The 53,065-nt window shown below is 51.7% G+C and carries 72 protein-coding genes; 41 read left to right on the plus strand and 31 right to left on the minus strand.

The features are described 5' to 3' along the window. Positions 1 to 95: 95 nt before the first annotated feature. From ACAM29_RS20405 to ACAM29_RS20475, 15 genes are all read left to right on the plus strand, one after another. Complete coding sequence (locus ACAM29_RS20405) at positions 96 to 809, plus strand: hypothetical protein (protein WP_369625418.1); 714 nt, start codon at positions 96 to 98, stop codon at positions 807 to 809. A gap of 21 nt (positions 810 to 830) precedes the next feature. After that, positions 831 to 1,169 carry a hypothetical protein gene (locus ACAM29_RS20410; protein WP_369625419.1) on the plus strand — a complete coding sequence of 113 codons (339 nt, stop codon included), beginning with the start codon at positions 831 to 833 and terminating at the stop codon, positions 1,167 to 1,169. Between the two features lie 13 nt (positions 1,170 to 1,182). After that, the gene (locus tag ACAM29_RS20415; protein ID WP_369625420.1) at positions 1,183 to 1,416 is read left to right on the plus strand and encodes a hypothetical protein; all 234 of its coding nucleotides are present in this window, start codon (positions 1,183 to 1,185) and stop codon (positions 1,414 to 1,416) included. Between the two features lie 30 nt (positions 1,417 to 1,446). Then, entirely contained in the window at positions 1,447 to 1,755 is a 309-nt protein-coding gene (locus ACAM29_RS20420; RefSeq protein WP_369625421.1) for a hypothetical protein, read from the plus strand. Positions 1,756 to 1,848: 93 nt separating this feature from the next. Further along, positions 1,849 to 2,127 carry a hypothetical protein gene (locus ACAM29_RS20425; protein ID WP_369625422.1) on the plus strand — a complete coding sequence of 93 codons (279 nt, stop codon included), beginning with the start codon at positions 1,849 to 1,851 and terminating at the stop codon, positions 2,125 to 2,127. Between the two features lie 339 nt (positions 2,128 to 2,466). Then, on the plus strand, positions 2,467 to 2,850 hold the full coding sequence (locus tag ACAM29_RS20430; protein ID WP_369625423.1) for a hypothetical protein: 384 nt from the start codon (positions 2,467 to 2,469) through the stop codon (positions 2,848 to 2,850). A 325-nt stretch (positions 2,851 to 3,175) separates the two neighbouring features. Continuing rightward, positions 3,176 to 3,889 carry a hypothetical protein gene (locus ACAM29_RS20435; RefSeq protein ID WP_369625424.1) on the plus strand — a complete coding sequence of 238 codons (714 nt, stop codon included), beginning with the start codon at positions 3,176 to 3,178 and terminating at the stop codon, positions 3,887 to 3,889. A 496-nt stretch (positions 3,890 to 4,385) separates the two neighbouring features. Continuing rightward, positions 4,386 to 4,643 carry a hypothetical protein gene (locus tag ACAM29_RS20440; protein ID WP_369625425.1) on the plus strand — a complete coding sequence of 86 codons (258 nt, stop codon included), beginning with the start codon at positions 4,386 to 4,388 and terminating at the stop codon, positions 4,641 to 4,643. 255 nt (positions 4,644 to 4,898) lie between these two features. Beyond that, a complete protein-coding gene (locus ACAM29_RS20445; RefSeq protein WP_369625426.1) occupies positions 4,899 to 5,303 on the plus strand; it encodes a hypothetical protein in 405 nt (134 codons plus the stop codon). A 24-nt stretch (positions 5,304 to 5,327) separates the two neighbouring features. Continuing rightward, positions 5,328 to 5,546: a hypothetical protein gene (locus tag ACAM29_RS20450; RefSeq protein ID WP_369625427.1), complete on the plus strand. Its 219-nt coding sequence runs from the start codon at positions 5,328 to 5,330 to the stop codon at positions 5,544 to 5,546. A gap of 21 nt (positions 5,547 to 5,567) precedes the next feature. Further along, the gene (locus tag ACAM29_RS20455; RefSeq protein WP_369625428.1) at positions 5,568 to 5,831 is read left to right on the plus strand and encodes a hypothetical protein; all 264 of its coding nucleotides are present in this window, start codon (positions 5,568 to 5,570) and stop codon (positions 5,829 to 5,831) included. A gap of 536 nt (positions 5,832 to 6,367) precedes the next feature. Continuing rightward, the gene (locus ACAM29_RS20460) at positions 6,368 to 6,754 is read left to right on the plus strand and encodes a hypothetical protein (RefSeq protein ID WP_369625429.1); all 387 of its coding nucleotides are present in this window, start codon (positions 6,368 to 6,370) and stop codon (positions 6,752 to 6,754) included. Positions 6,755 to 6,893: 139 nt separating this feature from the next. Continuing rightward, on the plus strand, positions 6,894 to 7,415 hold the full coding sequence (locus ACAM29_RS20465; RefSeq protein WP_369625430.1) for a hypothetical protein: 522 nt from the start codon (positions 6,894 to 6,896) through the stop codon (positions 7,413 to 7,415). A 105-nt stretch (positions 7,416 to 7,520) separates the two neighbouring features. Continuing rightward, on the plus strand, positions 7,521 to 8,177 hold the full coding sequence (locus tag ACAM29_RS20470; protein ID WP_369625431.1) for a hypothetical protein: 657 nt from the start codon (positions 7,521 to 7,523) through the stop codon (positions 8,175 to 8,177). A gap of 46 nt (positions 8,178 to 8,223) precedes the next feature. After that, complete coding sequence (locus ACAM29_RS20475; protein ID WP_369625432.1) at positions 8,224 to 9,369, plus strand: hypothetical protein; 1,146 nt, start codon at positions 8,224 to 8,226, stop codon at positions 9,367 to 9,369. Between the two features lie 50 nt (positions 9,370 to 9,419). Here the strand turns inward: ACAM29_RS20475 and ACAM29_RS20480 are convergent, their stop codons facing one another. Continuing rightward, entirely contained in the window at positions 9,420 to 11,285 is a 1,866-nt protein-coding gene (locus ACAM29_RS20480; RefSeq protein WP_369625433.1) for a diguanylate cyclase, read from the minus strand. A gap of 165 nt (positions 11,286 to 11,450) precedes the next feature. Between ACAM29_RS20480 and ACAM29_RS20485 the strand changes: the two genes are divergently transcribed. From ACAM29_RS20485 to ACAM29_RS20500, 4 genes are read left to right on the plus strand one after another with little or no spacing between them, the layout of a single operon-like run. After that, positions 11,451 to 12,224 (plus strand): hypothetical protein, encoded by a 774-nt coding sequence (locus ACAM29_RS20485; RefSeq protein WP_369625434.1) that lies wholly within the window; start codon positions 11,451 to 11,453, stop codon positions 12,222 to 12,224. A gap of 17 nt (positions 12,225 to 12,241) precedes the next feature. Beyond that, entirely contained in the window at positions 12,242 to 13,117 is an 876-nt protein-coding gene (locus ACAM29_RS20490) for a hypothetical protein (protein WP_369625435.1), read from the plus strand. A gap of 11 nt (positions 13,118 to 13,128) precedes the next feature. Beyond that, the gene (locus ACAM29_RS20495; RefSeq protein ID WP_369625436.1) at positions 13,129 to 13,896 is read left to right on the plus strand and encodes a hypothetical protein; all 768 of its coding nucleotides are present in this window, start codon (positions 13,129 to 13,131) and stop codon (positions 13,894 to 13,896) included. 11 nt (positions 13,897 to 13,907) lie between these two features. After that, complete coding sequence (locus ACAM29_RS20500) at positions 13,908 to 14,867, plus strand: hypothetical protein (RefSeq protein ID WP_369625437.1); 960 nt, start codon at positions 13,908 to 13,910, stop codon at positions 14,865 to 14,867. 8 nt (positions 14,868 to 14,875) lie between these two features. Here the strand turns inward: ACAM29_RS20500 and ACAM29_RS20505 are convergent, their stop codons facing one another. Together ACAM29_RS20505 and ACAM29_RS20510 are read right to left on the minus strand one after the other, a co-directional pair. Beyond that, positions 14,876 to 16,255 (minus strand): replication initiation protein, encoded by a 1,380-nt coding sequence (locus tag ACAM29_RS20505; RefSeq protein ID WP_369625438.1) that lies wholly within the window; start codon positions 16,253 to 16,255, stop codon positions 14,876 to 14,878. Positions 16,256 to 17,285: 1,030 nt separating this feature from the next. After that, positions 17,286 to 17,807 carry a hypothetical protein gene (locus ACAM29_RS20510; RefSeq protein ID WP_369625439.1) on the minus strand — a complete coding sequence of 174 codons (522 nt, stop codon included), beginning with the start codon at positions 17,805 to 17,807 and terminating at the stop codon, positions 17,286 to 17,288. A 176-nt stretch (positions 17,808 to 17,983) separates the two neighbouring features. Here ACAM29_RS20510 and ACAM29_RS20515 point away from each other — a divergent pair, with 176 nt between their 5' ends. The 7 genes from ACAM29_RS20515 (at position 17,984) to ACAM29_RS20545 (ending at position 24,736) form a co-directional block, all read left to right on the plus strand. Continuing rightward, positions 17,984 to 18,649 (plus strand): hypothetical protein, encoded by a 666-nt coding sequence (locus ACAM29_RS20515; RefSeq protein WP_369625440.1) that lies wholly within the window; start codon positions 17,984 to 17,986, stop codon positions 18,647 to 18,649. 15 nt (positions 18,650 to 18,664) lie between these two features. After that, positions 18,665 to 19,591 (plus strand): hypothetical protein, encoded by a 927-nt coding sequence (locus ACAM29_RS20520; protein WP_369625441.1) that lies wholly within the window; start codon positions 18,665 to 18,667, stop codon positions 19,589 to 19,591. A gap of 29 nt (positions 19,592 to 19,620) precedes the next feature. Then, on the plus strand, positions 19,621 to 20,616 hold the full coding sequence (locus ACAM29_RS20525) for a hypothetical protein (protein ID WP_369625442.1): 996 nt from the start codon (positions 19,621 to 19,623) through the stop codon (positions 20,614 to 20,616). A 15-nt stretch (positions 20,617 to 20,631) separates the two neighbouring features. Next, positions 20,632 to 21,258, plus strand: coding sequence for a hypothetical protein (locus tag ACAM29_RS20530; RefSeq protein WP_369625443.1), 627 nt, complete (start codon positions 20,632 to 20,634; stop codon positions 21,256 to 21,258). A 322-nt stretch (positions 21,259 to 21,580) separates the two neighbouring features. Then, positions 21,581 to 22,903 (plus strand): hypothetical protein, encoded by a 1,323-nt coding sequence (locus ACAM29_RS20535; protein WP_369625444.1) that lies wholly within the window; start codon positions 21,581 to 21,583, stop codon positions 22,901 to 22,903. A 112-nt stretch (positions 22,904 to 23,015) separates the two neighbouring features. Further along, complete coding sequence (locus tag ACAM29_RS20540) at positions 23,016 to 24,311, plus strand: hypothetical protein (RefSeq protein ID WP_369625445.1); 1,296 nt, start codon at positions 23,016 to 23,018, stop codon at positions 24,309 to 24,311. Positions 24,312 to 24,328: 17 nt separating this feature from the next. Beyond that, positions 24,329 to 24,736 carry a hypothetical protein gene (locus tag ACAM29_RS20545; protein ID WP_369625446.1) on the plus strand — a complete coding sequence of 136 codons (408 nt, stop codon included), beginning with the start codon at positions 24,329 to 24,331 and terminating at the stop codon, positions 24,734 to 24,736. A 74-nt stretch (positions 24,737 to 24,810) separates the two neighbouring features. On the opposite strand, the gene ACAM29_RS20550 is transcribed toward ACAM29_RS20545, so the two are convergent. The 3 genes from ACAM29_RS20550 to ACAM29_RS20560 all read right to left on the minus strand — a co-directional run bounded on the left by ACAM29_RS20550 (position 24,811) and on the right by ACAM29_RS20560 (position 27,309). Continuing rightward, positions 24,811 to 25,944, minus strand: coding sequence for an RNA-guided endonuclease InsQ/TnpB family protein (locus tag ACAM29_RS20550; RefSeq protein WP_369625447.1), 1,134 nt, complete (start codon positions 25,942 to 25,944; stop codon positions 24,811 to 24,813). 100 nt (positions 25,945 to 26,044) lie between these two features. Further along, on the minus strand, positions 26,045 to 26,770 hold the full coding sequence (locus ACAM29_RS20555) for a TraX family protein (RefSeq protein ID WP_369625448.1): 726 nt from the start codon (positions 26,768 to 26,770) through the stop codon (positions 26,045 to 26,047). Continuing rightward, the gene (locus ACAM29_RS20560) at positions 26,764 to 27,309 is read right to left on the minus strand and encodes a DUF2726 domain-containing protein (protein WP_369625449.1); all 546 of its coding nucleotides are present in this window, start codon (positions 27,307 to 27,309) and stop codon (positions 26,764 to 26,766) included. The genes ACAM29_RS20555 and ACAM29_RS20560 overlap by 7 nt, the downstream gene beginning before the upstream one ends. A 94-nt stretch (positions 27,310 to 27,403) precedes the next feature. Here ACAM29_RS20560 and ACAM29_RS20565 point away from each other — a divergent pair, with 94 nt between their 5' ends. From ACAM29_RS20565 to ACAM29_RS20575, 3 genes are all read left to right on the plus strand, one after another. Then, positions 27,404 to 28,261 (plus strand): DsbC family protein, encoded by an 858-nt coding sequence (locus tag ACAM29_RS20565; protein WP_369625450.1) that lies wholly within the window; start codon positions 27,404 to 27,406, stop codon positions 28,259 to 28,261. 184 nt (positions 28,262 to 28,445) lie between these two features. Next, on the plus strand, positions 28,446 to 28,751 hold the full coding sequence (locus tag ACAM29_RS20570) for a hypothetical protein (RefSeq protein ID WP_369625451.1): 306 nt from the start codon (positions 28,446 to 28,448) through the stop codon (positions 28,749 to 28,751). 62 nt (positions 28,752 to 28,813) lie between these two features. Further along, a complete protein-coding gene (locus ACAM29_RS20575; protein WP_369625452.1) occupies positions 28,814 to 29,488 on the plus strand; it encodes a hypothetical protein in 675 nt (224 codons plus the stop codon). A gap of 16 nt (positions 29,489 to 29,504) precedes the next feature. Here ACAM29_RS20575 and ACAM29_RS20580 read toward each other — a convergent pair whose 3' ends face one another. The 5 genes from ACAM29_RS20580 to ACAM29_RS20600 form a co-directional block, all read right to left on the minus strand. After that, positions 29,505 to 29,804 (minus strand): LexA family protein, encoded by a 300-nt coding sequence (locus ACAM29_RS20580; RefSeq protein WP_369625453.1) that lies wholly within the window; start codon positions 29,802 to 29,804, stop codon positions 29,505 to 29,507. A gap of 146 nt (positions 29,805 to 29,950) precedes the next feature. Further along, entirely contained in the window at positions 29,951 to 30,892 is a 942-nt protein-coding gene (locus ACAM29_RS20585; protein WP_369625454.1) for a DNA-processing protein DprA, read from the minus strand. Between the two features lie 43 nt (positions 30,893 to 30,935). After that, positions 30,936 to 31,130 carry a hypothetical protein gene (locus ACAM29_RS20590; RefSeq protein WP_369625455.1) on the minus strand — a complete coding sequence of 65 codons (195 nt, stop codon included), beginning with the start codon at positions 31,128 to 31,130 and terminating at the stop codon, positions 30,936 to 30,938. Then, on the minus strand, positions 31,131 to 31,397 hold the full coding sequence (locus ACAM29_RS20595; RefSeq protein ID WP_369625456.1) for a hypothetical protein: 267 nt from the start codon (positions 31,395 to 31,397) through the stop codon (positions 31,131 to 31,133). It lies immediately after the preceding gene. Between the two features lie 71 nt (positions 31,398 to 31,468). Further along, positions 31,469 to 31,972, minus strand: coding sequence for a DNA N-6-adenine-methyltransferase (locus tag ACAM29_RS20600; protein ID WP_369625457.1), 504 nt, complete (start codon positions 31,970 to 31,972; stop codon positions 31,469 to 31,471). A 256-nt stretch (positions 31,973 to 32,228) separates the two neighbouring features. Here ACAM29_RS20600 and ACAM29_RS20605 point away from each other — a divergent pair, with 256 nt between their 5' ends. Then, positions 32,229 to 32,828: a hypothetical protein gene (locus ACAM29_RS20605; protein WP_369625458.1), complete on the plus strand. Its 600-nt coding sequence runs from the start codon at positions 32,229 to 32,231 to the stop codon at positions 32,826 to 32,828. A 122-nt stretch (positions 32,829 to 32,950) separates the two neighbouring features. Next, complete coding sequence (locus tag ACAM29_RS20610) at positions 32,951 to 34,018, plus strand: RNA-guided endonuclease InsQ/TnpB family protein (protein WP_369625459.1); 1,068 nt, start codon at positions 32,951 to 32,953, stop codon at positions 34,016 to 34,018. 24 nt (positions 34,019 to 34,042) lie between these two features. On the opposite strand, the gene ACAM29_RS20615 is transcribed toward ACAM29_RS20610, so the two are convergent. The 20 genes from ACAM29_RS20615 to ACAM29_RS20710 form a co-directional block, all read right to left on the minus strand. Further along, positions 34,043 to 35,323 carry a tyrosine-type recombinase/integrase gene (locus ACAM29_RS20615; RefSeq protein ID WP_369625460.1) on the minus strand — a complete coding sequence of 427 codons (1,281 nt, stop codon included), beginning with the start codon at positions 35,321 to 35,323 and terminating at the stop codon, positions 34,043 to 34,045. 2 nt (positions 35,324 to 35,325) lie between these two features. Next, positions 35,326 to 36,153: a hypothetical protein gene (locus tag ACAM29_RS20620; protein WP_369625461.1), complete on the minus strand. Its 828-nt coding sequence runs from the start codon at positions 36,151 to 36,153 to the stop codon at positions 35,326 to 35,328. Positions 36,154 to 36,616: 463 nt separating this feature from the next. After that, on the minus strand, positions 36,617 to 37,099 hold the full coding sequence (locus ACAM29_RS20625) for a hypothetical protein (RefSeq protein ID WP_369625462.1): 483 nt from the start codon (positions 37,097 to 37,099) through the stop codon (positions 36,617 to 36,619). A 21-nt stretch (positions 37,100 to 37,120) separates the two neighbouring features. Next, entirely contained in the window at positions 37,121 to 37,345 is a 225-nt protein-coding gene (locus ACAM29_RS20630) for a hypothetical protein (protein WP_369625463.1), read from the minus strand. A 62-nt stretch (positions 37,346 to 37,407) separates the two neighbouring features. Continuing rightward, positions 37,408 to 37,671, minus strand: a complete 264-nt coding sequence (locus tag ACAM29_RS20635; RefSeq protein ID WP_369625464.1) for a hypothetical protein — start codon at positions 37,669 to 37,671, stop codon at positions 37,408 to 37,410. 277 nt (positions 37,672 to 37,948) lie between these two features. Further along, positions 37,949 to 38,098, minus strand: a complete 150-nt coding sequence (locus tag ACAM29_RS20640; RefSeq protein WP_369625372.1) for a hypothetical protein — start codon at positions 38,096 to 38,098, stop codon at positions 37,949 to 37,951. 18 nt (positions 38,099 to 38,116) lie between these two features. After that, positions 38,117 to 38,467 carry a hypothetical protein gene (locus ACAM29_RS20645; RefSeq protein ID WP_369625465.1) on the minus strand — a complete coding sequence of 117 codons (351 nt, stop codon included), beginning with the start codon at positions 38,465 to 38,467 and terminating at the stop codon, positions 38,117 to 38,119. Between the two features lie 21 nt (positions 38,468 to 38,488). Further along, positions 38,489 to 38,998 (minus strand): hypothetical protein, encoded by a 510-nt coding sequence (locus tag ACAM29_RS20650; protein ID WP_369625466.1) that lies wholly within the window; start codon positions 38,996 to 38,998, stop codon positions 38,489 to 38,491. 17 nt (positions 38,999 to 39,015) lie between these two features. After that, positions 39,016 to 39,402, minus strand: coding sequence for a type II toxin-antitoxin system VapC family toxin (locus ACAM29_RS20655; RefSeq protein WP_369625467.1), 387 nt, complete (start codon positions 39,400 to 39,402; stop codon positions 39,016 to 39,018). Next, positions 39,399 to 39,632, minus strand: a complete 234-nt coding sequence (locus ACAM29_RS20660) for a type II toxin-antitoxin system Phd/YefM family antitoxin (RefSeq protein WP_369625468.1) — start codon at positions 39,630 to 39,632, stop codon at positions 39,399 to 39,401. The genes ACAM29_RS20655 and ACAM29_RS20660 overlap by 4 nt, the downstream gene beginning before the upstream one ends. A gap of 447 nt (positions 39,633 to 40,079) precedes the next feature. Next, positions 40,080 to 40,394, minus strand: a complete 315-nt coding sequence (locus ACAM29_RS20665) for a hypothetical protein (RefSeq protein ID WP_369625469.1) — start codon at positions 40,392 to 40,394, stop codon at positions 40,080 to 40,082. Positions 40,395 to 40,608: 214 nt separating this feature from the next. Then, positions 40,609 to 40,992 carry a hypothetical protein gene (locus ACAM29_RS20670; RefSeq protein ID WP_369625470.1) on the minus strand — a complete coding sequence of 128 codons (384 nt, stop codon included), beginning with the start codon at positions 40,990 to 40,992 and terminating at the stop codon, positions 40,609 to 40,611. A gap of 30 nt (positions 40,993 to 41,022) precedes the next feature. Continuing rightward, positions 41,023 to 41,199, minus strand: coding sequence for a hypothetical protein (locus ACAM29_RS20675; protein WP_369625471.1), 177 nt, complete (start codon positions 41,197 to 41,199; stop codon positions 41,023 to 41,025). A 20-nt stretch (positions 41,200 to 41,219) separates the two neighbouring features. Further along, entirely contained in the window at positions 41,220 to 41,384 is a 165-nt protein-coding gene (locus ACAM29_RS20680) for a hypothetical protein (protein ID WP_369625472.1), read from the minus strand. Between the two features lie 341 nt (positions 41,385 to 41,725). Then, on the minus strand, positions 41,726 to 42,055 hold the full coding sequence (locus tag ACAM29_RS20685; RefSeq protein WP_369625473.1) for a hypothetical protein: 330 nt from the start codon (positions 42,053 to 42,055) through the stop codon (positions 41,726 to 41,728). 20 nt (positions 42,056 to 42,075) lie between these two features. Further along, positions 42,076 to 42,597 (minus strand): hypothetical protein, encoded by a 522-nt coding sequence (locus tag ACAM29_RS20690; RefSeq protein WP_369625474.1) that lies wholly within the window; start codon positions 42,595 to 42,597, stop codon positions 42,076 to 42,078. 4 nt (positions 42,598 to 42,601) lie between these two features. Next, the gene (locus ACAM29_RS20695) at positions 42,602 to 42,922 is read right to left on the minus strand and encodes a hypothetical protein (RefSeq protein WP_369625475.1); all 321 of its coding nucleotides are present in this window, start codon (positions 42,920 to 42,922) and stop codon (positions 42,602 to 42,604) included. Positions 42,923 to 42,943: 21 nt separating this feature from the next. After that, positions 42,944 to 43,171 carry a hypothetical protein gene (locus ACAM29_RS20700; RefSeq protein WP_369625476.1) on the minus strand — a complete coding sequence of 76 codons (228 nt, stop codon included), beginning with the start codon at positions 43,169 to 43,171 and terminating at the stop codon, positions 42,944 to 42,946. Positions 43,172 to 43,316: 145 nt separating this feature from the next. Beyond that, positions 43,317 to 43,619 (minus strand): hypothetical protein, encoded by a 303-nt coding sequence (locus ACAM29_RS20705; RefSeq protein ID WP_369625477.1) that lies wholly within the window; start codon positions 43,617 to 43,619, stop codon positions 43,317 to 43,319. A gap of 308 nt (positions 43,620 to 43,927) precedes the next feature. Continuing rightward, positions 43,928 to 44,584 carry a hypothetical protein gene (locus ACAM29_RS20710; RefSeq protein WP_369625478.1) on the minus strand — a complete coding sequence of 219 codons (657 nt, stop codon included), beginning with the start codon at positions 44,582 to 44,584 and terminating at the stop codon, positions 43,928 to 43,930. Positions 44,585 to 44,804: 220 nt separating this feature from the next. Between ACAM29_RS20710 and ACAM29_RS20715 the strand changes: the two genes are divergently transcribed. The 10 genes from ACAM29_RS20715 (at position 44,805) to ACAM29_RS20760 (ending at position 52,892) form a co-directional block, all read left to right on the plus strand. Then, positions 44,805 to 45,317 (plus strand): DUF5710 domain-containing protein, encoded by a 513-nt coding sequence (locus ACAM29_RS20715; RefSeq protein WP_369625479.1) that lies wholly within the window; start codon positions 44,805 to 44,807, stop codon positions 45,315 to 45,317. A gap of 13 nt (positions 45,318 to 45,330) precedes the next feature. Further along, a complete protein-coding gene (locus tag ACAM29_RS20720) occupies positions 45,331 to 46,341 on the plus strand; it encodes a hypothetical protein (RefSeq protein ID WP_369625480.1) in 1,011 nt (336 codons plus the stop codon). A 117-nt stretch (positions 46,342 to 46,458) separates the two neighbouring features. Further along, complete coding sequence (locus ACAM29_RS20725; RefSeq protein ID WP_369625481.1) at positions 46,459 to 46,611, plus strand: hypothetical protein; 153 nt, start codon at positions 46,459 to 46,461, stop codon at positions 46,609 to 46,611. A gap of 270 nt (positions 46,612 to 46,881) precedes the next feature. After that, complete coding sequence (locus tag ACAM29_RS20730; protein ID WP_369625482.1) at positions 46,882 to 47,352, plus strand: hypothetical protein; 471 nt, start codon at positions 46,882 to 46,884, stop codon at positions 47,350 to 47,352. Positions 47,353 to 47,614: 262 nt separating this feature from the next. Beyond that, positions 47,615 to 48,766, plus strand: a complete 1,152-nt coding sequence (locus tag ACAM29_RS20735; protein ID WP_369625483.1) for a hypothetical protein — start codon at positions 47,615 to 47,617, stop codon at positions 48,764 to 48,766. Between the two features lie 246 nt (positions 48,767 to 49,012). Further along, on the plus strand, positions 49,013 to 50,035 hold the full coding sequence (locus ACAM29_RS20740) for a hypothetical protein (protein WP_369625484.1): 1,023 nt from the start codon (positions 49,013 to 49,015) through the stop codon (positions 50,033 to 50,035). A 151-nt stretch (positions 50,036 to 50,186) separates the two neighbouring features. Beyond that, complete coding sequence (locus ACAM29_RS20745) at positions 50,187 to 50,513, plus strand: HigA family addiction module antitoxin (protein WP_369625485.1); 327 nt, start codon at positions 50,187 to 50,189, stop codon at positions 50,511 to 50,513. Further along, complete coding sequence (locus ACAM29_RS20750) at positions 50,510 to 50,752, plus strand: hypothetical protein (protein ID WP_369625486.1); 243 nt, start codon at positions 50,510 to 50,512, stop codon at positions 50,750 to 50,752. Before ACAM29_RS20745 ends, ACAM29_RS20750 begins: the two co-directional genes overlap by 4 nt. After that, positions 50,745 to 51,557: a Fic/DOC family protein gene (locus tag ACAM29_RS20755; RefSeq protein WP_369625487.1), complete on the plus strand. Its 813-nt coding sequence runs from the start codon at positions 50,745 to 50,747 to the stop codon at positions 51,555 to 51,557. Before ACAM29_RS20750 ends, ACAM29_RS20755 begins: the two co-directional genes overlap by 8 nt. A 468-nt stretch (positions 51,558 to 52,025) precedes the next feature. Then, on the plus strand, positions 52,026 to 52,892 hold the full coding sequence (locus ACAM29_RS20760; protein WP_369625488.1) for a hypothetical protein: 867 nt from the start codon (positions 52,026 to 52,028) through the stop codon (positions 52,890 to 52,892). Positions 52,893 to 53,065 lie beyond the last annotated feature (173 nt).

Raw genomic sequence — 53,065 nt, forward strand, 5'->3', positions numbered from 1 at the left:
AGCGTGTTAACTCAGGTGATCGAAACACTTGCTTAGCTTCCCATTGGGAACTAAACTGAAGCAATATAACAAGTCACGGGAAGGACTGAAAAATCATGGCTGAACAACTCGATATCACCCAAAAGCCGCTGTCTGCACTGGAACTGGTACAGAAGCGCGAAGCGCTGAAGGCACAGATCGCGGCTGGTGAATGCAAGACTCGCATGCTCATATGGATGTTGGTAGCTCTAGCAGCCATTGTGCTCTTGACCGCCATCGCCGGTAACGCCCATTGGGGCTGGCTCTCGTGGGGTCAATTTGTTGCTGCTGTTGCGGGTGTTGCTGTTGGTGCAGTTGCTGCTGTAGTTGCTGCTGTAGTTGCTGCTGTAGTTGCTGCTGTAGTTGCTGCTGTAGTTGCTGCTGTTGGTGGGGTTACTGTTGGTGTTGGTGTTGGTGTTGCTGTTGCTTTTGATGTTGGTGGTGTTGCGGCTGCTTATGGTGTTGCTGGCGGCGTTGCGGGGATTATTGCTGTCGTCGCATGGCTTAGGAAGCAGGAAGATCGCATCAAGCCAGCGCGGATCGCGCTTGCAGCCCTTGCCAACGCTGATCGCGCAGTTTGCCTGGAGATTAAGGAGTGGCTAGAAGACGACACCATCCGTCAGTACCGGGACTGGGTGCAGGAAGAAGGTCGCGTGTTCACGCTGGGCGAGGTCGAAGCGATGCGAACATACTGGGATGCACGAGACAAGCGTCAGGCCGAAGCCAAGCGGGCGGCCGACATTGATGCCGCTTGCCGGGAAGTGTATATCGAGAATTTGGTTAATCAGTGATACCACGGAAAGGACCTAACTATGCCATTTCGATACGCTGCCCTAATTCTTTTTGGTGTGTTCATTGGAGGCCTTGCATGGCTCATGTGGCGACTGCCCGTTCAAATTATTGCGCCTGACATATATGAGACCTTTCTTGTTCCAGCCAGCGGCCATTGGGTTGCTTATTTTGGATGGTCTTGGTTCATGCTCGGCGGATATAAAACGGCTCTGATGATGGCTTGGGATCGCAATGAAGCTTATTTCAGTTCGGTGAAATACAAGCTGAAGTGCTGGCTGGTGGTGCCAATAGCTCCTTTTATATTCTTCCAGAAAACATGGTATCAGTTGCCACCGATTGAATACTTTTACAGCAAATAAAACGGAAAGGGATATGGCGATGGGAAAAAATGCGAAAAACTTTAGCGGGGTTCCTAAGTTTATCGAAGGCAATATAAAGCTGTGTTGGATTGCTGCTTTATTTGTTGAGTTCATTGGTGCTGTTTTGTTTTCGGCAGACCTTCAAGGGAAGATGCCAAACACCATGTGGCTAGGCATCTTGCTGTCGTGTGTGGGAGCGATATGTATTGGCACTGTATTAATGGCAATGTGGAACAAAGCTCAATAGCAACGGAAAGGGAACGGGAGCTTAGAGCCCATGGACTACTACAACTGGAAAACGATTGGTGCAGCTCCGGCGTGTCGGGCGGTTCGTGCTGGTGCCGAAACCTGGCCACTTCCGAGCGGTGGGTTTTACTCCGGGGGTCGAACCTACACTCACGGACTGCAAACGAAGCGCGGCGCCTGCTATGTGGTATGCCGGGAGGTCATGAAAGAGGTCGAAGCAACCAAGAACGACATGTTGGTTGAGCAGTCCTCATCCAATGGATGTTCCGACGAAATAGCTTTTAATTCTGATGGCTTAGACCTGATCGATAACAAAGCAGATCCCAGCCCGAGGATGTAACGCTGGATCGGGCCGGTCACCGGTCCACTTCCCCAGGGCCTGTCAGTAGGGTTCTGCGGAAGTGAAACGAAACCACGGAAAGGATGTTTAGAAATGCAAAGCAATACGTTGAATCCAATAGACGCAGGTGTGACCTCGGAAGTTGTATCAATGCTCTCGCTTGGGGCTGATGTACCTCTTACATCTGAGCAAACCGCTGAGGCTGAAGAGGTACTTGCAGCACTCCCAGAGGGGAAAACCATTAGGGACTTTGTGAAAGCTGCTGAGCAGATCCCGTCGCTCCGAAAATTGGCATTGGCCGTGGGGCGGTCATTTCTCGCGGATGGTGAATATGCCCGTCTGTATGATCGCGAATGTGGCGAACAAGTCTGATACAACGGAAAGGGTGAACAGAAATGAGATTGCACGATAACATTGCCCGATGGGTACTGATCCACCGGAGGTTCCGTCCCTGGACAGGGGACGACCTGCTTTATATTCACATCAAGCTTGCATATAGCCTCGCTTACAGTGGCGCTTTTCTGGTCTTGCTGGGTCTTGTGCTAGGGATTCCTGTTGAAATGGGGATTTGGCAACCTGCAACCCCTTCTTACAGGCCTATATTTCTTTCAATCTATGCGCTCCCTTTGTCGGCATTTCTAATTCAAAGCTTGCATGTGGTTGCTGACTATAGAGAGAAGCATCATTAAACAACGGAAAGGAGCTGAATTGATGAATGAACGAGTCACGCAGGCAGAGCGCAATCTCACATCAAAGCTCAACTACGGAGGCATTTTCGTAGACGATGCTCCTTGTAGCCAAGAAATTACGATGGCATATGAGATGGGTGATTTGGCGGATGAGGTTGGCCAAATGCGGGATCTTGCCGCTGCTTTCACAGAGTTAGCAGATGCCCTGGAAGGAAAAGCAGGTACGGACACAGAGCCAAACGCAGCAGTAGCTGCTATAGCCTTCGCGCTTGAAGAGGGATCTGCTGGTGGAATCGAGTTCCTGCGAGCGTGGAACGAAGGTGATTTCCAAGCGATCCGAGAGGAATGGCCAGAAGCACCTGAAGCGGTCTATATCGGCGCGGATCCGCTGTATCAGTCGCGTTAAACAAAACAACGGAGAGGACACTTATGAATAAGCTATCAGAATATGGCAACTATGTAGCTTCCTTGGCATTTGGTGTGATCCTGGTTGTTCTAATCAGGAATAACGAACCGCCCATCTATATGGTAATGATTACCTTCGTTTGGCTGGGGCCGCTGGTTCGAGTTGGATATTTGTCGAATCAACTCAAAGCACTTAAAAGTTCTATGGTGCAACCATACGGTAAGTAGCGGGAAGGATAACGGCCGGAAAAATCAGCTGATCGAAAGGCTTGCAACCGTTCCCAAAGGGAACTAAAGTAAAGCCACATCACAGGGAGGACATGACCATGGATACACCGTTCGACATCACTCAAAAGCCGCTGTCTGCAGCGGAGCTGGAACTGAGACGCAATGCACTGTCCGATCAGATCGCGGCAAGTAATCGCCGACTTCGCGTTCATGGATGGATACTGGCAGCTCTGGCCGCTGCTGTGCTGGCGGCCAGTATCGCCGGTAATGCCCACTGGGGTTGGCTCCCCTGGGTTTATTTTGCTGTTGTTGCTGTTGTTGCTGTTGATTTTTCAGTCGTTTCAGCAGTTCCAACCATTTCAAACGCTTTAGTCACTTTATCTGCCTTGATTGTTGTTGTTTGTGTTATTGGTGTTGTTGGTAGTGCTAGCGTTGCTGTTGATGATCTTGCAGCTCTTACTTTTGGTATTGTTAGTATTGTTAGTATTGTTGGTATTGCTACTGGTACCGCTGTGCGCAAATGGCTTAGCAAGCAGGAAGATCGCATCAAGCCAGCGCGGATCGCGCTGGCTGCCCTTTCGGACGCTGATCGCGCAGTTTGCCTGGAGATTAAGGAGTGGCTAGAAGACGACATCATCCGCCAATATAGGGACTGGGTGCAGGAAGAAGGTCGCGTGTTCACGCTGGGCGAGGTCGAAGCGATGCGAACATACTGGGATGCACGAGCCCTGCGCCAGGCCGAAGCCAAGCGCGCAGCCGACATTGATGTCGCCTGCCGGGAAGTGTATGTCGACAGCCTGATCAAGTCGTGAAACAACGGAAAGGAGGGGCATGGCGTGCCTAAGACACTCAGATGCATTGTCATGGCAACTTTTCTTTCTGGTTGCGATGCGAAAGAGGTTGGTCAGAGCCTAGCAGAGACGTACCAGCTACCAGCTCCCACCGTTTCGTCAATTCCAGATGGGCGAGGTCTAAACCTTGGTGATAGAGCAGGAACTGTAGTGGGTACAGATCGCTGTAACAATGGGTTCGGGGATTCTTACGCTTGCTGGTTATTTTCGCTTGAGCCTGGCACCAAAACGTGGATCACACTCTCGGATGGAACCAGAGAGCCCTGGAAAACAGTGGATGCTGGGGAAGGCCGGATTTACCTAGAGCGTCCAAACGGGTTTAGGGTGAGTGATAGACTGCCAATGAATGGGTTTGAGCAGGTCGAATAGATTCTACCTGGACCAGCTTGATGGAAACGATGGCACCAGCCCTAGCATGTAACGCTGGATCGGGCCGCTTACCGGCCAAGGAGTAAGCATGAATACTGCAGATTTTGAGGTGAGCCAGACGTATAGCATCAAGCTGAAGGACTGGACGGCCCCAACCGGCGAAGTTGTGCCAGGCGAAGTCAAGGTTCGCAAAATACTCCCTCCGATCAGCGCCCAAAATCGCCCTGTAGGTGCTAGTGATCTTGAAGTGCAGGAGTGGTCGAAGATGCTTCGGGTTTGGAACGCGGATCGAGGCGCAGCGCATTTGATTCATCCCGACAGCATCGCATCAGCGACTGAGTCTTAGGCGTATTAGCTGCTGTCTCATGGGGGCTAGTCAACCACTCGCAACTCTTTGGATTAGTACCGGCTGATGGGGAGGTAAAGGGTATCGCCCTGTCGATCATTTTTTATTATCTGTGTCTTGGCTGCTCGAAAAGCATTCTGGCTTAAAAAAGCATCGACCTAACCAGACCGGAAAGGGTAACGACCCAGAGCATGCTCAAGCTGTTCTGGGGTTGTTGAATCATATTGATAGCTACGAATAAACGGAAAGGAAGACATGGCTACTCTTGAAGATATTAACCCGTCAATGCCACTAGAATTGTGGCCGTACCAGCACGACCTTGACGCTGCAATTACTCAGCCCGTTGATGCTATAGAACCGATCATTTTACAGGGCGCCGATGTAGAAGCGTTCTTGCAGTGGGCGAAAACTGACTACTGGAAACCTCGTTTTGAAGAGGACTTGCAATGCATATCCCAGGATTCAGAAGGTCGCAATCTCCTAACGACCTGGATGCCCTTGGTGACTTTCCGTGAGAGATTTTGTTCTGGCGGTCGCCAACTTCAAAGCTCGGAAATTCAGGTGCTTATGGAACGTATTCGGGCGCAATCAAGAAATTGGCGATCCTTAGAAGTGGATACCGTTGATATAAGCGGACATCTAATCACCTCAGGTCAATAACGAAACCACGAAAAGGAGATGGGAATGGCTTCATACACGACAGGTCGGCACAAGTTCGCAAGAGGGCCGGTTACAGATGAGATCAAGGTAAAACTGCTTCAGATGATCAAAGCGTCTTCCGGCAAAGAAGAATTGCTTGCTGAAGACATCATTGAAACGATTGCTGTTGCACGTAACGACCCTGAAGGTTTCAGGGCTGCAAACCGGTTGTTGGAACAGCTTCAAGCGGCCTACCGCGATTAACACGGAAAGGGGTGACAAAGAATGGAAACCATCCTGTTGAATACTGCACTACTGATTTATTTCCTCTTGCTACTTTGGTTCGCCAGGCAAAAAGGCCTGCACATTCTTCATGCCGGAATCGCTGTATTAAGTGTTCCTGTTGCTGTTTGGTTAGGGTTTAAAGGTGATCAATTCTCCATGTGGCTTGTATTGGCTATGGGAGCAGGGGGAGTAGCTTTGGCGCTCGAAGGGCCAATGAAGCGCCGTAAGAAATACCAAGCCGAAGCCGCGTGCTTTGACGAATAACGAAACCACGTAAAGGATAAAAGGTTTATGAATCGCGTTCATATAATGGCTACTCGCTGGCGAAGCCTAAATCGAGGTCAAAAGCGCTTCGTGTGGTTGGCCAGCATAACGATTGGGCCTCTTTTTCTATTAGCGGGTGCTGTAGGGTTGTGGCTTCCCTATTTCTTGAGTGGCGAACAATGGGTGTCGCCTGTCGATTTAAAGCTGCTTCTTGTCGCTCAGTTTTCAATAACAAACATCTCTTTTTTATTTTTGATCCTGAAATCACGACAGGTAAACGGTTAACCAAAACAACGGAAAGGATGAAACTTGGAGCGTACAAAGTATGAAAGCGATTATCTATGGGGTTGCAACGCTGATCCTCGCCTACGCCTGTAAGCAAGATTTCGCCTGTTGGTCAAGCAGAGCTTCGCTGGGTTTACACGCAGCCCGAATAAAGCAAGAGCAAGCGTCCAAACGGGTTTAGGGTGAGTGTTAGACTTCCAATGAATGGGTTTTGAGCAGGTCGAATAAAACGGAAAGTAAGGACGAGAAAAATGGGCAAGATTGTACTGATAGGGGTGTTCGTCTTGATGCTCGCATCGAGTGTCCTGGGGTATTTCAGTAACCAGCGTGAACAGGATCTGCAGGTATTGAGAAATGCGCAACAATCGCAGCTGCTGGTCAAGTTGGAATCGGTCAATTTGCCGGTGGCATCTCAGCTAGTTGAGGATTGGCAACACCATTATCCGAATCCAAGCGATAAGCAGATCGCAGAGTTGAGAATTATACTCCAGAGAGTTCAGAGCGACCCTGCAGAAGCAGAGAAGTACACTGTTGAATACAAGCAAAAATCTTTTAATGAATCGGCATTAGCAGGGGCTACAACAGCTGTATCCTTGTTTGGATTAGATAGCACACCCAAGTTTAAACCTGGGTTGTGATGAAAAAGAGGCTTAGAGGGCGAGGTCTACGTCGATAATTTGATCAACCAGTGGAACAACGGCAAAGAATGGGACCTGGGATACTTTCATTTTCTATGCCTGCCCCACAGGCAAAAATCTCTGAGATAAGGACGATATTATGCACCTGCAGCGGACATCCGAATCTGAAATCGACACGTGCACCCTGTCAGTAATGCTGGATTATCTGTGCCGTGATCACAGCACCATACGCATCCACCGGCCTCCGTCACCTCGGGACTGGCATGCCGCGTTCAGCAAAGGGAATATCCAGCTGCCGGCTGGCAGTTTTCTTGAAGTTAGTCCGTTGTTCTATAACAACGCACAAGACTATCTCGCCAGCATCGATGCCTGGTCATGCTATGAAAGCTGCTTTCAGTGCGAAATTATGGGTTCTGGGCCTGAAGGGGTGGCGCTTAAGGTGCGTCTGATGAATGGCGGCATGCTGGATGGGCGACCGACGTCCCTGCGTTGGCGTGCCGAGTTCATCGCTGATCGCGATTGGGTGTTTGCGCACTTTCACCGGTCTATTAACCATCGCTTCGAGCGCGAGCTGGAGCATGAGTACGACCAACACCTGGAGCGGCAGCGGCGCCAATGGATTGAAGAGCGCAGGGCGCATATACTGCCAAATCAGGTGTGAGCTCGCCGGGGTTTCCGGTCTAAGCACCCTGCATCCCTTTGCGCATTATTCTATTTATGGTTAAACTGGTTAAACATAACCATCGGAATCCTGGTAGAATTGCGCATGACCCAGACGATACCACCGAAAGTCCAAGCCTTGCTTGAAGTAATGGCGCAAAAAGACGCTTCACACGAGGCGATCTTCAATGCCTACACCAAGGCACGCCAAGTATGCACATCGCCTGATGAGCGGGCGTCGCTCAAAGAAAACTTCCAGATGTTCGCCTTTTTCTTCGATGACTCTCCTTACCGACCGCTGGCGCGGCTTGCTGAGCGTGCTGTGCGTGAAGCCACGGGTAAGGACTTCATGGAAGATGTGTTGCGTAAAGCGAGCGGTGACCTTTCAGGTGTTGAATTGATGAACCGAGGAAGCGACCGGTTTGCGGTGTTCCTCCCGGACGCAACAGAACCTGGCCGGCTGCGCTGCTCATACTTCGACGAGCACGGTTTCTATGGTCACACCACCCGCGACACCTATCAGGAGCTTTTGAAAGAGGCCTGGACGGATGGCTTTCGCGTTGAAACCAGCGGCCAACTGGATCGTCTGGCGTGTACGGATGCCTTCGTTGCGGGGAACGAGTTCACCACAAAAGTGATGCGCGTGAACGCCGGTGAATCGTGGAATTCCGTTTTCTCCGATAGTATCACTGACAATGCGCGTGAGCATGACCCCTTGGCACCCGGTTCCAGACCGAGCCTGGGGCAGTCGCTGGATGTTTAAAAAGCTGCTGGCTGTTAGGTAGCCCAATCTGCTAAGGAGCACACCCATGTCTTCACTCGCGTTTAACTTCGATTTCCCAGAGGGCCGTAAAGCGCCGTTGTATTGTCAGTTTGAAGGGGAGTTGGGTCCGCAGCCAGCCTTCATAACGCTTAACCCAGACACGCGTGAGGTGTCAGCGGACTACACTTCCGAGCTCGGGACAGGGATTCCGATGACAGTCTGGCACAACCTTGAGCTGCGCTTTCCTGTTTTGGCCTCGGTTTCGGGTGAGGCACTGGTCGATTTTTGCCGGGAGCAGACTGAGTTGTTCGGTCGAATCTGCGATGGCTTTGAGTCGGTTTGGGATGGCAGTAACTATGTAGGTCGTTACACGGAAGATGCCGTTAATGCTCAGGATGACCTGACATGCGCAATCAAGAGAGAGTTGGACGATGCGCTTATTTCGGTCAGTCGGGTAGGGGTTTACCTGAGGGAGTCAGACGAGGGTATTGAGACAGAATGGCCGCCCGAGCTCACGTTGGAGCAAGCTGCGAAACGTTTATATGAAGAGGTTGTTGCATCACTGGATTCAGACTGGGAGTTGTACGGTGACCAGGATGATGTAGAGCAGTATCTGCTGGAATTCATGGATACCATGCGAGGTGAAATACCTCAGGCATACAAGCCGGTTTTGGTGGCACTAGGCGATCCGGCGTTCGATGAAGACGATTTCGAGGCGATGACCGGCATTGCGTATTACATATTCAAGTTACCACAGGGTTCCATGAGCGCTGACGCGTTTGATGAAGCAGTTTCCAACTGTAATTATCACGTCCGCCACCCCTTGATTGAAGAGACTGAAATCTCAGAAGTCGTGTATCCGTATGTATTGGTCAAGGCGCTTCTGCAATGTGATCAAAACGAGTATGGCGTTCAAGCGATTGGGGCTGAACTGGAATACAGTTTTGATGAACTGGAGGGGCCTCAAACCGAACTGGTTGCCAATCTGTTCGAGTACGAAAGCTTGGATGATCCAATCGACCCGCTTGCCATCCTCGAGGAAGGGGAGCTTACTGGGGCCCGCGAGGTTGCTCTTCAGGTTATGCGAGGCGTGGCCGAGTGTGATACTCAAGAAAGTACTCAAACGTCCTCGAATGATCCGCTGGCAGCCTCAACTACCTCTTTTGATACCACTCCAGTGCTTGGCACCTAACACGAACCTCCACCCGCTCATTTAACTGTGCGCGGGTGGAGGCAGTACGCTCAATAGCTCTCCGTTCCGCTCCACATGTCTTCCTGAAACTCTACGACCCGGTTGCGGCCGCCATCTTTGGCGGAGTAGAGCGCCACATCAGCAAACTTCAGTGTCTGCCAGAACGCTTCCCCATCCCGTGGGAACTCGGCTACGCCGGCGGATATGGTTTTCGTGAGCGTTCCGCCACTGGTCTTGAACGTATGGGCTTCAACTGAAGCTCGGATTTTTTCTGCCACCTGTGCAGCGGCTTCGCGGGTTGCATCCAGCAGTACCAGCAGGAACTCTTCACCGCCGTAACGAATGACAAAGTCGGACGTGCGAACAGAGGATTTCAGGATTTTGGCCAGATCCTTCAATACCTGATCGCCAACGTCATGACCGTAGGTGTCGTTCACCTGTTTGAAGTAGTCGAGATCCAGCATGACAAGGCTCATTGGTGCATTCCGGCGCTGCATCTGTGCAACCAGGCTCTCTGAGTACTCCTCAAGGAAACGACGATTGTGTAGGCCTGTCATACCGCAACGCAGGCTATTCTCGCGCAGATCGGCCATCAGCTGCTTGGCCTGCAGTACCGGTGAGGCCTCGCGCAGATAGGACTCAATAAGAGGTCTTTCCGATGCCAGAGCAGGAATACCGTGTGCATCCGTGAGTAATTGAACCACCGCACCCGAGCCTCCGGTTTGAAGTACGGGTAGGCACAGATAATGCAGGCCCTGCTGGCGAAGTTCATCTGAAAAGCTTCGACATATTTGAGAATCCCGCAGCCCGTTCACGACACGGCCTGTGCGAACGGCACGGCAATGCTGTGCACATTCCGCAATATCACTGGTGCACCATGGCGCAGGCGCCTGAGGAACACCGTCAACCATGCTGGCAGAGATCTTGTTCTTGCCGGGCTGGATCTGATGGATCGCAATTTGTTTCGCGCTGAAATCGCTTCGCATCACGTCAGTCAAGCGCATGTGCACTTCATCGACATGTTCATCCTCCTCGATGGCCTGCTTGAAGCGGGAAACCTTGACCAGTCCCTGTACAGTCGTGGCGGTCTCCTGCAGCAGGTCCCCGCTGGATTCCGGAGGGGCTTTGACCAGCTCGGCAACGTTATCGCGAATTTCGTGCAAGCGCTGGCTGATGTTCGCTGAGAGACGATTGAATTGCTGTGCAATCTGACCGATTTCATCCTGCGTGCGCTGGGTGACTGTCTGGCTGAAGTCTCCCTCACTGGCTTTCTCAACGGCGTGTTCTATCTCATTTGCGGTGGTAACCAGGGGCTGCAGGACACGGTAAATCACCACGCACGCGAACCCACTGAACAGAACCAGGCTCAAAACCAGCAGGGCGGTTGTCATGAAGGCATCTTCTTTCATATGCGCGATTGAGGCGCGGAGTGTAACGGCGCCCAGCACTGTGCCTTCCTCGACTGCATGGCAAGCAAGACAGTTAACATCGCCGCTTGCCCGGGCAATATAGGGAATTGTAGCTCTGAACTCGGGATTGAATGCGCCACCCACCAGCGTGTAAACGGGTTTCCCTTGCAGCAGGACCTGCGTATCCAGGGCATCCTGTTCGCGCTCGGTGATATCGCCCGTTCCGAATTGTTCATTGACATGGTGACTGCGAACAACGCGAACCTCGTCAAGGCCTTGGACACTACCCAAACGTTCGAGCATTGAATGACGCTTATCTATGGTGCCATTCATCATGGCTTCGGTCAGGGATACCAGCACAATTTCTGCCGCGGTGCGTGTGTGTTCCTGCGCCGCTCGAATTGAGAACTCGCGAAACGAAGCAAGGCTTGTGAGCGTGATGGCGATTGCCATGCTGATCACGATGCCGATCGATGCAAAGAGCACTTTGTGTTGTAGTTTGCGCATTGGAGATCCCTCGCCTGTGGCGCGCGACGATAGATGCCGCGTTATCGATATAGGGTTATACAAAGTATTGTACAGTATCTCTTAACCCTGATGGGCAAGACTAGCCAAATGCAGGCAGGTGTACTAATATCCGGTTAAATCACATATCTTTAGCGGGAGCCCGATATGGCACAAGTACAATTGGTTGAAGTATGGATTGACGACCACCAGCATTTGCATTCAGCTGCTCTGTTTGTGGATGGCAATCTGGTCCAGGCGGCGAAGCCGGATATGATCACCGATTCTGTGGATGTAGAGCCGCTTAATGAAGCCGCCCATAATTTGGCCGCTTATCTAAAGGCCGAGCTTGCTAAGATGGAAGTAAATCTGTGCTCACCTGAATTCAACGCTTCAGAAGCACCTGACTACGTCGATGGACTGGTTGGTTTTAGTGCACAATTGGATGACGATTATTCTATACAGACTGTGAATACCGAACGCATCGATCGATACGTGCCAAAGCAGACGTTTGTTATTGAATTCAGCACCATCTCTGCCGACGGGGCCCTAAAAGAAGGCCGAACGTTTGAATGTGAGGCCAGCAGCGCGGAAGAGGCGCTGCAGCACCTATTCTCCGTAGTCGAGTCGGGTCCTGCTTCTGAAACCGTTTTGACCCTGTCCTTCAAGCAGGGCCCCGCGCCTGAGCATGTGGCCATCCGTGACGGTGAGCTGGACGCTTTGCGGCTGATCCCATCGGAAGACCTTGGCGATCAGGTATATCTTCGTGTGGGCAATGTTGATGTGAAAGTCCAACAGACGGACGAGGGGGTGGTGGTGGATCTCTTCGATCGACATGGCACCTTGGAGCCGCTGGCGTCCACCTATCTGCATTTCACTGAAGCGCTGCCTGAAGATGACCTTCTCAGCGAGAATAGTGTTTCACCGTTACCGTCCATGTGATATCGGGAGCCAGCGTGATGCTTGATCTAAAAGACCCTGCAACTGCCTATGAGTTTGCCCTGCGTGACATGCGTGATGCAGCGCTACCTGCGAGCGACCCTCGCTGGCGGCTGCAGAATGATCGTGGCGAAGCGCTGGCATTTGCGGCCGCTAGTGAAGGGTTGCTACCCGATGACTTCGCCTTTGAGGACTGGCGTATCCGAAGTGCTAGAGGCTGGTCAGTCGCCCATGAGGCGGCCTCAACGGGGCGGCCCCTACCCGAGAACTTTACGCAATGGAACCTGGTGACCGATCTGGGCGTATCCGTTGCTGACGTGGCGTTCGAGATGGGAACATTGGCGTATCCGGAGATGAAGACGCACGTCCTGGGCCAAAAGGGCGGTAGTTCTTATCTATGGCAACGACTCGCCACTGAAGTGTCCCTCGTTTTAGCTGAAGGCCGCTGGCCCAAAGGGCTGGAAGAGGACATGGATACCCTGCGTGATGTCACGGGTAACCCTATCGTGTTTGTAGCGGCTGAAATGGACTGCTTGCCTGAAGGTTTTGACCAGTGGGAAATTCAGGGGAACCATGGCCGTACCGTTGCCCATGCCTTTGTTGACAACCAATTTAAGCTTCCACGATGCTGCGACACTGATCGTTCAATTGAAGTATGGACGTTAAGGGATGATCAGGGCGTTACGCCACTGCACCTGATGGCGCTTCAATATTTATCTGAGGAGCAGTATCAGTCACTGTCTAATCACCTGTTAGCTATAGCGGATGATGAGGGGGTGTCTGTGGAAGAGATGTACAATAACCCCGAGTTGTATTCTGAGCGCGTATTGTTCGGACATACCGATAGTGATCCGCTATCTGATGTTGCCACTGAGTACACACCTTCTCCGATGTGAATGAGGTTTCCATGTCTGCACCACGAATTCATACCCGCAAAGCCGATAATGATGAGCATGATCATATCCTCCGTGCGATGAATGCCTGCGCGCGAAGCTACCAGGATTTCAATAACTTCTGGTTTGATGACGAACTGGTATCATCTGAAGGGTGTCGCGTTGAGCTCTATGTTCCAGTTGGCACTACCAAGGATGCTATCAATGGAGCTTATCGTGAGGCCCGCGGCTCACGTGATGTGGTGGCGTTTACAGTTGTTGAGTGCCCTGATGAGTGGTTCAAAGAAGTGACACTGCCGAAGCCGCGTACGATCCGTGAAATGTTGTGGGAAGGCGAAAGGCCGTCAAGGCTCATCAAGCAGGTCGCGCGTATCCAGGATGATCAGGAGCGAGCGGATGCGATCGATATGATTCTGGAAGCCTATCTGGATAGTGGGGAGCAACGCGCCTACATGGCCTATGAAATGGCCGCCCGGGATGTTGTCCCCGATGCGTGTATGGGGCACGTGCGCAATATCGTGCTCATGTCGGAGGCCAGCGCTTACTGGGATGGTGCAGAACTCTGGAATGAGCATATCGAGCCCAATCTGAGCAAGTGGCAGCTCACAAATGGTGAAGAACCGATTGGTGCACCCTTCTACAGCCTGTCAGAAGCCCAAACGGTCTTAGCTCAAGCGACTGAATCGGGCGTTGGGGCCACCGCTATCGAAGAGATTCCCGCGTCCAGCAAAGACCCCTTGGCACACACGCCCGAGCCTACGTCGCACACCCTTCAGCATTGAGCGAGGCACACATGATGACGCATGTAAGCGATTTTGAACGCTCTATCGGGAGCATGATGCGTGACCTGAATGCTCTGGACGCCCATGCTTACTATCGTCGCTACGGGTGCACGCACCAAAAAGCGGTGGTCGACATCCTTCGTACTCGGGAGCTGGATTACCCCAGCGGGGAGCGGTGCCAGCAGATGCTGGCTGAGGTCATGAGTCGCCCAATAGAAGAGTCAGGGCACCTCGATCTGGTGCCCTTGTTGCACCTCTCGCGTTCACATGAGCACAGCGCGATCCGTTCGTGGGTAGACCCGGAGTCAATCATGCGTCATGTCAGCAGGCATATTTTAGCCTCGGCCGGCGAAGGGGTTGCATTCACCCGACAACATGCGCTTCAGGCATACACGTTGTTTGAGGCCTGCACCAAGCATCCGGCAGCAGGGGCATTGCTGGTGTGGTACCCAGAGGCTTGGGACTGTCCTGGGCATCATCCTCTGGCGATACTCGATAAGGCCTGCTGGGACACTGGCAGTGCCTACCTTATGCAGCGTGTGCTGAAAAACGGCGAAGCTATACTGGACTCAACGCGGCAGTACATAACATCCCAGCTCCACCGACACTTCAAGCGCCACCTCATTGAACAGCCATCGGAACTCTTGGGGTTGGGCCTCTCGCAGGTTGAGTGCGTCGACTACAGTGCGGGGATTTCAACGGTCGTGGGTAGGTACCTGAGTGATGCTGGTTGTGAGTTCAAAGTGTCTATGGACATCGACTGGCGTGCAGGGCAAATTAGCCCTTCGGCCGGTTCCGCCGGGATGTCGCAGGCGGAGAAAGATTACGCAGAAGTGCTTCTCCAGGGTGCGGTTGGACAAGTCGTTGCGGCGTCAGGTGTGAGGGTAATTGCAGCATATACAGCAGACACTGAGCCGGACATGCTTTCCCAGCAAGACCAATGCTCACATGCAAGCGAATTACGCGGCTAGAGTGTTATTTACGCCCAGTCTTCATCGCCGCTCAGAATAGCTTCGGTTATAATCCGGCGCTGTTCAGCCTTGCTCATGCGTTTCTCGGCTTCGACCTTCTGAGCGCGTTCACGCGCCCGCATGTAGGCCTTGAACAAGCCATCTATGACCTCCGATTCAAAGCCGATCTCAAGAAACTCATCTCGCGTCAGATCATCAAGTGTGGACCAGATCATGGTTAACTGATCTTTGATGAACGCCTTGTGGTTGGGAGCCGGGAAGCGACCATCTGTCAGTGCAGCCACACCTGCGTAATCCTCAAGGATGGCTTTTCTCAGCCATGGGCGGCCCCGGTCGATCTGCGTACCGTCTCGTAGCTTTTCTTGGTAGTAGTGTACGTTACGGATCAGACGGGCAGTACTGAACTGATCACGCAGCTCTTCCTGTGCTTTCTTTGGGAATGTTTTTACGAACAGGGTCTCCCAATCATATTCAATCAGGTCCTGGCTGACTTCACCCAGCAATTCTGCTGGTGCATGTGCAAGCAGGTAAAACCGGATAGTTTTGACGGGGCTTTTAGGCCCCTTGCGATCGGGCGTGGTGTAGGTAAAGGCGAGGTCGCTTTCCATTAACTCGTTACGCGCTTTGTCCAGCACTCCGGCACAAAACTTGTTGAAGTGCCGATAGGAACTGTCCTTGATGCCGAGCATCTTGCGAAGCTCGATGTAATCGATGTCCTTAATAGCCTTTTTGACGCCTTTTTTGACGTCGTTAAGGGATAAGGCGCTGCGGAATATACTGTACAGACGGATCGAGTATTTACCGCCCATATCCCTGACGCGCTGAAGCTGGTAGTAGGTGTAGTTACCACGAAGCTTCGCGATATAAGCATGAATTCGCTGATGAAAAACAAAGGTCAGGATACGAGATTCATGGTTATTGGGCGCCCGATCAAACAACTTGATGTAGGTCCACGAGCTGCCCTCAACCGGTTTCTTAATCTTGCGAGGTGCACGGCCTTCGCGTGCTGCCTGGATTTGTTCAGCTCTTACAGCAGCCTCCCAGTCTTCTTGGATGTAGGGCACCTTAAGGTCGATCCCCATAAGCTCGCTGACGATACTGTCCATGCACTCATTGAGTGTCTGCCGCGAAATGCCCAGTAAGCGCGCCATTTCAGCCTGGGAGAGGTTAACAGGGTGGACCTCATCCGCAAACGGATCAATCAGTGTGAGGATGGCATCCAGTACCTTGTGCGCCATGGCAGAGAGGTCGTAATGCCCATGAACCAGCTCATTGCGCTTGTACACCAAAGGTTCGCTTGGGGCGGATGAGTCTTCAAGCACCAGAAGATCCATTTGTTCCGGTGTAAAAAACTGTTCTTTGTCAGGAATTGGGGTGGTTGTGTCCATGACGCATCATCCGTTTTGTCAGGGTTCAAGTCGCTTTTGAAGGATAATAGTGCGTCTCGTGCCCAAATTCCATGGTTATGTCAGGATTCAGGGCGCTTTAAGCGTTAACATACTTACTTACTGTATTGTTATTGAAGTTGTTATTGTATTGGGCCGCTCCTAACGCGTTGATAGTTAATGAAAACCGCAGAAAGATACGCCCTGATGCCTGACAACTTGCACCTGAGTCCCTGACGCTATCCGCCCTGAACCCTGACGACTAGCACCCAAATCCCTGACAATATCCGCCCTGATTCCTGACAGGATGCTTTGCTATATGTCAGATGCGCCCTAATTCCTGACAAGCACGCGGGGTTTGACCTGTTTTTTCGTGCTCGCAGGCGAGAAAAACGCCATAAGCGACCAGAATCCTGACAAAGAATGAAATCCCGGCCGCTGAGGTAGCCTGCATATACCGAATTGTCAGGGTTCAGGGCGTAACCGCCGATGAAACCGCTCCAAACCCTGACAGCGGAGCCCCTGATTATCCTTTTGCTACCCGTTTTGTGGGTAGAACCACCCATATTGTCAGGAATTAGGTCGCTTATGACCCAGCGTGCGCCCAGATTCCTGACACGAACAAGCGATTTAACCGGTCTAACCGGTCTATGTCCTGCTGGCAGGCAAAAAAAAATGCTTTAAGCGCCCTGAATCCTGACAAAGATCCGAACACCGGATGCTGAGGGAACCCTCAAATAGCGAAACGTCAGGAATCAGGGCGTAACAGCGGATGAAATCGCTCAAAAGCCTGACAACGGAGTGCGTGATCATGCTCTTGCTGTGCCCGGAGTGGGTAGAATCACCCATACTGTCAGGGATTAGGTCGCTTGTAGACCAATATACGCCCTGATCCCTGACAGTAATGCTGAGAGTGGAATTCTCCAGGTTGGCGAAATGGCGGTAAGACTCAAGGGTCGTGTTGGCAATGCGTATTGGTCAGGGAATAGGGCGGCAAGGGGGCTATTCCCAGCGCGATTGCTGCTGGAGGTGTTCACGGAAGGTTGTTGGTGACTTCGCTTCGGACGATGACGCAGCTTCCGGTTAAATCCTCCAAGGCCACCTTGCTCATGTCTTTGGAGTAAATAGGCTTGCCGGCCACTTCACCTATGTATTCGTAGTCTTTGAAGAATCTTTCGCGCACGCTTATACAAGACTGATTTGGGAAAGTGACTACGTGCATCATAGAAACATCGCAACGACCTGTATTCCCGGGCTGAGGTATGACGGTGCCATGTGCAAATCCGGTCGTGTCATCCTCAAACCTCTTAAGGTTGAAGAAAGCGTAATATCGGTTCGCTGTATTTTCCTTTGGTGCTGTCGTCCATGCCCCGTTCCGGGGGTTAGTACCGTTGATGTACTTATCAACGGTACGGACTTGGTTAATACATTTTGTGGCTCCGTACTCGATAGCGGATTCTGTGATAGGACCGCCTTTGTATTCCTCGTCAGTCGCAATCGCAGTGTTGAGCATCAGAGGGCATGCCAGCAATGAGGCTAAAACCAACTTCTTCATTACGTACTCCAATCAGTGTGTATTCACCGGCATTTTAACATCTTCAAGTACACGGTGTGGCACCCGAGGACTGTATGTTATATATTCAGTTAAACCAAGTCAGTTGGATAGGGACAATGGGCAACTACCCTTTACGTCATTTTTCTTCCCTCACTCACGTGGGGGATGTGAAAGGTGTGAAACCGAAGACTGGCCGCTTCAGCTACGAAGGCGCAGGGCTCTCGGTTTCCGATTGCCCGGATGCCTGGCGTCGCATTGGGCGTGGCCATGTGGCTGGTAAGAATTGGGCGTTGTCGTCGCAAGAAGGGTCATTGAGGTTGATCGATTATTACGCCATCGATCAGGATCCAGCCTTTCAAGCAGAGGTGGTCGGGTTCAGTGTTCAGGAAGGGCTTCTGAAGCCCGTAGAGCTCTGGCGCGTAACCTTTTTTGATGATGAGCTTGATGGCGAGTGTTTTTCGGATCACTGCTCATACGAAGAGGCCTTCATCGAGGCGGATGAAGATGAGACCTGCATAACCAAGATTCAGGGGTATCAGGCAACAGCCGCTCTGTGTGAACGGGCGAACGTTGAGCGAGTCGATCCTGTCATTGCGTTCGAGCAAGCGGCGCTCGTGTACTTGAAAGAGCACACAGATGCACATGGCGTGTGGTGGCAGGACACGTTGGATCCTTTGCGATACTCCGCGCCGCGGGGTGTCATTTTTCAATCGGCCATCAGCGCGGGCAATATTTCGGTAACAGAAGAGGTGGGGGGGGGGCAACTACTCCTGCCGGGACCCGAGAACAGTGTAGATCCGCTCATGCCGGAGCTTACGCCCAGTTTGGCACTCAAAATGTGAATGGAGAGCATCACGATGCAAGTACAAGTCAAAACCTCATGCAAGATTGTGTATGACACCTCTCTGGTTGACGATTACACGGGTGATTATAAAGTTGCGGAGAAACTGATTCACAATCAATTGGATGGAGAAGTCCGCTGGCGGATTCATGAAGGGTTCTTGACGGGCGGTATGGTTGATGTCGAAGTGGATCGACATGATTTTGCTGTGCACGTGAACCGTGATGCGGACAACAGCGTTGTGCATTCGGATGTTCTGCTGAATGTGACGTACGACCTGTTGAACCACCAGGCGGAAGAGTTCGATTTTGCTAAGCAGCTCGAATACATCTTCCAGCACATGGCAGGCGAGGGCGCCATGTCCGGCGACACAGACCTTATGGTAGAAAGTTGGAAATTCGCGCCCCACGGTAATGAGGTGTCTATCATAAAGATGGAACGTACGACTCAGCCGCCGGTTAGCGCAGACGAGAGTGATCCGCTCTACGTCATCGGCATTGGCACCGCAATGCGCAATGTCGTCGACCTTAAGAGCTACCAGGCTGCTAAGGGTCTGGATACCAGCGATCAGATGTCTCACCAAGATGCATTTAACCTCTACCAGCGTGTGGTTGAACACTGCAACGCTGACGATGACGGCTTTGATATCGAAGGCCTCCACGCGTTTGAAAAGTACCGTGAAGTTGATGGCATGGAGTCGTCCCCGAACGAGGTGCTGATGGAGATTAATAATCAGGCGGTCGGTATTCAAAAGGCCATCAAAACGGCCTTAAAACTAGCGCATACCGGCCTGGTAGATGCAGCAATAGAGGCTGATCTGGATTCTGACGCAAATACCTGGGATATGCGCGAGATGATGTGTCGCGGGTATGCGCAAGAAGTGGGCTCTTTGAATGACCCGCTGGCACCGTCCAACGGTTCAGCATCACCTGAGTTGCAGTGAAAAGCGAATAACTACGAAGGAATACGAAAATGACAAAGCTGAAGCTGTCAGAGCTGCTTGACCGCTGGCATGCGCTTGCAGAAATCCCGGTGAATGAGAATGAGGAAACCGTTGTACCCTTTATGGATTTTGCCGCTGAAATACCTCGCGCCACCATATTTGAATGGTTTGAGGAGCAGCACGCCTGCTTTTCTGCCGGTAATGCCATGCAAGGGAACTTTGCGACGATTTTCGATAAGAAATTCCGGGTTTCGATCGAGATTGAAACCGACTTGCGCAACGCCCTACAGGAACTGGAAGCCAATGGCGTCGATGCCTCTGAAGTGGGTGGCAGTTATCTGGAGGAAGTGTCTCGCGAAGAGATTGGATATGCCTTGGATGAAGCCAAGATCAAGTTGTTGAAAGGTTTCACAGAAGGGAATGATGCGCGTGAGTATGGTGAATGCCGGTATTCCTTTGAGGTTGAAGAGGTGCAGACCACAACCCCGATCAGCCCAGAGCACTTACAGGATGCAATAAACGAACATCTGGAATCAGCCGTGGCGCTCGTCCTCAAGCACATGGATGATTACGGCCTCAAGGAGGAAGACAATCAAGGCCTGGCTATCGTCAATCGTATTCAGGATGTGATGAAGGCTGTTAACGGCATTGAGGCTGCGCATATCAAAACCGACAAGACAGTGCCGGTGATCATATCCGTCACAGCAAGGGAGGGTGCAGAGCTTGACGAAGACGATGAGACAATTCCGGGGCGGTACCTGATACGTGTGCCGGGGAATATTCCTGAGGAGCATCTGGCGGCAGCCGCACTCGATGCCTTTCATGACAAAATTCCGATCGGTGTTCTTGACGACTTCGATATCGTGACCACTGATGGCCGCTCGGGTGAAGAGATCTTCGATCACGCATCGACCGGAGGCTACGAATGGTCACACTTGAATCTGGATGTCGATTGGCTGGATGCAGCGCCAGAGGATGATCCTCTGATGGGCTCTGCTGGCACTTCTTCTCCCGCCATGAGATAAATCGAGGGAATGCACATGTACGATACAGTAATCTTGGTAAAGGCCCTTGGCGACGCTAACACGGGTCAGGACGCATCCTATTGCGTTATGCTCAACTCATCCGTGGTAATGGAGTCCGATAGCGAGGCAGGGGTCAGTGCTCAGTATGTGCAGGACGCGGCAGGTGCGATCGCGGATGGTGTTTGCGTAAATGCTTGGGAGATTGAAGTCACGGGCATGGGCACTGCCAGTGAAGCGATAGGCGCTCTGATCGATGACCACGCTCTTGATCAGGGGATTGAAGGTATCGCTAAGCTCCTGATGGAGCAAGATGGTGGTCCGACAGAGGGTGATGGATATTCCATTACCGATATGCGGGTGCGTTATGATTTGGGCTCCGATGGGACTACATCAGCAAATCCGGAGGGCGATTTCGATATTGATTCGGCCCATTTTCGTGCCATTCGTCATGCAGCGCATGCCAAGGGCGGTTCAGAGACTGATTTCATGAATGCAGCCGTGATGATTCGACGCGAGTGTCGCACCCTCTATCGGCCTGGTGAAGTGGTGGATGATCTAGAACTATTGGCCGACATTCGTGCGCATATGATTGAACAGGATCCCCTGGCCGGGCAGTCTGCGTCCCCATCACCCGCCTTATAATTTGAGGTGCCTATGTGGTTAAGCAAACCCGATCGCTTGAAGCTCACGGATGTCATTGCGATCTGGTGGCTTAGCCACCTGTTGTGGGCCTACGGATGTCTTGCGCCGGCCCTGGCGCTTCTGGCGTGGCCTGCAGAGTTGACCGGCGTATTTTCGGCTTTTATGTTCGCAAACGCACTGTTAATGACCCACGATCTGGTAGACTTTAAACCTAAAGCGGTCAGAACATTCGATACCTATCTCAAGGCCGTTATACTGGCTCCGGTTTACCTTTTCCTGCGAGCCTCTATCAAACATCGATAGGCAATAGGTCTTCAGCCATATGCGCAAAGAACTTCTGAGAGTTGGTATTTTGTTCTCATGCATGCTCAGCCCCTTGGGTATGGCCGTATCCTTCGACCAGGTCGTGAAAGAACAACGTTCCAATCAGTCGGTGACGGCAATTGAAATGCTGCCAGCCGCATTGACTGAGCATGTGATGACCACCGGTACGGCTCCCTCAAACCCTGTCGTAGTGACGAATCCGCTGGTGCAGGATGGGCGAATTTTGGTGGTACCCATGGGCACTCGGCTTGATGGGGCGCTGGCGTCCGCATTTGGATCGGAGTACCGATCGACACGGGGGTACCAGTGCCTTGGACTCCGGGCACTGGATTTACCCGATCCTAACACCCCGACCCAGGCTCATGTTCTAACCGATGAAACCGGCCTGCGAATGGGTGAGCCCTATCTTCATGTGATCGAGTTTAACGCGCAAGACAGTGCGGATCATGCAATGTCGGTCATCTATGAGGGGCAAGATCTCGTATCCGGCGAGCACTTCAAGCGCTTTATGCCGGTCTTCCTCTTGATGCATGAATGGTACCACACAGGGACTGCTGATCTTCGCGACTGCAAGGAAGAAACGCCGCTCGATATGCGTTTTGTATCTGAAGTAGCCGCTGATGTATTCGCGGCCATTATGACAGGGCGCGTGATGGAAACTCAGGCGGTACCAGCTGGTGAGATACAGACATTTATCCATGACCTGGTGCAATGGCGAACCGTTGCCGCCAAAGCGGCCTGTGGGCACAATGCCCTGACACATCTATCCCAGCCTGCTCTAATGGCGATAGAGCAGGCCTGGGGCGCTGATGATGCTCCACTGCTCGATGCCGCTAAGGGTATGCAGAACACTGAGAAGGTGGCCATTGACGTTGCACGCCAGCTCTATACGCTTGTGGCGACTGATGAAGCAGTTTTGAGCCGCGAAGCGCTGACCGAGATGATTGACCTGTTGCGGATGCCGGGTGTTCACTTTGATCAGCAGATTGGCTGGCTCTGGAAAACGCATTTCAGTAGCCGACAGTCACCCTTATTGGTGCGCTTGGTCCACGATTACATTGCAGATGCTGACGGTTTCGTTGCGATGACGGATGAGGATGCACGGCAGTATATTGACCAGATGGCACGTATGCGCGGGGGTGACAACAGCCCATGGTCAAAGACGGTCACAGCACCGCTTGAGCGCTGGATGCTGATGGAGCCTGAAGCGCTGGAGGGTACCTTCAACTCGCTTGCGGCCCGTATAGACCTGTCCGGTGCCATCGGGGGTAAGGGCGTTTCAGAATTTGTTGCCAGCCTGAGGCCGGTGCCCGCCCAATAAGCAAAAGGTCGGTTGCTTTGACCTTGAGCGCCAAGGACTCTATTATGGGTTTAACCATTTATCGTAACGGTCGATTATTCCCAGCGACCCAGATGACCCTGACAGGAGTTCAATGATGAACGCACGAGCTGAAGCACCACTTTCAGTGCAGTATATCAATAAGGCTGAATCCCTCGCCAAGCAGTGCATCACCAATCAGGATCGCTGGTCGCCGGACGATGTCATGAACACGGCTGAGTCGATTGATATCCATAGCACGTTTGAGCTGGGTAGTGATGGCGGTAACGTACGTGTTGACATAGTCCTGAGTTGTGAGTTTTCTTTCGACTCAGAGGATTGGACGCAGGGTGTGGTACAGATCCACGTTCCGAGTATAGAGACGCAGGACGATGCAGAGCGTTTGCTGACGCATGATGCTCGCGAAGCGATTCGTCATCAGCTGTGTGAGGCTGTGCGATTTTATGGCGACATGATTAAGGCCTGCGAGGTTCAGGGCCTGCCGGTTCCCCACAACCCGGAAATCCGGGTGCACTTTTGCCAAGGCGCCGTGCGCCAGGCTTTCCAGGCGGACAATGCGCATCCGGCTGTTCCTGAAGTGAAAACCACCTATGAATGGAATCCCGTTCGTGAGCTTCATAAGCGTCTTGGGCTGATCACAACCCCCAGCGAGGCCGCCGTAGCACTGGATGACTTCCTGCAGATATCAGGTCTGCACGATGGTCTTGCCCGGTCGATGACGGCAGACGAGATTATGTACGATCTGAAGCTTTCCGGACGCGCCCATGAGGCAGAGCTGATCGAAGCGGTGCGTGAGCGCATCCAGATGCCTGCGCCTTGCCCAGAGACCCTGCCTGCGTTAGACGCCGCTAAAGCAGCGGTACAGACGATCCGCGATCAGAACGGGGTGGATATCTCGGTACGGCACGATGGGGCCGATATTGTCGGTGAGATTGAGCTAGCCAGCCGTATGCTCCCCAATGGGATTATGTTTGAGGGGAGCGCGCTGGCGAGATTGTACGACGGACGCGCCATTCCGAAGGTCGAAATGCTGATTGAGCCCGAGGTCTTTGATGCTTCCATTAATCATGTTCCCACCCAGATGGCTGTGAGGTCTGCCGTTGAGCATCTGAAGTCGTTTGCCGCTGGATCGACATACGATCCGGCGCAGATTGAACAGGTTTGGGTCAAAGGCATTCCGGACAACCATATGACAGACGATTGTCCAATTACGGCGCAGGTTGATGCCTTTGTTAATCGTGCTTCAATGGGCGAAATACGAGATACGCTGGTTGCCATGGCGAAGCGATTACCCCCTGAGGAGGTGGCGGAGGTTTTACCATCGCTGAGTGCTGAGCATGATCCACTGGCGCCCCAGTCAAAATTGACGACAAACTTTCAATGTATCTGAAATACAGGGGATTTCGCATGAATAAGCAGGAGCTTATTGAATTTTTGATCAGCAATGAAACACCGTTTAAAGTTCAGGGTGATACTATTGAAGTCAGGGGTCACTTGGATCTCCGAGCTCTTCCCGTCACTGCTTTACCTGATAATTTGCGGGTAACACAGTCGCTCTTGCTTTGTGGTACCCAGGTGGAGCGTCTGCCGACGAACCTTACCGTGGGTTTGCATTTGTCCTTAAGTTCGACCCCGGTTCAGGCGCTTCCTGAAGATATTCAGGTTTCGGGCGACGTATATGTGGACGGTACGGGGATAAAAGAGTATCCAGAAGGCCTCAACATCGGAGGCGAAATCTTTGGCGTTGCTGAGCCTGACGTTATGGCACCGTTCTATCCAGAAGGTCTGAACAGTAGTCACGAACCCAAGTTGTGACTGCTCACCGCCCTAGCGGGCGATGCTTCCAACGTCACAGGCAGTAACCGGCGCGTGGCCGGACTTACACCGCCTCAGTTGGCAGGAACGGACAGTCCTTCCGCTCTTAACTTCAACAGTCCCTGCTGGCGGATATTGATCGCGGCATTAATGTCGCGGTCGATGCCGGTGACACCACAGGCTGGGCAGTCCCAGCGTCGGACATTCAGCGGCATCGAATCCACTTTTTGGCCGCAGCCAGCACAAGTCTTGGAGCTGGCAAACCAGGGATCGATCTTGACCAGGTGTTTACCGGCCTGTTCGGCCTTATACGCCAGCTTCGTTATCAGGCTGTGCCAACCGGCATCGGCGATGTGCTTAGCCAGCTTCCGGTTTTTCAGCAGGTTTTTCACTTTCAAGGTCTCAACAGTCACCGCTTGGTTTTCGTCGACAATCTGTCGAGACAGTTTATGCTGGAAGTCAGCGCGGGCGTTGGCCAAGCGCTCATGCGCCTTGGCCACCAGTAGCCGGGTCCTGGCCCGGCCCCGACTGCCTTTCTGGCAGCGGGACAGGGCTTTTTGCTTGCGCCGCAGGTTGGCAGCGGCACGTTTCAGAAACCTCGGATTCGGTATTTTCACGCCGTCCGAGGTAATGCACAGATCGGTCAGGCCCATGTCGATGCCAACGACCCGATCCAGTGTCTGCATCGGCACAGGTGGTGGCTGTCCGTCATCGGTTAGAATCGAAGCGTAGTAGTGACCGGTTACGGTGCGACTCAGGGTAATGCTCTTCACCCTGCCGGTGATTTCACGATGGATCCATGCCTTGATCCGATCCAGCTTGGGGATTTTGATCCAGCGATCACCCGCGCTGACGCAGGTGCAGTGGTAGCTGGATTGTGTCCCGCGCTTGGATTTGAAGCGCGGAAACCGCGCCGCCAGCTGCGGGTTGAAGAAGTTGGTGAAGGCCGTATCCAGATTGATCACCGCCTGCTGCAGCGCGATAGAATCAAAGTCTTTAAGCCAATGATATTTGCGGGATTTCTTCGCGACCGCCAGTAACGGCTTGATGTCGCGTTTGGCGCGCAACTTCACTCCGTGTCGCTTATACTGGGCTCGCATCAGCCACAGCGCTTTGTTGTAACAAAAGCGCACAGCACCGAACTGCTGGTTCAAGAAACCAGCCTGTTCAGGCGTTGGGTAGATGCGAACTTTGGTGGCGGTGATCATACCTGTATATTACCACAGTGATTGGGTCGGTGTTACAACACCGCTTCGCGGTGCCCGCTTATATCACCGCCTGAGTAGGCGATGGTTTACGCGGGAAGTGCTAAGGAGTTGCTGTTAAAAGGCCAATCCCAGCAATGCATATTAGATGCCCGGGATAGAACCCTCGCCATAACCAGGAAGGGGCTCTTGGGCATTGGATCTCACGAATCACGTACCCCTCGAAATTTAACAACATCATCAAGGTGGTTGCACATACCACTGTGACCGACAACATCATGCTGTGATAGGACCCCATGACGCCAATGATGAGCGTCATCAGCGTCAGCAATGCGCGCATACCATAATTGACCAAGCGGTGCGTGATGCTCAATACGGCAGCTAGTGAACACATCCACAGGATCCCCGCAAGGCCGTAGTCATAGCGGATGTTGAACCCAGTCATTAGGGTGATGAGGCACAGGGACATGCCAAGCACGATGAGTTGCTTCTGCTGGTATCCTTGAATCAGGCTCGCACCCAGGGCCAGGGACACGCAGACATTCCATTTCCACTCATACAGAGGCAGGCTGAGTGTGTCGGGGTGCATGGCTGCGAGGTAGGGTATCTGTGCGATCAGGGCGAGACTCCAAAGGCGCATAAGATGCCGCGTTGATGGGCGCGTTTTCGATGTCCACACCACCAAACCTGCATATAGCGGGTATGCGATACGTCCAATGGTGGATGACAGCAACCAACTATGGCCTTCCATATTGAGCCACAACGGTGACTGTACGATGTGGTCCACCAGCATCGATGACATTGCCAGCCACTGTAGTGCATTCAGCATTTTGAGTCCTTTTTCTGATGTGTAGCGTGGGCGATTCTTTGACGGATTACATTTACATCATACTGACGCGCTGCCGGCACCCGTATCAACGGGAGTCCCGCAGTGGCGCAGGCCTCGTTGACAAAGGTATCCCGAACACCACGGTCTCGGCGATCATGAGATCGGTCGTCCAGTTCAATCGCACATACGATACGCAAGCTCTTGCGATCAACCAGTACGTAATCCAAATGTTTGGACGAGATCTGGGTGAAGTAACGCCAGAACCGCTTGCGGTTTGAAGTGGTCACGCGCAACACGTCTGCAATGCGGACTTTGCCAAAGACCCTTAGGTCCTCCGGCGTTGCCTGATCCAGCGTGTTTAGGAAGTGTCGCTCGGCGGGTGTAAACAGGTCGGGGATACGGCCATAGGGTAATGCTCGGTTCTTGAAGATGAATAGGGCGAGTAAGCCAGCCAATACGAAGATGGCGGCAGCGGCTCCAAGAATCGCCATTGAGTGGAAATCACCCAAGGCAGACAGATGAGGGATGGTGTTTGGCATATGCAATAAAGCCCAAGTGAATCGACATTGTGATAATATAGGGTATCATCATTTGTGGTTTTAGTGGCCGCATATCTCATACAAAGGAATCGCTATGCGCATTAAGATGCTCCCCCTTGCTGTAACAACATCGCTGTTGATGACCATGTCTGCCTATGCTTATTCAAACGAAGAACTGTTGAACTCAGGTGACTGGGGGAAGCCCCTCGTTGCGGTTGAAGGCGGTGATCACCCGCACGTCAGCAACGCCAGCAAGATGTTCTCGATCCCGATGGACGCAATTAATCCTCTGACGTCCCCGCTGCCCGGCTTTGATATCCTGGCCATCCGGGGCACTACGGACTTTGCACTAGCATCGCAAGATGGCCGCTTCCTCATTATCGAAGGCCAGCTGATCGATGCACAAACGGGCCAGTCGCTCTCTCAGGCGATCACGGATCGGCTTGATCGAGAGAATTGGGATAGCCGTGTGAGCCTGCTGAAGACCATTGACGCTCATGTGATCGACTACCCAGCCGCCGGCGAGGAAAAGGCTGTCGTCACGGTATTTACGGATACCACGTGCCCATTCTGTACCCGACTGCACAATGAGATGAAGGCCATCAATGATCAGGGTATCACAGTGCGCTATGCGCTTTTCCCGCGTGGTGGCGAGCAATCTCCTGAATATGCGGCCCTCACTCATGTTTTGGCTGAATCGGACGTAGCCAAGCAGAAAACGTTGCTTGACCAAGGATTTGAGGCACATGGCTTGCACAAGGACTCTGACTATTCGGCGCTGAACGCAGAGGGTAAGGCTGCACTGGATGCCTTGCTGAACGCAGGCAATGGCGCTGGGCTGACGGGGACGCCCTATGTTGTCATGTCCAACGGATCACAGTTTTCGGGTTTTGGAGGTGTTGAACAATTCATTGACGCGATCCAAAGTCGCTTGGATACGCAATCAGAGTAACACGTATGTCGCAGTTGTGGGCTGAGTATGGCCGCGTCATGCAAGAGGCGATCGATCAGGCCAAGAGGCAGGGCAACTTCGGAGTCTTGCCTTACAGTGGGTTCAACAGATACCTGAGGCGGATATTTGCGAGTGTTTTCAGGCATAAACTAGAAAATAAAATATTGCTTTTAAGGAGAGGGCTATGATGTTGAAACGAGCCACCTCAACATTCATGTTGGCAATTTGTGCGACTCGGGCTTATGCAGGCGGTTTCGAGCTAAGCGATGTAATCGCTAAATTTGGAGGCCAGTTTTCTGAGGCGGGCGTCTGGGTACAGACGGTATTTGCGTTCCTTGGTTTTTGCCTGGTAGGCATTGGAATTTGGAAGCTTGCGATAGTCAGGGGAGAACAATCCAACGGCCCCGCAAACACAGACTGGCGTTTTTCGCCGGGCCTGATCAGCTTGGTGTGTGGTGCTTTTTTTGTTGATCATGGTGGCCGTGATTGAGATGGTCATTCAATCATCTTTCGGGGCTTCGACGAACACCTTGGATAAGATAGGGCTTTGATATGACGTCTGAATCGAATGACACAATTCAGTTTTACCACGGCGGCCGAGATTGGGTCGGCCCTTTCGAGGTAAGCCCCAAGAACTCCAAGGTCATGGAGTATGGGCCAGGCCTATACCTGACCAATGGTATTGAAACCGCTCGCCACTATGCCCGTGGCGGCGGCATTGTTCAAACCGTGGACGTTGACCCGAACGCACGTCTGTTGAGCGGTGTTAAGAGCGGCGTTGGTCACATGGAGCAGTTCATTGCAGCCAATCGTGTTCGATCGGGTAAAAAAGTGATCGCGAACCTGCATCGAAATGCAGAACGCCACGGATCCGACCGCATTGGGCTGGACTATCTGATAACCCTCATGATCAACCACAATGCCTTAACACCCTCAGTGGCAGCCCCGCTGAACGAGTTTATCGTGGGGGAGGGCGCTGATCTGGATGTTTTCTCTGCACCCATGTTCGGCTCTGCCGGCGGTGGCAGTGATCAGTGGGTGGTAGTGTTCAATCCGGAGGTTGTCGTAGCACGTGCTCGCGTGGACATGAAGGCTTTTGATTGGTCACGGACGCATCTGCCTACCTATGAGGAGCAGATGGCTGCGCTGGCGCTTAACAATGAAGTTGACCCCCTTGGCACCGCTGTTTGTGCTGAACAATACGCGGGGAAGAGACCGTCCCTTTAGGGCGGTCAGGGAATCGCTACTCAGTGTTTTTCATGTAAGGAACCCCGCCCGCGCTTGAGCGCATCTGGCGCACCACGCCTGCTATAACGCCAAACACTTCAAGATGGTTCGGATCGACCATTTTTACATCGGTTTTGCCTGATCCGTGCGCAATGAGTTTCACGCCAGTGTTGTTAACCCCTCCAAACTCGCGGCAGTAGAAGTCACCCTGAACATCGACCATGATGATGTCCCCAGGGCTCGGGGTAATACTGCTATCAATAACCAGAACATCACCATCATGAATGCCAATGCCGTGCATTTCATCGCCAGACATGCTCACAAATAGGTGGCGGCGGGGTGTTCTACGCAGAGTGTATTGAAATCCAGTTTGCCTTCAGCGAAATCTGCCGCAGGTGAAGGGAATGCCATGTGAGTTCTCCAAAGGTTGATTGCCAATTGTAGGCCGGTTGTCGTGTTGTTTCACGCAAAGAGACGCGGGTAGTCATCTCGGCCGTTGATGACGCGCATGGCAGTCAGTCGATCCGGGTCGCATTTGAGCAGTTGCGCTTTCTCGTCGGTGGGCGTTTCAGGATCGGTCAAACACCGGTTGGCTCGAATGCTATGAATATTGGATTCGAGGTCCGCATCAGTGGGGCGTACAACAGCCAAAAAGCGACCGGAGCGCAATGCCGCCCGTGACGCGTGCAAGCTGCCTCCGGACATACCGGACTGAACCAGAATAACGCCTTGAGCGAGTCCCGCCTGAACGCGGTCACGTTTTACGAAGTTTGCCGGTATCGGATCGGTACCGAAGGGAAATTGTGAAACCAGGGCGCCGCCGCGCTCAAGAATGGCTTCCGCCAGAGGTCTGTTGTCCTGAGGCGCAACTGTCTGCAGGCCATGTGCGAGTACAGCCACGGTGTGTCCCCTATGATCAATCACGCTTTGGTGTGCGATGGCATCGCATCCGAGCGCAAGCCCACTGACAATACTGGCGCCCTGCTCACTGCAGTACCCTGCAATACGGTGAGCAATGACGCTTCCATGCCGAGTGGGTTTGCGTGTTCCGACAATGGCAACTGACAGTGTCTCAGGCGCTGCAAGAGATCCTTTCACATAAAGAATGAAAGGGTCATCATGGCTGCTGGCCAGAAGAGGGGGATAGTCAGGATCAGCGCGTGAAAGAATGACAGCACTGTGAGCCTGGGCCTGATCAATCTGGAATTGCGCCCGATCCATGGCTTCGTCAATGGCGCCAGGAGAGAGTGTGATATTGCTTGGTAGACAAGGCTGCAGGGCATCAGGATCTTTTAATGCCACTTCACTGCCAAAGGCCGCATGAATCTTGCGCAGTGTTGCCGGGCCGATGCCCTTTACACAGCTCAAGGCTAAATAGTTCAACGTGCTATGGCTGCAAGACATTAGGCAAGTTCTCCTCTCGTGGGCCTGTTCATATTCATCGTTTTCAGGTATCCGCGGCATCTACCGGCACGAGTGCCGATTCTCGGCAAATCATTTGCTTGCCCTTTGATGCTCCGCTGGTGCGCTCAACAATCCATTCACGGCGACCGTGCGGTTCAATAAGCCGAACCGGGTTACCCGATTTTATGAAAGTACAGAGGTCATTTTTACTGAGCCTCTGCCGCTGGTTTTTGCTCATTTACGCAATTCCATTGTCTGGCGCCTGCTTCAGGAGCAGGCGGGCAACCCCCTCTCGACCAGCATATAAAACGCCATCCATTTCATTCTGCTCACGCTTCGTCATGTTCCGCCACTTCGAAATGTACGCATCCCCTTTTACCACGCCCTGCGGACCATCTATAGAGCTTGAGCCAACGCTATAGCCATTTTCCCTGAGCCACTTCTCGGCTTCATATTTGGCGGAAAATTCATCACCGTTACCGTTAAACAGTTTCTCGTATACCAAGGGTACTCTCCTGATTGTCTGTGAGGTGTTCATGTGACCTTGACAAGAGGCAAGTCTGCGTGAAACTTGCGTTAAGATTTCACAAGTATATACATTCCGCGATCGCTCATTCGCTCAAGAGCCTTGGCGCAGTCGCCGCCCCAAGCAAACATCACCGTACCTGCGCCACACCGGCTACGTTTATGCTGATTTTCACGGCCAGGCATGAACTCGATTCGCCCCTGAATAAACAACATAGCCGTGGCCGATCTCATGGCTGCCTGACACCAACTGGCATCTGTTCGGCTGAAGACCAGTGCAATCCCATTGGCGTGGGCGATCATTCGATTCATCCATCGCGGCGTTTCTTTACCATACGGCGGATTGAGCCATACCCGTCCATACCAAGGTTTGCTGAGACCGTCATCGAATATGGTGTACTTGGTAACTGCCGGTACCGCCGTGTCAATGTCGTGGGGGCTGGATGGGTCCAGGTCGAATTCGATGTTGAGCGCTTCGAATATCCACGCCGGGGTATACCACTCCGCGCTCTTGATAGGCGATCGCACGGTTTCAGTACCGAATAATCCGCTCATAACAACTTACACTCCCAGCATTTACGTGTTCTGTCCACAATGCGGTCCGCGTCTTTCAACCGCAATGCTTCAGGGCAACCGGCTCTCTGCCGCTGCCATAGACGAAGCTCGTACTCTCATTCCGTCAGTTGATGTGCCACGAAATCAATTTCACAACGCTCGTTAATCGATGCTCGTTGTATTGGTTTGACGTTGACCGCGTGAGTACCTACTATAGCAATAAATGGTTATACCGCAAATAAAAATGGTGGCCGATATGGGCAATCTCCCAATCATCCTGGATCTCGACTGCGTGGTGGCAGACATATCAGACCTGATGCAGCAGGCGTTTCTTGCCGAGACTGGAAAAGATATCCCAGTGTCGGCCTGGTACCAGTACTACCTGGATGAAATTTACGGTGTGTCGATGGATGCGCTGTTGTGTGCTCTAGTGAAGCATCAGGTTCTTGAACAGGCATACCCGTTTGCAGGGGCTCGAACCACTGTTGAGGCCTTGCAGAAGGCATTCCCTGTGGTTATGTGCACCAACCGATCCTACCATCCAGACGCGCAAGCCCTCACGGAGCAGTGGCTGGAAACGCATGGATTTCGTCCAGATGCTTTGGTCGTCAATGCGCATACGCGTTGCAAAGCCGAGGCCTGCGCCGCGTATAATGATCGGTTTTCTTGGATCGTAGACGACCACATAGGCAATATTAACCAAGCGCTGTCCAGCGGCCGAGTAGAGCGTGGCGCATTGATTCGCCAGCCTTGGAACCTGAACAGCGTGCTACGGGAAGCCGTGCATGAATACGCGAGTCTGCAGGCTTTCCACGATTTCATGCTCACCATCCCAGCCACAGCAGTGTATCCATAGCGATGAAGGTGGCTTACGGTTGCTGGGCTGACCAATACGCGCGTCAAGCCCCGTACTTTTAGTCCGGGGAAGGATAGCGCAACCGGCGCAGCCGGTTTGATAATACTGTATACTTGGACAGTATGAAACACACCAAAACCCTCAAGGTTCGGATCAAGGATCGCCACCGCTGTCTGCTTCAGCAGATGGCATGGTCAATCAATCAGGTCTGGAACTATGTGAACGAACTGAGCCAACGTTCGATCCGTGAACGGGGTGTGTTTCTGTCCGCCTACGACATCCAACCCTATACCAACGGTGCCGGTAAAGACCTCGGCCTGCACAGTCATACGGTACAGGAAGTTGGTCGCGAGTACGTCACCCGCCGGCAGCAGTTCAAAAAGACCCGGCTGCAATGGCGCAAGAGCGGCGGCGTGCGCCGCTCGCTCGGCTGGATTCCGTTCAAGTCCGGCGCGGTGAAATGGAAGAACGGCCAGATTTACCACAACGGCCACTACTTCAAGGTCTGGGACAGCTACGGGCTGGCCCGGTACCGGTTCAGAGCCGGCAGCTTCTCCGAAGATGCCCGCGGCCGTTGGTACCTCAATGTGGTCGTTGAAGTTGAGGCCGAGGTTCCGGCCGGTCAGGATGCGATCGGAATCGACCTCGGGCTCAAGGATACGGCCACCTGTTCGGATGGCACCCGGCTGGAGGCCGGACGCTTCTACCGGGATCTGGAACCGGCGCTGGGCCTGGCCCAGCGGGCACGGAAGAAACAACGCGTTAAGGCGATCCACGCCAAAATCGCCAACCGGCGTAAAGACGCCTTGCACAAGTTCAGCCGCCAATTGGTGGATCGCTGCGGCGTGATCATCATTGGCGATGTGAAATCATCCTCATTCACCCGTACGAACAGCGCCAAGTCGGTGTACGACGCCGGCTGGGCGATGCTGAAACAGTTCCTGTCCTATAAGAGCGCTGGCGCCGGGATCGTGTTTCAGGCGGTGAATGAGGCCTACACCACCCAGGCCTGTTCGTGTTGCGGCGCCCTTGGCGCCCACAGTCCGAAAGGACGAGTCGGCCTTGGAATAAGAGAATGGACCTGTGAGTGCGGTGTCACTCACGACCGCGATATCAACGCGGCCAGGAACATACTCGCGCTCGGGCATGGGCGTCTCGCAGGAGGAATCACCGCCTCTTCAGGGCGGTGAGGATGTCAAATAAAGCAAGAGACTTCACGCTAACCTGTTCAATTTCTTCCCCGCCGCACTTTCATGCCGCTCTGTACGAGTGGTATGAAGGTATCGCGAGGTCGTATCGATGCTGTCATGACCGGCATCTGCCTGAACATGCGACAGAGGGCGGCCATTCAGATTTATGTCATGGCTGATCCCAGTATGCCGCAGACTGTGCGGCGTCATCACACGCATCTCTGCGGCATCAAGATCAAAACCATCTTGAGCGATCGCATCCGCCGCGCGCTCAAATAGCAAACGAAGGGTATCCCTGATCTGCCGGATGCCCAGGTTCGCATTCAGCAGTCCCTCATCGCGGCCGTGTGAGGTTTTCTTATGTCGGATGAACAGGGGCGTCTTTTCATCAGGTGAGGGAAGGGCGGACAGCCCCAGGTATGTCCGGTACCGCTTCAATGCGTCAAGCAACTCGTTGGATACCGCGACTGTTCGACGCTTGCCACCTTTTGAGCTTGGGATGAAGAACCCCCAGACGCCGGTTTTGGGGTCTCGCCTGAACTGCGACATGATCGGGCTATAACCGGGACGACCTGCCACCTCAGAGATGCGCAGGTAGCAACCGTACATCAGCGATACGATAAACAGCGTACGCTCATGGATGCTTGGATCCTCCTGTGCCATCTTTTCGGCTTCAGCCATGACATAGGACCACTGCAGTTCAGTGAAGGCCTTCAGGTGCTCATCATCCTCGCCTGATGCTGTGGCCTGGCTGGCGCCGCGGAACCGGCCTGATCGGAGGAGGGCAGCAGCTGGGTTCCGCTCCATGACCTCCTCGTCGATCAAGTATGTAAAAAAAGTCGACAGAACCGCCAGTTTGGACTTGAGAGCCGATTCTGTGATCTGATAGATCGTTTCCCCGTTATCCGCTTTACGGCCCTTAAACGGCCGCCAGGCTTCATTCGGTACACGCATGCCATTGTGATCTTTGAACTGGGGTACGTTAAAGGTGGCGATTAGTGCCCGGTCGGGCTCTTCACACCAGTCAATGTAGCGCGCCAAATGGCTGCGTTTCACATCAAAGACCGAGATCTCTTCGATCATAAAGCACCAGTGCAGGAACGTAGTGAGTTCACTGCGGTATGCCTTGAAGTTATTCAGCGTATGCCGGGCTGCGAACAGCCAGTCATACCCATGTTCGTAGATCAGGCTGGCGTCAGGAACGCGAGTGGTGCTGATTTGCGTGATATATTCGCTGACCGCAGTGCAGGGTGCATCCATACGCTCTGGGGAGTCATATAACGGGAAAGCAGGGGGCGTCACCACGGTCATTTCTCCAGCTCAAACATCAGGTTCAATATGTCATGGCCGGCCAGGGTGAGCATCACATGCTGAAGCTCAGTAGGACGCCCAGAAATACCGCCATGCTCAAAGATAACACTACCCTGAGCGCGAAGGCGCTGAAGGGCCATACTTGCTCCTGCACGGGTAGTACCAAGCCCATTTGAGAGGTGCCGGATGTTGTAGGTCCCCGCATTCAGCATGAGCAAATACGCAACACTTGATAGCATCAGAGATGGATGATGTTGCTTGCACTCGATATAGAAAGCGGGGGCGTCGAATGCGGGGGCGTCTGGATGTATGGCGGCACGGATGGAATCCCATTCTGCCAGTAATTGATCGGCTTTTGCGGTCAAGAAATAGGTGCTCAGCACAAAAGATTCACGGCGGATAAAGCCGTTTACGGCCAGGCGCTGCAATTGACCCTCGAGATTGCGTTTAGCAGTGTCCAGCTCCTCGGCGATCGCATCCGCCGTGAAGGGTTGGCAGGCCTTGGTCGCACCAAGGAATCCCAACGTGCTGACCCGGATCTGTCCATAGCGTTCAGACAGCTGCATCAGGCTGGCGCATGCTGCGGTAAACTCTTGGGGCAGCTCTGACGGGTGAACACTACGCAATTGATCGTGTACTTGGCCCCAATCGGACTGCAGAATCTGATCACGTACATGGATAGCGCGATCCCAAGCGCTTTGGCGATCACTGTTTCGTATTGGGATATAGCGATACGTTTTCTTGCCTTTGGCGCTGGGGTTCGGCACAAAGAGCTCAAGCCAGTGTTCACGTTCTCGAATATATAGTGAATCCTGTGTTGGCATACATGCTCCTGGGGCCGACATAGTCACATGTCTGGGCTAAGACATTGAATGCAGCATGAGCTGCGCCGTAGGCTACCAAGATAGTGTAACACTGTTGCGCCGACATTTCAGATTATCGGCACCATTAGTGATTATGTTCCTGCTTTTTCAACTTGCTTACACCGTTCGGTACGCCAGCAATGAGACCTATCGTTACACATGTAGTAATCACGAGAGCTACCAGAAAAGCCTTGAAACCCCAAATAAGAGCCAACAAAAAAGCCAATAAAACTCCAACTGATAAAACATGGTCAAAAATAGCGCTTGTTGCGTTACCAACAATTACCCAGGGTTTTTTGCCCAACCGGTATCCAATCTTACTTGATACAATAAATGACACTATTAGGCTTATCAGGGATAGGCAAAAAATAATGATCTGGTAGTTATCGAAAGAATTTGTCATATATTTTACCTTGCTGTGGTTTTAGTTGCTGACCGCCGGACCTGTTTCATTTAACAGACCTCTCTGTATCAAAAACTGGATCACTTCTTCCAGCGCTGAGGTATTCTTCAGATGGTTCATTAGCTCCTGGTTGTTGCGATCAATTTCCGAGGGATCTGATACGCAACCTGAAGCGACTATCCAGTTGTAGTCGTTGGCAACGAACATACGACAGAGCAATTCAGGGATTCTGTAGCAAGCGGCCATAAATTCCACACAATCATCACCATCGAATACCGGCAATCCCGACTCGCCGCGCTTTACCATCTTCGGGAAATTAGCCCTATCCTGTACTACGGTGCTGCCGGAAAAGTTACCTTTCGTCACATCAATTAGATGCAGATAACGATCATGGGCCTCGTTAAGCAGGCTTTCCAGTTCGTCGGGCATATCATCAAACAGCTCGTTCAGATGAATTGAAAATTCAGATTTAGCAAATCTTTTTACTATCTTGCCTGCATCCATCACGTTCGCACCTTTTCCGTGTTATTCAATAAGTAGATTTTCCGTCGCCTGAATTTCCAGTTCTTTAAACTGCTCTGGACTCAATGTTCGTTCGGCAGCAGCCATAAATGCATGTGCAAAATCTGTACACGGATAATCTAATCCGACTGAGATCGTTACGGCGTCTGTTGCAACCATGAGAGCAGCGGCCAGGAAACTGGGTAGTAATGCCAGCACCATACCCCTGGTAATTGTTGTTGCGACCATGCTGCGTTCTCCCTTTCCGTAGTTTCAGTGGCAAACAGTTGCTGATGCGATGCTGCCTTCCGTTAATCAGAATGTTCAGTAAAGGTTCGTTCCAGCCATTCGGAATCTGCTGTAGCAACTGTTTTTTGCCCATCGCCAATCATGATCGCATTGACTATTTTTTTAGCCCACTCTTCGTTTGCCGCTATCTTCGCATGGGCCACCGCAAGCGCTTTTTTACCTTCGGCCTTGTTCTTCCCTGGAACCATCATCATTGCAGCGTCTGCTTGGGCTTTAAGCCCTTCAAGAGCTGCGTAAGCGCCGTCAGGAAGTTTCTGTCTTGACATATCGATCTTCTCTCTCTTTCCGTGATTTAGGATTCACTATAAACCCTGATAGGTTTACCCATATACGGGGCAGCTTGCTTTAACTCCTTTACGATCACCTCTAGGCTATGGCAATCAATGCCCGAGAGAGTCAATTCCCACCGTTTAAACAATGCGTATTCGCCGTCTCTACGGCCAATAGATCAGACACATACTCTTCCCGGCCTCGGGAAATTGCAGCCGTAACCCGTCGCTCTAATGCTCGCTTAGTACAGAACATTTAAAATTCCCTTTCCGTTTAAAGTTGGCCCTGGAGACCGTTATGCTTCAGGCCCGCCTCAAACTGCAGCAGAGCCCTTCGCAGCTTTGAGCGGTCCAGATCCTGGCCACGCTGGGAAACAGACCGGCGATACCCTTGGACAAACCGCTTTGCAGTTGAATATTTCATGGACACTCCTTTCCGTGGTTAGTTACCAACCGGCTCAGCCGGCGCTATAAAGGTGAGCCCTGACCATTTGCTGATGCCGATAGAGCACAGCAAAAGAGGTGCGGCTGCAAGTAGGTAGACCTCAGCCACATCGCCGGATACTGCGAAGTAAGCAACCGTTGCGCTCCATACTCCGAGAAGCACAGCATCCTTTACCTTCAGCTTTCTCATCATAATGACCGGCGTAAGAAACCCCGCCAAAAACGCGGAATTACCGACTGCGGCTAATACCAGCAGCTCCGCCAGAAGCCCAAATGGTCCAGTAATAAGCCCTGAAATAATGAGTAGTGGGTATGTGTGCCGAAGCCCCTGTTTGACCGCCTGAATCATCTGTTGCTCCTTTCCGTTCTGTTATGATTCGCTGTAAATTTTGAATGGCTTACCTTGAAAGTCAGGTGCTTTTTTCAACTCCTGCACAACCAAGTCGAGAGATTCATAGTTGGCACCCGTAATGGTCATCTCCCAGCGCTTGAACATGCTGTATTCGCCTTCTCTGCTTCCTATCAGGGCAGGATAAACACTGGAAGAGTCGTAAAATCGAAGACTGAACGCGCAATCTGAGTCGTTAATCACCCTGTTGCTTTTAACGTAGGCCAAAAGGTGCATCAACAGGTCAACGCAGACCACATCAGGAACGGCGTCCATCTCTACATACGCATAGGTGGTTCCGTCCTCAGGATAATCATCCCAGACATTGACGCTCCACTTGTTCACCTTCCTCAAGTCGAAAGTTGATTCCAACTCAACCTGCTTTTCCTGAAGCCGCTTATGCCAAGCCTGAAGATCGGAGATATAGCTGTTACGGCCTTCTACCAGTGCTGAAGCAGCTTGGCGCTCTGCTGCTTTGGTGGTGGTTAGCATATACTCACCCCTTTCCGTTATTTTTTAGCTGCCATTGTACGCACTGGATACTGCGTTATGGCGGCGTCGTGTGTAACAATCACAAGCCCCTCAGATTGAGCTTGCGCAACCAACATACGATCAAACGGATCTTTGTGTAGATCCGGAAGAAGACCTGCTTGATCGCCGTGATAAAGCGATATCGAGAGCGGAATAAACCCCTCCTCCTCAATAATCGAACTCATATCTTCTGGGGCTTCCAACTTGCCCAGCGCTCGCTTAATTGAAATCTCCCATATTGAAGCTGCGCTGACATACACCTGATTTCGTGGATCAGCAATCGCCTCTTTGGCCTTATCCCCCAAGTCAGCATCGTCTGACAGCCACCATAGGAGCGCATGGATATCGAGTAACAGGCGCTTCACACATCACCCTCAAATGCAGAGATAATCTCGACCAGGGGCTGATCGAAGTCCTCAGAAACTACAATCTGGCCTTTCAGGCGGCCAGGTTTTCGTACAACCCCCCTCTCTCTATGCGGCACAAGATCCAGATACGGCTTGCCTGCTTTTGCGATCACCACTGCTTCACCCTCCCAGGCTTTCTCTCCGAGCTTCGAAAGCTGGGACTTGGCTTCGTGCATATTCACTTGCATTGCGCATACCTAACTTAGCTAGACTTAGCTATATTTTAGGCCATTTAAAAAATTATTCAAGTTGCTTAGCGCGGCACAATATTGGCTGAGTGTTCACAGATGCACCGTATGAGATCCCAACGGTGCCAGATGCCACTGACAGTGCTACCGCCAAAAGACAGGGCGCAATTGCCAGTGCCATGCCTCTGATGATAATTGTCGAGACCATGCCACCCCTCTTTCCGTGATTTCACGATACCGATTTAATCGTTAAGCAAATCTTCATCGAACCAGATATCAAGGTGTTTCATTTGTGAACATCCCCTTTCCGCTGTTTTGGTCGTGGCGCCTTCTCCCTAGCCCAAAGAAGAGAAAAAGCAAGGAAAGCAAACATCACCATCATAATTCCGAGTTCGAACACGTCGAGATTCCAAGGCATATCACATCCTTTCCGTTCTAGTATTAGTGTCACTTACGCCAAGGTGCTGAAACAGGTTTTTCCAGCAACTCGCAAACGCCTGGTTTACATCGAATCAGGATAACCACGACAGCAAACGCCAGTCCGAGCATTGATAATAAAGCGCCTTCGAACAAGCCGTATTTGCTGTGGCCCTCGTGAAAACCGAGGACCGAAACCAGCAGACCAATGGAGATTAATACAGTCGTTTTCATAAAACCCTTTCCGTTTAAGTTATTGAGTAACGGTAATCGGAGTAACCTTCGAGGCATAAAGCTCGGCGTCAATGCTTTCAGCACGGCGCTGAACTGCTTCAAGAACTTCATCAAGTGTCTTGAGCTGTCCACTCTCGATTGCTCTCTGAATGTCTATGCACTCATACATGCGACCGCGTTGCTCAGCGTCTGATAAGGGCGCCAGTGGTTCCAACAATAAAAGTTTCGCTCATGCTCAATTCTTTCCGTGGTTTCGTTTTCACTTCCGCAGAGCCCGACCCGCAGAGCCTGGGGAAGTGGGCCGGGCTATCCGGCCAAATTTAAACTACTGCTCCTTGGTTGCTGGTACTTTCGTCACCAGGCTGCCAGTAATGAGACCCGCCCCATACGCCACCATCGGCGATATAAACAAGATAGCGAGAATTCCAACCGTTTTGCCGAAACCTGTCCAAAAATCTGGCTCAGCGGTTCCTGGCAACACGAAAAGGGTCTTAGCAAACACCGCAACCAGGGCGGCAAAAATACCCAATCCGCCGATGCTTTGTGTAATCGGCATCATAGTCGCCGCCAAATCATCCAACCACTCGGTTTCAGCGCCAGTTTTAAGATTTCGACCAGTGAAAAACCCAATGGCCAAATAAAACATCAAAATAATCGCTAAAAGCATGGCCCCCACAGCCAAGGCTTGGTCCAAATCAATTTCGCTCATTAGAATCCCATCCTTTCCGTGGTTTCTAAATTACCCTTTGGCTTTAAGGTGAAGCTCTCTCATCAGACCAAAAGCAGCCATCGTAATTTGGCCGACGACAAATGCGAATTCAGGCTCTTCCGGCTGAAAAGCAATAAGGTATACAACCCCCAAAATTAAGCTGCCGGTCCAAATAAAGATCATAGCTTTAGAGTCTTTCCAAGGCATTCCGCACCCTTTCCGTTGTTTCAAAGTATGGTGATGCCCGTGAAACTTGCTGCCGATACAAAGCCTGAGAAAACGGTCAATGCCGCGTTGAGAACGGCGCGTTGAGACTCACCCTTTCGCCAGTCTGAAACCCCGCAAATCAGGCACAAAATTGCTGCAAAAGCACAAATAATCCCAGTAAACACCCTCTCCCTCCTTTCCGTTGTTTAATGATGCTTCTCTCTATAGTCAGCAACCACATGCAAGCTTTGAATTAGAAATGCCGACAAAGGGAGCGCATAGATTGAAAGAAATATAGGCCTGTAAGAAGGGGTTGCAGGTTGCCAAATCCCCATTTCAACAGGAATCCCTAGCACAAGACCCAGCAAGACCAGAAAAGCGCCACTGTAAGCGAGGCTATATGCAAGCTTGATGTGAATATAAAGCAGGTCGTCCCCTGTCCAGGGACGGAACCTCCGGTGGATCAGTACCCATCGGGCAATGTTATCGTGCAATCTCATTTCTGTTCACCCTTTCCGTGGTTTCGTTACTGTCCACCTCGATCCAAGCAGGCCCGTAACGAGTGGTCATCCTCCCGCACACCCACATATTCGATCATTCTCAAGAGAACAGCTCGCGCAAAATCAGGCGCATTAGCTTTGGCATCCTCAATGGAGGTGTAATCAGTAGGATCTGCAAAGTCCAGATAGGTTAGCTGGTAGGTTCTGCCATCATCATTCAGGCAGACCATCATTTCCTTCCCCGCAAACAAAGCGGTTTCCAGGCCGCCTGACCCGATCCAGTGAAACTGGCGGCGTAGAGTAGGATGCACTTCGCTCTCAAAGGTTCTTGCCGGATCTATTCCTCGGTATGCCATTTCCTTCCCTTCCCTTTCCGTTATTTATTAAGCTGTGCAATTCGAGATTCCTTCGCCTCTGAGAAGGCCAACCATTCTTGCTGTTCGTTATGAACTACTGGCGAATACTCGAAACCAAAAAGGTGATCCACACTACCGTAGATATGCTCTACAGCCTCAATCGATTCGGCCTCCAGAATCATTGGAATGAAGCTACATGGCTGAATTGTGTTTCTCATTGCCAGCGCCGCTGGCTGATGACTGAAATCGGGAATTGAAGAATCGTCTTCAGTAAGCTGAGACTCACTGGCACAAAGCTCCACCGCTTCGTAATCCAGTTTCGTCACATGGGTTTTGGTACCGCAGCAGTTACACACATCAAAGGTGACGTTCAAGCCTGAAAATGCGCCAGTGACCTCACCTTGCATGCCAGAGCTAACCGCATTGCCTCCGTTTGTTTCGATCTGCCGGGTGGCCTTTACTTGATGACCAACCCAATCTGCGGCCCGTTTCATGCCGTTGTATTTGCCGTGGCCCTTGCCCTTGGCGTGAGTGTAGTTCATAAGCTCACCCCTGGCTTTTCCGTGGCTTCGTTGTCACTAATGTACTGCGGTCCGAAGCCGTGTCTCCCGGCCCAAGAGGGTGTAAACCTTTGTGACTCAATGATTTGCGCATTGATCGATCAAACTCATCTGCAGTCATTCCACGACAAACGCCGGATGTCCCTGTGCATTTGTCTATGAATTCGTCGTTATCAAGGTCCGCCGGTTCGTAGCCGTAAACTTCCACGCTATGCTCCGCAACCTTTTGCTGAACTTCACAAAACTCACTACTGAGGCGAGCCATCTTTTTCAGCGCTGCGGTTAGTTCCCTTTTTGACATTGCCATGTAGCCATCCTTTCCGTGAACTTAAGCGCTTGGGTATTTCCGCTTAACTAGGATGCCGACCACTACGAGCAAGACCGCTACAAGAAGATTGCCAAACAAGCCGGCCAGGCTCAAAAATTCAGTGCCAAAGAGGGTAACTGAGATTAGGTGTCCACCGGCAATGACGAATAAGATCGCCAGTAGCGCTTTTGGCCAGGGGCCTGCGTATGTGTGGCGTATCTCTGCTAGAGTATTCTTACGCTTATCCATTATCTGTACCTTTGCCATTAATTATCTAAACCGCGCCCTTGATCAGCAGGCATTGGCAGACGTTCGATACACGCAGTGCTACCGCCAAAAAACAGGGCGCAATTGCTGATGATAATTATCGAGACCATGCTACCCCTCTTTCCGTTTATGCGCAGCTATCAATATGGTTTAACAGTCCCAGGACAGCTTGAGCATGCTCTGGGTCCTTCGGATTGCAATCTGATGGCACTGGCATCCAACTATCCATGTCCTGGGTGCGGAAATACTGGCCGTGCATCCTGCTGGTGACGAAACCGATGTGCTGGCCATTCAGGACGGCCTTTCGCCAAGTTTTGTTCCCTTCTATAGGTTGAATTTCAACTGCCCGTACCCGGGTTAGATCTGGGCCATCGAGCGGTGCCGGCTCAACATAATCATTACGCCCAAGAAACAGGTGATTGCCTCTCATGACTGCCCTCCCCTTTCCGTCAAGTCTCTTCACTTGGTATATTTATAGCGCCATAGCACTACATATGCAAGCAATAATAGCGCCATGGCACTATTTTTTTCTAGGAAGTCCCACGAACGCACAGTCGTGCCAGCGCTTCCGCTTACCCGTTCTGTTTGTGACCAGCTCACTGATGTAGTCTTTGCTGGTACCCCAATACTCGGCCACAGCCACTTGAGTCCACCCCTTCTCTTTCAGGATGCCCTTGATCTGATCAGGGGTCAGAAGGTCTCCGAAAATGTCTCGTGTTTGTTCGCACCGCTCAGTCATCAAAATGCACTCGCAGCAATTTTGCCCATATCAACCGGATCGCTGTCGAGCATCCGGCGTGTCGTTTTTAAATTCTGGTTGCCAAGTAGCGCGTGAATATGAGGAATGTCGTACCCCTGGCGCCTGAGCGTAACCGCAAAGGTGCGCCGTCCGCTCTCGGCTGTTGCACCCTCTATACCCGCACTGGCAAACAGTGAACTGTAATGGCGCGACAAAGAAGAGCAGGTATATCGAACCTGACCCACTTTGTCTTTCCTGGCGGTCAGGTGGAAAGACTCCCCGCGCCGGTTGAGGAACACCGAAGAGTCCGGGTCCATCTGCCGGAATGCAGATGGGTTGGCTGTTAGGCCTTGATTGCGCTTAACGCGCTCTCTGAAGTAGCTATCAAGCAACCCGCATAATAACTTGCTGGACCAGTACCAGGGCCGGGCCAGTCCGTTAAAGGCGATTTCAGCAGGTACTTGAGATTCCTTCAGGTAGCCTCCATCGGGGCTCAGAACATGGCGAACTTTGAGTTGCGCGATTTCAGTAACCTTCATCGGGGACCCAAACAAGATGCCCAGCAGTGCTAAATCTCTGGCGGGCATTTCACTACAGACCTCAGTCACTTTGAAGAGATGTTTTCTGTCGTGTGGTTCAACGACAACAGCAGGCATATATCAACCACCCTATATCATCAAATATCCAATAAATGATGGCATGATGACGCAGGTAGTGCAAATAAGTGAAGAATAGGCGCTGGCAGGCCTGTCAGCTAGGCCTTTCACGGAAAGTTGTTGGACGGTGTTGCGAGTAGATTATGTCAGACACAACATGTGCTGGTGGTGCACATGGTACAATACAGTGGGTTTGATTAAACGAGGGAGGGTGCCGGCGATGGCGTCTGGTAAAACATATCTCAACGTCCCTTATTCGCAAAAGGCGTTGGCAAAAGAACTGGGATGTCGATGGTGTCCTGAAGAAAAGAAGTGGTTCTATACCTCAGACTGCACAATGCACGAAATTGCTAGTTGGATTCCTCAAAAGAAACCCATTGTTCATGTTCAGAAACAAGATCTAACCGAAGAAGAAATTGTCGCGGCATTCATTTCTTTAGAAAGCTCTGTTCAGCTCCCAACTGTACGTCATATTTACGAGGATGAGATACATAATCGGTTCAAGGATGCTTTTGAGATTATAAAGCACCTTGGGCCGAAGCCTATATTTACTAAGCGTGCATTTTGCCCGCAGTGTGACTCCGATATTTCAAATACTTGGACGATTGACGGCAGAATAGAATACTACCATCTATACGATCACACACAGCCATTCAGAATAAATAGTGCTGAGAAGCGCATGCTAGAGTCGTATCTGGACGAGCGACGAAAATATATTCTAAAGCAGAAATAGGCTGGGTTTAAAAATGGAATTGGTACTGAAGATAATTACGAAGCGTGATCTGAACAGTAACTGTCCCTATAGATTTCAAGTCACTCTAGAGCGAAGTCCTCAACACCCCTACGCAAAAGGCGTGTATAGATTCCTCTGGAGCCACGAACTATCGCTTTATGAACATTGTAAGCCCGATGAAACTTTTTTCATTGAAATGGATGAGGAATCAATCGATGCAGCTATAAGCTCGTTACAGAGCCGATTTCACCATCTACATGGCTACAGTCGCGATAATCCGCTGTTTTTGAAACACCTCATTCGAAAGAACAGCTATACAGCACGCAACCCGCGTTATTATGTAGACACAGATCAAAATGGGCGCTCGACAGCTTTGCTTATGCTGTTTCACCTCTATCAGCACAGATTAGCCTTAGGTGATGATGGTGGGTGGCACGTATATAGCTTTAGAGATCTCGCTCTTGGAAGACCAGGAATTTTATTATCGGACCTAGAAAAACATTCCTGTCCTACAGAAATTAAAGCTTTCCATGGCGATACGGCTGACTACCATGACGATATTGCTGAATTCCGCTTTCCATCTATTAGCTTCCTAGAAGGTATGTCTCACCGATTAAGCGATTTAAAAGGCGAGAGTGAGTTTCTTGAACTCTTCGCTCGGGATGGTGCTGGTGTTTACATTACATTCTCAGATGATAAGGCACTTTATGTAGGAATGTCTAAAAGACTATCCCAACGGTTAGGTAACACCAACACTCACCAAAAGCTTAAAGTTATTAAAGATAACCATCCAAACGCTCGTGTAGCATTTATTCTATACCCCGTCTGGAAGGTGGAACAGTTAGAGAATGCAATAACGAGTTGCGAGCATGCAGAGGGTTTGCTTACGCTTCGCAGGTATCTTTTTGGTCTAGAAAATGCAATGATCCGATTCTACAGTCCATTATATAATGGGATTTCAATAGAAGATTCGAGTTTAGTCACATCGTTTGAACAGCACTTAAAAATTGCTTCTAGTTGTTAAAACCACGATATGCACCACTCTCCAAAGGACGAAATTGAAAGGCACCATGATAAAGCCATTGAAATCGTCCAAGCCTTCCTAGAAGGAGGGTATGACACTGAAGCGCAGGACGAACAGATGCTGGATAAACTGCGTCAGATCCTGCCTGACCCGGTGTTTGAGCGATTCTTATTCTGGGGACCAGAAGGCCCCCAGGAGTCCAGGTACGAGACTATGACGGCTGAAGAAATCGTAGATGCGGCATTGGCATACCGCCCGATTGAGCTGTAGTCCTGGCGGATTAATGTCACCCCTACTGCACTTCCCGCGCTTTCATACTGGCGCCAGCACAACACGGAAAGTTACCAGGGCGGGAGCCAAACCTTACCAATCTGCACCACGGGCTTACCAGAAAAGGCATGATTGTGTACCAAGGGGCCGGATTTTTGCCAGGCCGGTACCGGTTTTTTTGACATGTGCTAATGGGCGTTATCCCGTTATGGTAAAATACCTCCATATAATCGAAAGAATCAATACATCAATACGAGCTTAGGAGTTCACATGAGAATAGCCAGAAAAATCCTTATTGCCGTATTCTTGGTACTTATCGGATCTCTACCGCTGAAAGCACACTATGAAGTTGATAAAGCTAGAGAACAGATTCTAGGTATAGTGAACTATGTAGAATCAAACAGCATACTGCGCGACGATGTTGATCCCAATGTTGCTGCGGCCTTTTTTGAAAAGTTAAAGCAGGACGATTGGGGGCAATACATGCCCGGATGGATGATTCTATACAGTGTATCAACCGAACAAATGAGACAAGAGATCATTACATCAGCTATGGAAAAACTGACGGGTTACGATCTCTATATTTTCCTCTCTGCCATCAACCAAAAAAACAGGTTGGGTGCAACAGTAGGAAAATCGTGCCTTGTAAAGCTGGAAGAACTTTATACCGGCTACGATTACCTTGTTAGAATTCGAGTTGTATTGGAAGTTGTATTCCCCTCACTGGGTCACTCTTGCTGACAACACTCACGGCAAATGGTCAGTGTTTTAGCACCGGCTATGCGATAACCTGCCGCAGTTTCCGATCTTTTCCGCTGATACCGTCTCATCACGGAAAGTTAGTCCGTGAGGTGTGGTATCATGAACGGAAGGGCGCGACTCACGTCCGTGGTGCTGCAATACCTAATTCCAACGAGTACACGCGAAGCCGAAGAGCACACATAGTCCAGTGCCCGGTGCAAGTAAGCAGCAATCTTGCCGTATATGGCCAGAAGGAGTGTGTATGCGCCTTGTAATTACTCAACCTGATCTACCTCGCCTGAAGCAGCTTTCGTATGCGATTGCTAAAGAACTCAACACCCGCTTAAAGGCTATGAAAGCATCGATCCATGATGATGAAGCCCTGTCAGAGCTAGGTGATGATGGAATCAGTTTCTCCGAGAACCCTGAGTTAAAAGCGTTACTGGAACAGGGCTTGAGTCGCCCAATCAGCGCTAACCAGGCCTTAATTTCAGAGTTCAAAGAGCTACTAACACAGCAACTCCCGAATAAAATCGGTTCTACCCGAGTACAGGTTGCCATAGCCAAAGCCATTGGCTACAGGGACTGGGGCGATTTGAATGCCAAAGCACAATACGGCCATGATCGTGCGGAAAGTGAATTTGAATCGCTTTATGGCGAGGCCAAGTTAGCCCAGTTTACGCAAGGTTTTTTGGAGGCTATGGATCTGCCTGTAGGGCTCATAGATGCGCTCACGTTCCGTCACTATGTTTTGGCGGCATTGGAGGAGATTCATTCCCCAGCGTCATTGCAGTTTTCAAGCACGCGGCACCTGCTGGTTTTCGGATCTACGCCTGAGCGGATTGCAACGGTCCTGAGCCGGCGCGTAGAATTCGCCCAAGCTTCCCGGCACAAAATCCTGGTTATTACAACGGACACCAACACTGCTGGCATGGATCAACTGGGCGTGAGCGGCACTGTTATCAACCATGCCGATGTTCAGAGCGACCTCGAATCTATGGCCGGCAATATCATTGTTGTCGCGCCGGTCTCAAAGATAGTGCCCACTTGTAAAATCGCGCTGCGCAGTCGGCTGAAGCCCATTGATGGGGATGAGATCCTTGCGAACCAACCAGAACATCTCCACATCGTTATTCCTGATCTGGTCGGCTGCATTAACGATCCGCTCTTTGCACAGATCATTGCACAAGCACGAGGTTTCAACTGCTCACTGAGCGTAGGGATTGGTAATGCAGGCCTCGCTGATATGCGCCCATTAATCCCCCTCCTCCGAAATAGCTTTGATGTAATTTGTTGTCCGGGCACACCAGATGAAGTTCGGCAAGAGCTGGGGGCTAATGCACAACCCAACGATACAACCCACAGTGTTGCTTTTATGCAGGGTGTAACACGATTAATTAAGCGCTTTTTATAGCGATCTCTTGTGGGCAACCACCATACAAAGGTGGTTGCCCAACACGGGTGTCGACAGTGGACTTGGGGGCATCCCCTGCCGCAGTTTCCGCGCTTTCATGCTGGAGCCAGCACAACACGGAAAGTTGTTCGATCTGGGCCGGTGTCTTTTCAACTCAAGGCTGCACGGGTATGCTTGACCTATGTTCGCAGCCAAGCTGCGCATTGACACCGACATTCACTATGTTTGGACTACAGGAGCCGTATCATGCCCCGGAAGCTTTTGGTGGCTGAAAAGCCAGCCTTCGCCCGCGATTTCTTTCACAGCCCAGCCTCTAAGGTAACAGAATGGGACGCTGTGTTTACGATGTCTCTGGGGTGGTGGCGATTCGCGCCAGATCACACGCGTACTTTTAGCGATATTCCCTTCACATCCCTACCGTCCCTGATGCATCGCTTCACTGATCTGAATTCTCGGGATCGGTATAGGCTATATGAACTGGATAGGGACATTAAGCCCTACCAAAACGACCTATACCCGACCCCAGAGGCGTTGATCGGCTACTTGCATTCTAAATGCATCGACGGGACTTACGATGAAGTGGTGATTCTCGTGGACCCCGATCATACAGGCGGATGGGGTGCCAGCCAGATCGTCACCGCTTTGGGGGTTTGTGGGGAAATGCCGGTACCAGTAACAGTGGTTAGGATTGTTTGCTTCACCGCGGAAGCGCTAAACAAGGCATTCTCCACACGTGCACCGTGGGCAAACTCACCAATCCAACAAGACATTAGCTACGCCAAAGTCAAAAGACTCTTCGACTACTGGTTCTTTACCAACAGCGCCTTGGTGTTCGGCGAATTACTGAAGCAACTGGAGCTGAACAACAGCAAAATACTCTCAAAGTACGAGCTCATGGCGACCTGTATCCTCGGACAGGCCCAGGTCGATGTGTCCTTCGGTGAGTTTGCAGATCGATTAGCGAAGTGGCCGGGGTCCGGCAAGTTCAGACCAGAACAGCGCATCGGTATAGGCTCGCCTATGTCCTTGAACTATATAATCAAGCAAATGCTGGATCGCGGTACCGCTCATCCGCTTAGTGAATCAACCATAGGGCTAACGCCCCGAGGGTCTGCACTGATTGACCTACTGCACCCGAAAACCTTTGATCCTGACTTACCATTCCGGTTGCATAAGTGGTGCAGCGAGAATGATCTGGAGGCAGCAGGGCGATACATTCGACAGTTGTTCGGCCGGCAGCTTCGCTACCAGCGCAGGCATATGGCATGACCTTCGGCCACCTCCTTTGCTATCCTCTGCCGCAGTTTCCGTAGTGTGATTTTAGCTGATCGTGGAACGCTAGTCTCCGCACGCCTGTGCTATAATGTTACCCATTAGGTACCAGTATGCGCACAGGAAATACGCTCTGAAGGTAAACACTATGTCTCGCAGTACATCCCGCAAACCTACCCACCCTGGTGCGGTGTTCAAGGCAGATATCCTAGTCCCTCTCGGGCTGAGCGTTACCTCTGCCGCGAAGGCTATGGGTGTATCGCGCAAACACTTATCGTTATTCGTCAACGGGCGGGCAAGCTGCGGCAAGGAGCTGGCACTACGCATCGCCACAGCCACAGGCACCTCAGCCATCAGCTGGCTATCTATGCAGAATCGGTATGATGTCTGGGAGATTGAGCACTCAGATGACTGTGACCTTAAATCAATTTGTCAGCTTAGCGAAATCGCAACCTTAGAGGGAATTTCAAAATGATGCCTGCCAGTTCGAGTGCAAAGTCTCGTATCCTCGCATTAGCGAGTCGCTCCGGGATAACCTTTCAACCAACATATGAAGATGCGTTAGCCGAGGTTATTACGCGGCTTTCCGACGATGATGTAGTTACTGATGACATCGAAGACTTGACTGTTGCTCTCAAGCGATCAGGTGTTATCACAGGCAATGAAATGGTAGACCTGCTGGGCCAGTATCTAACTGAGAAATACCATGTTTGATCCGTTTGGCGATTTTGATTCGAAGGGTTACCTGCGTAATACACGCAAGGATAAGGCTCCAGTTATTATCAAACACATGGAGCACAACTTGTTTCGAGCCAACTTGGCAGACGCTTTGACCTATCTGGCGGACCAGGACGTTATTGAGTACGGGCATTTCCTTGAGGTTCACCGCTTGCTGTTCGGCAACTACTATCCCTGGGCGGGTGAAGATAGACAGATGACCGCCCCGCATCTGCTGGTATCCAAGTCTGATACAACATTTTGTGAACCTCGCTCTATTCACTTGGCGATCGATCAAGGGTTGCGGCTGGCCCAGCGTGAACAGCGAATGGGTGATGTGCCAGGTGAAATAATGGGGCTTTTCGCTTATGGGCACCCATTCTTGGACGGCAACGGCCGAACTATGCTGCTTGTTCACATGGAGCTCGCCCATCGGGCTGGATTCTCCATAGACTGGCCTGCAACCAATAAGGACGACTACCTTCGTGCCCTCACTCTGGAGATCGAATCACCGGGACGCGGCATTTTAGATCGATACCTTTTGCCCTTTTGCGGACCCGTAATTGATCGCAACCAGTGGGCCGACAATGTGCTGGCTATGAAAGGACTGGACGGGCTCGATGATGAAAATCAGGTCGAGGGTGACCTGCGGGATGCATCTGTTGCCGAAAAGTATCGGCAATTCGATGAAGCTCGTAACTATTCCTATCGGCATGCCGTGCCTGGTGCACCTGATGCTGCTGACGATCTGGATTACACGGAGGAATACCGTGGAAAAGGCTCTGGACCATATCTGAGTTAAGGGTTCTTCTGCCGCAGTTTCCGAGGTGTCCAGCCGGCGCCGGCACAACACTGAAGGTTACCAGGGCGCGGGGAAACCTTACCAATTTGAACAGATTACTTACCAGAAAGGGCATGGTTCTTTACCAAGCGGGCGGTTGATTGTGCCAGATCGGTGGCAGCCTGAGATGGCTGGCGCCAGTAGCGCATGCCGAATCTCATAGTGCGTTATCTGTGGGTGAATGATCAGCACACACTCCACACACTCCACACCCTCCTCTACTGCTACCCTAGCCATGGCCCAATACGGCCAGTTGCATTGGCCTCTTGCAACGCAATCACTTCATGTTAAGCTAAATACCGAGGCGTGTCGGCGTCCCTCCTGCCGCGTGGAAAACAAATCCGAACCGCACCACCCCAGTTCATCACCTGTAATCACAGTGGATGATGCGAGCGGCGCCCATCATCATGACTGTATTGGAGATTACAGATGTCTCATTTTACCCCTGTGCCTGCGGTAGCCGTCCGTGATATCAAATGGCTGGCCAAGCGTTTTTCCAAACGACTCCATGCCCAAACCGCGCACCGCATCAAGGGGCAATCGCTCTATGCGGCCTTTGCCAAGCCCTTGGGTTACGACACTTTCAACCAGCTCCAGCACCAGGCCAAACGCAGTGGCCAATCGTCATTCGACTACGATACCTACTTTGGGCTGTTAAAGCGGGAATTGCGAAAGCACTTGCCCGTCCTGCTTGATGGTGACTTAATCAATTCCTTGCTGGATTCTGTGTACGACCCTGGCGTTGTCTTCCTCAAGATCGACGGCACCCGCACTGCGCCCAAAATTTCTCAGCTGATCACCAACCACTCGGCGTATCGCGGATTCCTGGCTGAATACCGCGATACCTATGGCGATTTGGCCCATCTGCAGGTGCTGGAGCTGGCAGCCACGTCTACGTCACTGCTGGCGTCGTCTGAACCTTCCGCGTTCAAGGTCACATTTGATCTGAGCGGCTGGCATAACGAAGGTGACCCTTTTGCCAGCCTGGCCGGCTATGAGCCATTCTTACGCCTGATCACAGATCTTAAATCTTGGGACATCGCTGTGTCTGTTCAGCGCATGGATCAAACCGGGCGAATTGAAGAACTGGAAAAGATAGAGCCTAACGGAAGAAAGCACTGGACCCATCATCTCCCTATCTCAAGTCAGATTGATGATGCAGAGCTTGAGGCGGCTAAAGGCCGGATGCGAAAGCATCGTTCAGCATTGAGTGAGCGTTTGCGGTTTACGTTATCTATCCCTGCGCTGGATGATCGTGGTGTGATTGTTGGTGACAAGCGTAAGGATAAAGCATGACCTTCTGGCATAGAATGCTTTGACGGCTTCCTATGCCCCCCTGCCGCACTTTCCGAGCTGGCGCCAGCACGGCAACTTTTCAATTTAACCCGTCAATTGATTAGCCAGATGATAATCCATATCGTTGCATAGTTGTTTCACATCTGACTTATGCGAGTGTGACGTATTTCGCA

The organism is Marinobacterium sp. BA1 (assembly GCF_041155135.1).
Lineage (GTDB): Bacteria > Pseudomonadota > Gammaproteobacteria > Pseudomonadales > Balneatricaceae > Marinobacterium > Marinobacterium iners.

Bases quoted from the DNA above. Each gene is read 5' to 3' on its own strand.
- ACAM29_RS20530 (WP_369625443.1), top strand. From the start codon at position 20,632: ATGTACGATACAGTAATCTTGGTAAAGGCCCTTGGCGACGCTAACACG.
- ACAM29_RS20495 (WP_369625436.1), top strand. From the start codon at position 13,129: ATGTCTGCACCACGAATTCATACCCGCAAAGCCGATAATGATGAGCAT.
- ACAM29_RS20505 (WP_369625438.1), bottom strand. From the start codon at position 16,255: ATGGACACAACCACCCCAATTCCTGACAAAGAACAGTTTTTTACACCG.
- ACAM29_RS20745 (WP_369625485.1), top strand. From the start codon at position 50,187: ATGTCTCGCAGTACATCCCGCAAACCTACCCACCCTGGTGCGGTGTTC.
- ACAM29_RS20630 (WP_369625463.1), bottom strand. From the start codon at position 37,345: ATGGTCGCAACAACAATTACCAGGGGTATGGTGCTGGCATTACTACCC.
- ACAM29_RS20730 (WP_369625482.1), top strand. From the start codon at position 46,882: ATGAGAATAGCCAGAAAAATCCTTATTGCCGTATTCTTGGTACTTATC.
- ACAM29_RS20660 (WP_369625468.1), bottom strand. From the start codon at position 39,632: ATGCAAGTGAATATGCACGAAGCCAAGTCCCAGCTTTCGAAGCTCGGA.
- ACAM29_RS20475 (WP_369625432.1), top strand. From the start codon at position 8,224: ATGTCTTCACTCGCGTTTAACTTCGATTTCCCAGAGGGCCGTAAAGCG.
- ACAM29_RS20440 (WP_369625425.1), top strand. From the start codon at position 4,386: ATGAATACTGCAGATTTTGAGGTGAGCCAGACGTATAGCATCAAGCTG.
- ACAM29_RS20455 (WP_369625428.1), top strand. From the start codon at position 5,568: ATGGAAACCATCCTGTTGAATACTGCACTACTGATTTATTTCCTCTTG.
- ACAM29_RS20725 (WP_369625481.1), top strand. From the start codon at position 46,459: ATGCTGGATAAACTGCGTCAGATCCTGCCTGACCCGGTGTTTGAGCGA.
- ACAM29_RS20625 (WP_369625462.1), bottom strand. From the start codon at position 37,099: ATGGATGCAGGCAAGATAGTAAAAAGATTTGCTAAATCTGAATTTTCA.
- ACAM29_RS20640 (WP_369625372.1), bottom strand. From the start codon at position 38,098: ATGAAATATTCAACTGCAAAGCGGTTTGTCCAAGGGTATCGCCGGTCT.
- ACAM29_RS20735 (WP_369625483.1), top strand. From the start codon at position 47,615: ATGCGCCTTGTAATTACTCAACCTGATCTACCTCGCCTGAAGCAGCTT.
- ACAM29_RS20460 (WP_369625429.1), top strand. From the start codon at position 6,368: ATGGGCAAGATTGTACTGATAGGGGTGTTCGTCTTGATGCTCGCATCG.
- ACAM29_RS20545 (WP_369625446.1), top strand. From the start codon at position 24,329: ATGAATAAGCAGGAGCTTATTGAATTTTTGATCAGCAATGAAACACCG.
- ACAM29_RS20405 (WP_369625418.1), top strand. From the start codon at position 96: ATGGCTGAACAACTCGATATCACCCAAAAGCCGCTGTCTGCACTGGAA.
- ACAM29_RS20585 (WP_369625454.1), bottom strand. From the start codon at position 30,892: ATGTCTTGCAGCCATAGCACGTTGAACTATTTAGCCTTGAGCTGTGTA.
- ACAM29_RS20705 (WP_369625477.1), bottom strand. From the start codon at position 43,619: ATGAGAGGCAATCACCTGTTTCTTGGGCGTAATGATTATGTTGAGCCG.
- ACAM29_RS20555 (WP_369625448.1), bottom strand. From the start codon at position 26,770: ATGCTGAATGCACTACAGTGGCTGGCAATGTCATCGATGCTGGTGGAC.
- ACAM29_RS20430 (WP_369625423.1), top strand. From the start codon at position 2,467: ATGAATGAACGAGTCACGCAGGCAGAGCGCAATCTCACATCAAAGCTC.
- ACAM29_RS20710 (WP_369625478.1), bottom strand. From the start codon at position 44,584: ATGCCTGCTGTTGTCGTTGAACCACACGACAGAAAACATCTCTTCAAA.
- ACAM29_RS20675 (WP_369625471.1), bottom strand. From the start codon at position 41,199: ATGCCTTGGAAAGACTCTAAAGCTATGATCTTTATTTGGACCGGCAGC.
- ACAM29_RS20490 (WP_369625435.1), top strand. From the start codon at position 12,242: ATGCTTGATCTAAAAGACCCTGCAACTGCCTATGAGTTTGCCCTGCGT.
- ACAM29_RS20610 (WP_369625459.1), top strand. From the start codon at position 32,951: ATGAAACACACCAAAACCCTCAAGGTTCGGATCAAGGATCGCCACCGC.
- ACAM29_RS20535 (WP_369625444.1), top strand. From the start codon at position 21,581: ATGCGCAAAGAACTTCTGAGAGTTGGTATTTTGTTCTCATGCATGCTC.
- ACAM29_RS20695 (WP_369625475.1), bottom strand. From the start codon at position 42,922: ATGGCAATGTCAAAAAGGGAACTAACCGCAGCGCTGAAAAAGATGGCT.
- ACAM29_RS20650 (WP_369625466.1), bottom strand. From the start codon at position 38,998: ATGCTAACCACCACCAAAGCAGCAGAGCGCCAAGCTGCTTCAGCACTG.
- ACAM29_RS20590 (WP_369625455.1), bottom strand. From the start codon at position 31,130: ATGAGCAAAAACCAGCGGCAGAGGCTCAGTAAAAATGACCTCTGTACT.
- ACAM29_RS20715 (WP_369625479.1), top strand. From the start codon at position 44,805: ATGGCGTCTGGTAAAACATATCTCAACGTCCCTTATTCGCAAAAGGCG.
- ACAM29_RS20605 (WP_369625458.1), top strand. From the start codon at position 32,229: ATGGGCAATCTCCCAATCATCCTGGATCTCGACTGCGTGGTGGCAGAC.
- ACAM29_RS20740 (WP_369625484.1), top strand. From the start codon at position 49,013: ATGCCCCGGAAGCTTTTGGTGGCTGAAAAGCCAGCCTTCGCCCGCGAT.
- ACAM29_RS20575 (WP_369625452.1), top strand. From the start codon at position 28,814: ATGACGTCTGAATCGAATGACACAATTCAGTTTTACCACGGCGGCCGA.
- ACAM29_RS20425 (WP_369625422.1), top strand. From the start codon at position 1,849: ATGCAAAGCAATACGTTGAATCCAATAGACGCAGGTGTGACCTCGGAA.
- ACAM29_RS20645 (WP_369625465.1), bottom strand. From the start codon at position 38,467: ATGATTCAGGCGGTCAAACAGGGGCTTCGGCACACATACCCACTACTC.
- ACAM29_RS20565 (WP_369625450.1), top strand. From the start codon at position 27,404: ATGCGCATTAAGATGCTCCCCCTTGCTGTAACAACATCGCTGTTGATG.
- ACAM29_RS20445 (WP_369625426.1), top strand. From the start codon at position 4,899: ATGGCTACTCTTGAAGATATTAACCCGTCAATGCCACTAGAATTGTGG.
- ACAM29_RS20450 (WP_369625427.1), top strand. From the start codon at position 5,328: ATGGCTTCATACACGACAGGTCGGCACAAGTTCGCAAGAGGGCCGGTT.
- ACAM29_RS20550 (WP_369625447.1), bottom strand. From the start codon at position 25,944: ATGATCACCGCCACCAAAGTTCGCATCTACCCAACGCCTGAACAGGCT.
- ACAM29_RS20760 (WP_369625488.1), top strand. From the start codon at position 52,026: ATGTCTCATTTTACCCCTGTGCCTGCGGTAGCCGTCCGTGATATCAAA.
- ACAM29_RS20580 (WP_369625453.1), bottom strand. From the start codon at position 29,804: ATGTCTGGCGATGAAATGCACGGCATTGGCATTCATGATGGTGATGTT.
- ACAM29_RS20600 (WP_369625457.1), bottom strand. From the start codon at position 31,972: ATGAGCGGATTATTCGGTACTGAAACCGTGCGATCGCCTATCAAGAGC.
- ACAM29_RS20700 (WP_369625476.1), bottom strand. From the start codon at position 43,171: ATGGATAAGCGTAAGAATACTCTAGCAGAGATACGCCACACATACGCA.
- ACAM29_RS20465 (WP_369625430.1), top strand. From the start codon at position 6,894: ATGCACCTGCAGCGGACATCCGAATCTGAAATCGACACGTGCACCCTG.
- ACAM29_RS20470 (WP_369625431.1), top strand. From the start codon at position 7,521: ATGACCCAGACGATACCACCGAAAGTCCAAGCCTTGCTTGAAGTAATG.
- ACAM29_RS20635 (WP_369625464.1), bottom strand. From the start codon at position 37,671: ATGTCAAGACAGAAACTTCCTGACGGCGCTTACGCAGCTCTTGAAGGG.
- ACAM29_RS20620 (WP_369625461.1), bottom strand. From the start codon at position 36,153: ATGCCAACACAGGATTCACTATATATTCGAGAACGTGAACACTGGCTT.
- ACAM29_RS20560 (WP_369625449.1), bottom strand. From the start codon at position 27,309: ATGCCAAACACCATCCCTCATCTGTCTGCCTTGGGTGATTTCCACTCA.
- ACAM29_RS20720 (WP_369625480.1), top strand. From the start codon at position 45,331: ATGGAATTGGTACTGAAGATAATTACGAAGCGTGATCTGAACAGTAAC.
- ACAM29_RS20525 (WP_369625442.1), top strand. From the start codon at position 19,621: ATGACAAAGCTGAAGCTGTCAGAGCTGCTTGACCGCTGGCATGCGCTT.
- ACAM29_RS20750 (WP_369625486.1), top strand. From the start codon at position 50,510: ATGATGCCTGCCAGTTCGAGTGCAAAGTCTCGTATCCTCGCATTAGCG.
- ACAM29_RS20670 (WP_369625470.1), bottom strand. From the start codon at position 40,992: ATGAGCGAAATTGATTTGGACCAAGCCTTGGCTGTGGGGGCCATGCTT.
- ACAM29_RS20420 (WP_369625421.1), top strand. From the start codon at position 1,447: ATGGACTACTACAACTGGAAAACGATTGGTGCAGCTCCGGCGTGTCGG.
- ACAM29_RS20690 (WP_369625474.1), bottom strand. From the start codon at position 42,597: ATGAACTACACTCACGCCAAGGGCAAGGGCCACGGCAAATACAACGGC.
- ACAM29_RS20510 (WP_369625439.1), bottom strand. From the start codon at position 17,807: ATGAAGAAGTTGGTTTTAGCCTCATTGCTGGCATGCCCTCTGATGCTC.
- ACAM29_RS20500 (WP_369625437.1), top strand. From the start codon at position 13,908: ATGATGACGCATGTAAGCGATTTTGAACGCTCTATCGGGAGCATGATG.
- ACAM29_RS20685 (WP_369625473.1), bottom strand. From the start codon at position 42,055: ATGGCATACCGAGGAATAGATCCGGCAAGAACCTTTGAGAGCGAAGTG.
- ACAM29_RS20415 (WP_369625420.1), top strand. From the start codon at position 1,183: ATGGCGATGGGAAAAAATGCGAAAAACTTTAGCGGGGTTCCTAAGTTT.
- ACAM29_RS20485 (WP_369625434.1), top strand. From the start codon at position 11,451: ATGGCACAAGTACAATTGGTTGAAGTATGGATTGACGACCACCAGCAT.
- ACAM29_RS20570 (WP_369625451.1), top strand. From the start codon at position 28,446: ATGATGTTGAAACGAGCCACCTCAACATTCATGTTGGCAATTTGTGCG.
- ACAM29_RS20435 (WP_369625424.1), top strand. From the start codon at position 3,176: ATGGATACACCGTTCGACATCACTCAAAAGCCGCTGTCTGCAGCGGAG.
- ACAM29_RS20520 (WP_369625441.1), top strand. From the start codon at position 18,665: ATGCAAGTACAAGTCAAAACCTCATGCAAGATTGTGTATGACACCTCT.
- ACAM29_RS20540 (WP_369625445.1), top strand. From the start codon at position 23,016: ATGATGAACGCACGAGCTGAAGCACCACTTTCAGTGCAGTATATCAAT.
- ACAM29_RS20410 (WP_369625419.1), top strand. From the start codon at position 831: ATGCCATTTCGATACGCTGCCCTAATTCTTTTTGGTGTGTTCATTGGA.
- ACAM29_RS20665 (WP_369625469.1), bottom strand. From the start codon at position 40,394: ATGAAGTTCTTGAAGCAGTTCAGCGCCGTGCTGAAAGCATTGACGCCG.
- ACAM29_RS20480 (WP_369625433.1), bottom strand. From the start codon at position 11,285: ATGCGCAAACTACAACACAAAGTGCTCTTTGCATCGATCGGCATCGTG.
- ACAM29_RS20755 (WP_369625487.1), top strand. From the start codon at position 50,745: ATGTTTGATCCGTTTGGCGATTTTGATTCGAAGGGTTACCTGCGTAAT.